Source organism: Kumtagia ephedrae (assembly GCF_003012745.1).
Lineage (GTDB): Bacteria > Pseudomonadota > Alphaproteobacteria > Rhizobiales > Rhizobiaceae > Kumtagia > Kumtagia ephedrae.
The window spans coordinates 274,793-330,847 of the sequence record NZ_PXYK01000001.1 but is presented as its reverse complement, the minus strand read 5'-3'; the positions used below and the strand labels follow the sequence as shown (position 1 = coordinate 330,847).

Genomic DNA, 56,055 nt, shown 5'->3' with positions numbered 1-56,055 from the left:
GGACGGGATGGTCGCCCAGGCCGGGAAGGCGCGTGCGGCGTCGCGTCCGTCGCGTTGCGAAAGCCCGAGCAGGCCGGTGGTGTCGAATCGCGCGCCAAGAATTTCGGTCACGCCGCGCCGGCCGGCGCCGGTGTCCTCGTCGAGGATCGCCAGAACCCGGTTGTCGAAGGCGAAGCCCGACTGATCGCCGACATAGAGTACCGGATGGGCGTTGAAGATCTGCAGGCCCGATAGCAGCAGGAAGAACAGGCTGATCGCCCAGGCCCAGTGCGTCAGCCGTGTCGACAGGGCCTGGCGATAGACGAGCGGTCCTTTGATGCCCCTCGCCGGGCGTCCTTCGGCGGTATCCGATTTCATGCGACCGGCCCCTGCGGGCGCGCCGTGGGCGCCCTTCATTCGGAGATACGAAGGGGTGATTGCTTCGGTTTCAACGAACGCCGCTCGCATCCCGCGCGATGCGTTCGACATTAGCTATGGGCTGGGCGCGAGCGACACGGCGAGGTTCACGGCGGCCGCCACCAGCACGGTGTTGAAGAAGAACGAGACGATGGCGTGCAGGATGTTGATGCGCCGCATCGCCGAAGTGGTGACGGCGACGTCGGAGGTCTGAGCCGTCATGCCGATCACGTAGGCGAAGTAGACGAAATCGCTGCCGCCAGGCTCCTTCGTGCCGGGAAAGTCGAGGCCGCGCCTGGCTCGCGGCCCGGTGGCGTCGTCTTCCCCGTCGGGCTGCCAGTAGAGATGCGCGTAGTGGACGGCCGCCATCATGTGGATGGCCAGCCAGCCCAGCGGCACCGCCGAAAGCGACAGCGCATAGAGCAGCGGGTCCGGCGCGCCGCGGGCATTGATGGTGAGGAACAGCGACGCAACCGCGACCGCAACCGCGCCCAGCGTGATGAGGAAGATGATCGAGACCGGAATGTCGTCGCTGGCGGCGTGGCGGCGCAGGTAGCTCGGGGTGAGGCGCGGCAGGCCGGCGAGCGTTGCCGCCAGGTAGGTGAGGAAGAACGCATTGGCGGCGATCGTCACGGCAAGCATCGGCGCGAACCGGAGCGCGATCCCGCCGGCGGCGACGGCTGCGGCCGCCGCCAGATAGAACCCCATGTGTTTCTTCAGCAGGAATGTCATGTCTGCGCCGCGGCGACGGCCCGGCGGCATTGCTCGTCCAGGGCGCTGAGGAAGCGCGAACGGTCCTGCCGGGAGAAGCCGGCGTTGAAACCCTTGCTCTCTCCGGTCTCGCGCAGATGCTGCTTCAGGTCGCGCATGGCGACCGCCATGCCGATGTTGTCGGGGGTGAACGGCTTTCCGGTCGGCCCGAGCACATGCGCGCTGCCGGCAACGGCGCGTGCCGCGAGCGGGATGTCGGCGGTCACCACGATGTCGTTGGCCTTGGCGTTGTCGACGATCCAGTCGTCCGCCGCATCCGCCGATTTCGACACGACCACATTGCGTATCATGGGATCGCGCGACGGGCGCAGGCCGCCGTTGGAGACGAAGGTGACGACGAGGCCGAAGCGCTCCGCCACCTTCACCACTTCCTCCTTCACCGGGCAGGCGTCGGCGTCGACATAGATCTGCGGCGCCTGCATGGGTTGGACCTCAGTAGACGACCACGCTGCGGATGCTCTCGCCGGCATGCATGAGATCGAAACCCTTGTTGATCTCGTCAAGCGCCAGCGCGTGGGTGATCATCGGGTCGATCTCGATCTTGCCGGCCATGTACCAGTCGACGATCTTCGGCACGTCGGTGCGGCCGCGCGCGCCGCCGAAGGCCGTACCCTTCCAGACGCGCCCGGTGACGAGCTGGAACGGCCGCGTCGAAATCTCCTGGCCGGCGCCGGCCACGCCGATGACGATCGACTGGCCCCAGCCGCGATGCGCCGCTTCAAGCGCCTGGCGCATCACCTTGACATTGCCGGTGCAGTCGAAGGTGTAGTCGGCGCCGCCGATCTGGTCGGCGCCGCGCTTGGTCAGGTTGACCAGGTAGGGAACGATGTCACCGTCGACCTCCTTCGGGTTGACGAAATGGGTCATGCCGAAGCGCTCGCCCCAGGCCTTCTTGTCGTTGTTCAGGTCGACGCCGATGATCATGTCGGCGCCGGCCAGCCTCAAGCCCTGGATGACGTTGAGGCCGATGCCGCCGAGCCCGAAGACGATCGCCGTGGCGCCGGCCTCCACCTGGGCGGTGTTGATGACGGCGCCGATGCCGGTGGTCACGCCGCAGCCGATGTAGCAGATCTTGTCGAAGGGGGCGTCCGGATTGACCTTGGCCAGCGCGATCTCCGGCAGCACGGTGAAATTGGAGAAGGTCGAGCAGCCCATGTAGTGGAAAACCTTCTCGCCGTTCAGCGAGAAACGCGAGCTGCCGTCCGGCATCAGGCCCTGGCCCTGGGTGGCGCGGATGGCCGTGCACAGATTGGTCTTGCGCGACAGGCAGGACGGGCACTGGCGGCATTCCGGCGTGTAGAGCGGGATGACGTGATCGCCCTTCCTGAGGCTGGTCACGCCCTTGCCGACATCGACCACGACGCCGGCGCCTTCATGGCCGAGAATCGCCGGGAAGATGCCTTCCGGATCGGCGCCCGACAGCGTGAACTCGTCGGTGTGACAGATGCCGGTCGCCTTCACCTCGACCAGCACCTCGCCCTCGCGTGGCCCTTCGAGGTCCACCTCCATGATCTCCAGGGGCTTTCCGGCGGCAACGGCGACGGCGGCGCGGGTTTTCATGGCGGAACCTCCGATTTCGATTTCGGCCCTTGGTGTCAGGATTTCGCGGACTGTTCAAGCGTCGACGGCGGTCCATGTCGCGCAGCAGCGCGAATCCGGGGTCCCGACCGCTCGCCGACAGCCCCATTGCGGGATGGGCCTCGCTCGATCGACCCGATCCGTCCGGGCCGCGAACGCCGTACAGCGGCTTGGTCAGGCGCTTGGCACGATTTGCAGGAGTTCCGGCCAAGACGTTGGCATATATGCCTTTTTTTTACCCGGCAAACGGCCCGGCTAACGGAGTGTTGCAATCCTGCCGCACGGGCTCGTCGGCTGTGCGGCTGCGGTCGGATTTCAGCAATCTGTCACATCGGCGCAGTCGGTCGCGGCTAGCGTCGCCGGCGAAAAGGGGTGGGGTCTACCGCATCATTTTTCAGTCACGGGACCGGCAGGGGGCGCCATCCCGCGGGCTTCACGTCCGGCCCTTTCATTAACGATATCCACTGGAGAAACGAAATGAACATCAAGAGCCTGCTTATCGGCTCTGTCGCGGCGCTTGCCGTGACCTCGGGGGCGCGCGCCGCCGACGCGGTCGTCGTCGCCGAGCCCGAGCCCATGGAATATGTGCGCATCTGCGACGTGTACGGCTCCGGCTTCTTCTACATGCCCGGCACCGAGACCTGCCTGAAGATCAGCGGTTATCTCCGCGTCGATATTCGCGGCGGCGACTATTTTGCCCGCGTCAGCAATGCCGGCGAGGAAACCTACCGCAATCGCGTCCGCTTCCAGCTGCGTACCGATGCTCGCACCGAGACCGAGCTCGGCACGCTGCGCTCCTATGCGGCGATCAACTTCCAGTACCAGGCCAGCGGTTCGGCCAGGTTCGATGGTGACGGCCGTCGGCTCTCGGATTACGACAACGAAGACTACCTCGACATCGAGCACGCCTATATCGAGCTGGGCGGCTTCCGCATTGGCAAGACGGACTCCTACTTCTCGACCTTCACCGACTATTCGTCGGGCGTGATGAACGACGGCATCGTGCCCTACGGTCCGTTCGATACGTTGCAGATGGCTTACACCTACACCGGCGCGAACGGGTTCTCCGCCGGTATCGCTCTCGAGCAGGGGGACGAGGACGAGGCCGTCAACTACACGCTGCCTGGCTTTCCGGTAGCGCCGGGCGTTGGCGCTGGCATCACCGAAGACTACGCGCCGTATGTGGTCGGCGGCGTCTCGCTGAAGCAGGGCTGGGGCAAGATCGGCGTGGTCGCCGGCTATGATAGCTGGGAAGACGAAGTCGCCGTCAAGGGCCGCCTGGATGTCAACATCACCGAGACCGCATCGGTCTTCGTGATGGGCGCATGGGATTCCGCTGGCGACGAGATATCCGTCAACGGCGCTGGCGTCATCGTTGACAATGGAAGCAACTTCTACGCTCCTTGGGGTGGCGACTGGGCCATCTGGGGCGGCACGCAGGTCAAGTTCAACGAAAAGACGACCTTCAACGCCGAAGTCGGCTATGACGACTTCGAGAACTTCTCGGTCGCGGCCAACGTCCGCTACGAACTGGTGCCGGGCTTCCAGATCACGCCGGAAATCGTCTACGTGGACAATTTCCGTGACGACGCTCCCGAAGATTCCGACAAGTGGGGCGTAAACGTCCGCTTCCAGCGCACGTTCTGATCCATCCACGACTTCTTGAGGTTGTATGAGGGAGCCCGGCGAGTGATCGCCGGGCTCCCTTTTTTGCGTTGGCTGCCTCGGGACGGGCCTCGCCATACCGCGACGGTGCCGGCGTCGCCTTGCTGGGGTCCCCCCTTGCGGGGGCTTATCACCGCACCCCGGCTGGTCTTCTTCATTATCAATCATGCTGCTCCGCGCGGCTTGGCGCTTGAACGGGAGGGCGGGCGCATGCTGGGGGCGGGGCACATTATTGACCTGCCCATATAACTTATGTAGATGAAGGTAAGCTTTATTACTTTTAGCTTACTTAAGAATCGGGCATGGCGAGGAGAGGGCCATAGCACTGTCCGATATTTGATGCCGCGACAGAGGTGGCCTCAGGGAGGAGGCGGAGGGGGAAATCATTCCGGCTTGAACGGCGGAACGGCGCGGGGCGGCGCTGTCCCGCGTCGATATTGCTCGCCCTGATTTTACTTGTTTTTCAATGGAGATGGGAATGAATGCTAAGAGTCTACTCTTGGGCTCGGCCGCGGCCCTTGTCGCGGTCTCTGGTGCCCGCGCGGCCGATGCCGTGGTCGTCGCCGAGCCGGAGCCGATGGAATATGTGCGCGTCTGCGACGTGTACGGCACCGGCTTCTTCTACATGCCCGGCACCGAGACCTGCCTGAAGGTCAGCGGCTATATTCGTGTCGACATCCGCGGCGGCGACGCGTTCGAATTCATCTCGAATGCCGGCGAGGAGACCTACAACAACCGCGCCCGCTTCCAGCTGCGCATCGATGCCCGGACGGAAACCGAGCTCGGCACGCTGCGGTCCTACGCGCAGATCAACTTCAACTATCAGGCGCTCTACACGACCACCGTCGTCGGCTTCGATCCCGACACCGGCGAGGCGATCACCAGCACCTCCTACGACAACAACGACTTCTTTGCCATCGAGCATGCCTATATCGAGCTCGGCGGCTTCCGCGTCGGCAAGACGGACTCCTACTTCTCGACGTTCACGGACTACGCGTCGGGCGTGCTGAACGACGGCCTGGTCCCCTATGGTCCGTTGCAGACGTTGCAGATCGCCTACACCTACACGGGTGCCAATGGCTTCTCGGCCGGCATCGCCCTCGAGCAGGGCGACGAAGGCGGAGTCGGCGGCGGCATCACGGAAGACTACGCACCCTATGTCGTCGGCGGCGTGTCGCTGAAGCAGGGCTGGGGCAAGATCGGCGTCGTCGCCGGCTACGACAGCTGGGAGGACGCGGTGGCGGTCAAGGGCCGCCTCGACCTCACCATCACCGAGACCGCCTCGGTCTTCGTGATGGGCGCGTGGGATTCGGCCGACGAGGGCGGCCGCAATTTCTACGCCCCCTGGGGCGGCAAATGGGCCATCTGGGGCGGCACGGCGGTCAAGTTCACCGACAAGGCGACCTTCAACGCCGAAGTCGGCTATGACGACTTCGAGAACCTCTCGGTGGCGGCGAACGTCCGCTACGAACTGGTCCCCGGTTTGGCCGTGACGCCCGAGATCATCTACAGGGACAATTTCGACCTGGACGACGCCGACGCGTGGGGCGCGCACCTGCGCTTCCAGCGCAACTTCTGATCTCCCGGCGGCGGCTGCACGAAACGACCCGGCGAGAAATCGCCGGGTCACTGTCGCCTGGTGTGTGCCGGACCGCGGGCAAGAGGGCGCAAAAAACAAGGCGCTTGAGCCGGTTGCGCCATACCCATAAGAAGGATGGAAAGCCGCCGGGGAGAAGCCGCCTTTGTTCAAGAAGATCCTGATCGCCAACCGCGGCGAGATCGCCTGCCGGGTTATCAGGACGGCGAAAAGGATGGGCATCGCCACGGTCGCCGTCTATTCGGATGCCGATCGCGACGCGCTGCATGTCGAGATGGCCGACGAGGCCGTGCACATCGGCCCGGCGCCGGCGGCGCAGAGCTATCTGCTCGCTGGCAATATCGTTGAAGGATGCAAGGCCACGGGCGCCGAGGCCGTGCATCCCGGCTACGGCTTCCTGTCGGAACGCGCCTCCTTCTGCGCCGCGCTCGAGACGCAGGGCATCGTCTTCATAGGTCCGAAGCCAAAAGCCATCGAGGCGATGGGCGACAAGATCGAATCGAAGAAATTCGCCAACGCGGCGAAGGTCTCCACCGTACCCGGCTTCCTCGGCATCATCGAGGATGCCGACCACGCCGAAAAGATCGCCGGCGAGATCGGCTATCCCGTGATGATCAAGGCGTCGGCCGGCGGCGGCGGCAAGGGCATGCGCATCGCCTGGTCGAAGGACGAGGTGCGCGACGGTTTCGAGCGCGCCCGCTCGGAGGCGAAGAGCTCCTTCGGCGACGACCGGGTCTTCATCGAGAAATTCGTCGTCGAGCCGCGGCATATCGAGATCCAGGTGCTGGCAGACGGCCATGGCAACGCGATCTATCTCGGTGAGCGCGAATGCTCGATCCAGCGCCGCAACCAGAAGGTCGTGGAGGAGGCGCCGTCGCCCTTCCTCGACGAGAAAACGCGCAAGGCGATGGGCGAGCAGGCGGTGGCGCTTGCGAAAGCCGTCGAATACCAGAGCGCCGGCACGGTCGAGTTCATCGTCGACCGCGACAGGAAGTTCTTCTTCCTCGAGATGAACACGCGCCTGCAGGTCGAGCATCCGGTGACGGAGCTCGTCACCGGCATCGACCTGGTCGAGCAGATGATCCGCGTCGCCGCCGGAGAGAAGCTTTCGATCCGCCAGCAGGACGTGAAGCTGAGGGGCTGGGCGGTGGAGAGCAGGCTCTATGCCGAGGACCCCTATCGCAATTTTCTTCCCTCGGTCGGTCGGCTTACGCGCTACCGGCCGCCGGCGGAAGGCCGGACCGGCGACATCGTCGTGCGCAACGACACCGGCGTCACGGAAGGCTCCGAGATCTCGATGTTCTACGATCCGATGATCGCAAAACTGTGCACCTGGGCGCCGGATCGCTTGGCCGCGATCGATGCCATGTCGGCGGCGCTGGACGAGTTCGTCGTCGACGGCATCGAGCACAACATCCCGTTCCTGGCCGCGCTGATGCGCCATCCGCGCTGGCGGGAAGGGCGGCTGTCCACCGGCTTCATCGCGGAGGAATATCCGGACGGCTTTGCTCCGGTGTCGCCGAGCGCGGAGGAGAAGGCGGTGCTCGCAGCGATCGCGACCGCAGTGGAACTGCTGCGCCGCGACCGCCTAGACAGGCTTGGCGGCCGGCTCGCGCCGCATTCCGGTGCGCTGAAGCCGGACTGGGTGGTGAAGCTGGGCGCCGACTATCTGCCGGTGCATCTGGGCGAAGGCATGGTGTCCGTGCCGATGGAGCTCGACGTGGCGGTCGCGGAGGGCAAGCCGATGACGGTGGCGTCGGACTGGCGGCCCGGCGAGCCGGTCTGGCGCGGCACTGTCGGCGGCCGCGCGGTTGCCGCGCAGCTCCGCCCGGTCGACAACGGCGTGCGCATCGCCTGGCAGGGCATGTCGGTCGCCGCAAGGGTGATGCTGCCGCGCACGGCCGAGCTCGAGCGGCTGATGCCGGTGAAACTGCCGCCGGACACCTCGAAATTCCTGCTTTGCCCGATGCCCGGGCTGGTCGTGTCGCTCGCCGTCGGCGAGGGCCAGGAGGTCAAGGCCGGCGAGACGCTGGCCGTGGTCGAGGCGATGAAGATGGAGAACGTGCTGCGCGCCGAGCGCGATGTTACCGTCTCGAAGATCAACGCCAGGCCGGGCGACAGCCTTGCCGTCGACGCGGTGATCATGGAGTTCGCGTGAGCGGCATCGGCAGGCTCGCGCCGCGGCCAACTGCGGTCTAGAATAGCCGGCATCATTCCTGTATAGAGCCGCCTTCCCGACAAGGCGGGAGCGCCGGGCATTCCCGCCCTGTGCGCGACGATTGGGTGCGACGATGACGAAATGGTCCCCGAACTCCTGGCGCGGCAAGCCCATCAGCCAAGTGCCGGCCTTTCCGGACGCCGCGGCGCTCGCCGAGACCGAGGCCCGTCTCGCCACCTTTCCGCCGCTGGTTTTTGCAGGTGAGGCGCGCAAGCTGAAGAAGCAGCTTGCGACCGTCGCTGCCGGTGACGCATTCCTCCTCCAGGGCGGCGACTGCGCCGAAAGCTTCGCCGAGCATGGCGCCGACAATATTCGCGACTTCTTCCGCGTGTTCCTGCAGATGGCGGTGGTGCTCACCTTCGCCGGCGCCCAGCCGGTGGTGAAGATCGGCCGCATCGCCGGCCAGTTCGCCAAGCCGCGCTCCTCCGACAACGAGACGATCGGCGGCGTGACGCTGCCCAGCTATCGCGGCGACATCATCAACGGCACCGGCTTCGACGAGAAGTCGCGCCTGCCCGATCCGGCGCGCCAGGAGATGGCTTACCGCCAGTCGGCGGCGACGCTGAACCTGCTGCGCGCCTTCGCCCAGGGCGGCTATGCCAGCCTGGAGAATGTACACCGCTGGATGCTCGGCTTCGTCTCCGACAGCCCGCAGGGCGAGCGCTACGAGGCGCTGGCCAACCGCATCACCGAGACCATGGATTTCATGCGGGCGGTCGGCATCACCTCGGAGACGAATTTCGCGCTGCGCGAGACCGACTTCTACACCAGCCACGAGGCGCTGCTGCTCGGCTACGAGGAGGCGCTGACCCGCGTCGATTCGACCTCCGGCGACTGGTACGCCACCTCCGGCCACATGATCTGGATCGGCGACCGCACCCGCCAGCCGGATCATGCCCATATCGAGTACTGCCGCGGCGTGAAGAACCCGCTCGGGCTGAAATGCGGCCCGTCTTTGACTCCGGACGGGCTGCTGCAGCTCATCGACCTGCTCAACCCGGAGAACGAGCCGGGCCGGCTGACGCTGATCGCCCGCTTCGGCGCCGACAAGGTGGGCGAGCACCTGCCGAAGCTGCTGCGCGCCGTGAAGCGGGAAGGGCGCAGCGTGGTGTGGTCGTCCGACCCCATGCACGGCAACACCATCACCGCCGCCGGCTACAAGACACGGCCGTTCGACCGCATCCTGAAGGAGGTGCAGACCTTCTTCGACGTGCACCGCGCCGAGGGCACGCATCCCGGCGGCATCCATGTCGAGATGACCGGCAAGAACGTCACCGAATGCACCGGCGGCGCCCGCGCCATCACCGCCGAGGACCTGCAGGACCGCTACCACACGCATTGCGATCCGCGCCTCAACGCCGACCAGGCGATCGAACTGGCCTTCCTCGTCTCCGAACTGCTCAAGAAGAGCGCCGGCGAGACCGAGCGAAAGGTCGTCAACGGCTGACGGAGCCAGGAACGGGCTGCACGCCGCCCGTTCCAATCCCTCCACGTCTTCGGCATGGAACCGATCGTCGGCTTGTTCTACAAGAACGGGAGACGATTGACGGCGGTTCGCGCCGCGATTGGCCGGCAGCGGCCGTTCGTTGCGTTGCTGGCGTGCCGGCGCGGACGAAGTCGCCGGCGGCCCTGGAGCGTGGAACGGGTGAGAGGCACCGGAAAATCGCTGGAGGAAGCACGCGGCTTCTACGCCAAGCAGATGGCGGCCGCCAGCCGTTCCGCCGATCCGCGGCTGGAGCGCGTGTTCGCCATGGTGCCGCGCGAGGCCTTTCTGCCGCCGCCGCCCTGGCACGTCCTGATCAACGACCACATCGTCGAGACCCCCGGCTCCGATCCGTCCTATCTCTACCAGAATTCGCTGATCGTGCTCGACGCCCGAAAAGGCATCAACAATGGCGAGCCGTTCCTGCACGCCGGATGGATCGGTGCGGTGGCGCCGCAGCCGGGCGAGCATGTCGTCCATATCGGCACTGGCATGGGGTATTACACTGCGATCCTGTCGATGCTGGTCCTCGATGGCGGCTCCGTTACGGCTTATGAGATCGATGTGTGGCTGGCCGCTGCCGCGGCCCGCAATCTTGAGCCTTTCGACAATGTGACGGTGGTGAATGCCGACGCGGTCGCGGCCAGGCTCCCGGCCGCCGACGTCATCTATGTGAATGCCGGCGTGGTGGCGCCGCCGGCCTCCTGGCTGCAGGCGCTGAAACCCGGCGGACGCCTCGTCTTTCCTTGGCGCCCCGCCCGCGACATCGGCATCGCCATGCTGGTTACCCGCCTGGCGGCGGGTTTTTCCGCGCAGCCGCTGTCGCGCGCCTGGTTCATTCCCTGCGTCGGCGCCTCGGAGGATGCCCGCACCATCCGCCGGCCCGGCTACAGGTCGGCCTGGAAGACGCGGGCGATCGTGCTGGACGTGGAGCGTGAGCCGGACGACAGCGCCGTCGCCGTCTATTCCGGCCTATGGTTTTCCTCGCAGCCTCCCGCCTGATCGCAGCGCCATGACCCCGAGCCTTGTTCCCCTGGACATTCTCCTTGTCGCGATCGGCGGCGCCATCGGCGCCTCGGCGCGGCATGTCGTCAACATCGTTTCCGCAAGGCTGTTCGGCATCGGCTTTCCTTGGGGCACGCTTGCGGTCAATGTGGTCGGCTGCTTCGCCATGGGCGTGCTCATCGAGGTGCTGGCGCGCCGCTTCAACGCCTCTAACGAGCTGCGCCTGTTCATCGCCACCGGCATCCTCGGCGGCTTCACCACCTTCTCCGCCTTCTCGCTGGATTTCGCCGTGCTGTGGGAGCGCGGTGCGGCCGCGGCCGCGGTCGGCTACGTGCTGGCGAGCGTCATCGGGTCGCTGGCCAGCGTGTTTCTCGGCCTGTGGCTCGCAAGAAGCATCGCATGATGCTATGGCGCCCGTTCGCAAGGAACGGTGGCCGGCATGGCAGGCGTGGAACAGATCAAGGTCGAGGCGGGCGAGGCGGGCATGCGGCTCGACCGCTGGTTCAAGGCGCATTTTCCCGGGCTCGGTTTCGGCCACCTGCAGAAACTGCTGCGCTCGGGCCAGGTGCGCGTCGACGGGGCCCGCGCCAAGTCTGACACCCGCGTCGAGCCCGGCCAGACGGTGCGCGTGCCGCCGCTCGCCGTCGACCGTAAGGGCGGCGCGCCGCTGACGCAGCGCGGCCTGCGCGGCATCGACGACGCCGAGGCGCTCGCCCGCATGACCCTCTACGAGGACGAGAAAGTGTTCGTCTTCGACAAGCCGTCCGGACTTGCCGTGCAGGGCGGCTCGGGCGTCACCCGCAGCGTCGATTCCATGCTCGAGGCCTTGCGCAACAAGAAGGGCGAGAAGCCGCGGCTGGTGCACAGGCTCGACCGCGACACGTCGGGCGCGCTGGTCGTCGCCCGCACCAGGCTGGCGGCCATGAAGCTGGCGGAAGCGTTTCGCGGCCGCGACGCCCAGAAGACCTACTGGGCGCTGGTGAAGGGTGTGCCGAAGAATCGCGAGGACAAGATCTCGACCTGGATCGTCAGGGAGCAGACGCCGGACGGCGACCGCATGCGCGTGGCGCGGCACGGCGAGGACGGCGCCGACCACGCGGTCTCCTACTACCGCGTCGTCGAGCAGGCCGGCCAGACCCTGGCCTGGCTGGAGATGGAGCCGCATACCGGGCGCACGCACCAGCTGCGCGTGCACACCGCCCATATCGGCCATCCGATCATCGGCGATCCCAAATATTTCGAGGCCGACACCAACTGGGACTTTCCGGGCGGCATCCAGAACCGCCTGCATCTGCACGCCCGCCGCATCGTCATCCCGCATCCGGGCGGGGGAAAGATCGACGTGACGGCGCCGCTGCCGCCGCACATGCGGCAGAGCTGGGGCCTGCTCGGCTTCGACGAGGCGAGCGCCGGGGAGGAGTGACCAAGATGGCTTCGATTATCAGTGTATTTCTTGGCTGGCTGCCGCTGATCGTCATACTCCTCATTATCTTCATCGTCTTGCGCCGCTATGCCGCGCGGGCCGACGAGATGGCGGAAGTCTGCCGAAAAAATACCGAGGCGATAAAGGCCAACACCGAAGTGCTGAAAGCAGTCCTCGCAAACCTCGAAAAACGACCAAAGTGACTTATGTTGCCACAACACTAAACCGCCGCGAAGCGATAGACACGGCGGCCGTGGTCATCATGATCGGCCTGACCTTTTCCTGGGGGCTGAACAGCGTCGCCGCGAAACTGGCCAATGTCGGCTACAACCCCGTGCTGGTCACGGTGCTGCGCTCGGCGATCGCCGGCGTGCTGGTGTTCGGCTGGTGCCGCTGGCGCGGCATTGCACTCTTCCAGCGCGACGGCACGCTGCTGCCGGGCATCGTTGCCGGCATGCTGTTCGGCGGCGAATTCCTGCTGATCTTCCACAGCCTGGATTTCACCAGCGTCGCGCGCAACACGCTGATGGTCAACACCATGCCGTTCTGGGTGCTGCTCGGCGCGCACTTCCTGCTCGGCGAGCACATGTCGGTGCGGAAATGGCTCGGCCTGCTGCTTGCCTTTGCCGGCGTCGCGCTGGTGTTTTCCGACAAGCTCAGCCTGACCGGGCCGCATGCGCTGTGGGGCGACGTCATGGGCCTGGGCGCCGGGATCCTGTGGGCCGCCACGACCCTCGTCATCAAGTCGACCAGGCTCGCGCATGCCGGCGCCGAAAAGCTGCTGCTCTACCAGCTGGCCGTTTCGGCCGTGCTCATCGCACCCCTGTTGGTCTTGGCCGGGCCATTGACGCGCGACCTTTCCGCGCTCGCCACCGGCGCGCTGCTGTTCCAGGCGATCTTCGTCGTCGCCTTCACCTATGTTGTCTGGTTCTGGGTGATGCGGCGCTATCCGGCCGCCGGCCTTTCCAGCTTCGCCTTCCTGACGCCGGTATTCGCCGTGCTGCTCGGTGGCATGCTTTTGGGCGAGCCGCTGTCGATCCGCATCTTCCTGGCGCTCGGGCTGATCGCCGCCGGCCTCGTCCTCGTCAACCGGTCGGCGCGGGGCCGGCAATGACCAGGCTCGTGCTCTTCGATTGCGACGGCACGCTCGTCGACAGCGCGGCAATCATCCATGGCTGCATGGAGCGCACCTTTGTCGAAGCCGGCCTTGCGCTGCCCGAGCTCGCCTCGACCAAGAGCGTGATCGGCCTCAGCCTGCATCTGGCGATCGCCCGCATGATCGGCCGCGAACCCGATCCGGCGACCGACGTGCTCGTCGAGCGCTACAAGCATCATTTTTCCGCCATGCGCGGCGAGCCCGGATTCCTCGAGCCGCTTTATCCCGGCGTCGCGGCGCTGCTTGCCGACCTCGCCGGCCGCGACGACGTGCTGGTCGGCATGGTGACCGGCAAGTCGCGGCGCGGCGTGCAGGCGGTATTCGCCACCCACGGCTTCGCCGAAACCTTCCTGGTGGTGCGCACCGCCGACGACTGCCCCTCGAAACCGCATCCGGCGATGGTGCTGGAGTGCTGCGCCTTCGCCGGCGTCGATCCGGACTCGACCTTCGTGGTCGGCGACGCCATCTATGACATGCAGATGGCCCGCGCGGCGGGCGCCCGCGCGATCGGCGTGGCCTGGGGCTACCATGACGCGCCGGCGCTCTTCGCGGCCGGCGCCGAATGCGTGCTGGCAAGCCCGGCCGGGCTGATGCCGCTGCTTGCCTGAACAGGATTTGTCTCATGCGCGATCTTCTGAACGACCTCGATGCCGGCCGGTATCTCTCCGATCCCGACCCCGTCCGCCGGGCGCAAATCCAGATGAGGACGCCGCTGCCGAAGCGCTTCTACAAGGCGGTTTCCGTGGAACCCGGCGAGAGGGGGCATGTGGTCAGGCTCGACGGCAAGCCGGCGCGCACGCCGGCCCGCACCCGGCTCGAACTGCCGAGCGAACGGGCCGCACGACTGGTCGCAGACGAGTTCGATGCGCAGAGCGATACCATCGACCCGGTGACCATGCCGGTGATGCGGCTTGCCAACACGGCCATCGACGGCGTAGCGCACGAAGCCGATGCCGTGCTGGAGGACATCTTGCGTTTCGCCTCCTCCGACCTGCTGTGCTACCGCGCCGATGCTCCGGAAGCATTGGTGACGCGGCAGAACGAGGCATGGGACGGCGTGCTCGACTGGGCGCGCGACGCGCTCGGCGCGCGCCTGAACCTGGCGGAAGGGGTCATGCATATCGAGCAGCCGCGCGAGGCGATTGCCGCGCTGGCGATCCATCTGAGGCAGCGGGCGGAGCCGTTCCGGCTGGCGGCGCTGCACCTGATGACGTCGCTGACCGGGTCGGCGCTGCTGGCGCTCGCCGTCGAGGCGGGCGAGCGCGATGTCGAGACGGCCTGGACGGCCGCCCATGTCGATGAGGACTGGCAGGCGGAGCACTGGGGCCAGGACGCGGAGGCCATGGCCCGGCGGGCGCACCGCAAGCGCGACATGCTGGCGGCGGCGACGCTGATCGCGGCGCTGGACGGCTGATCAAAGCCTGAGCATCCGGAACATAAATCTCGAGAAGTCGCAGACTTTTCGGATGGAGATCTGCTTCAAAGCAGGGAGATAGAGCGGAATTTCGATCGCATTCCGCTCTGGAGCCGGAGTTCAGTGCCTGCGGTCGTGGGCCGCTTCGTCTATGGCCGCGTCGTGATACCAGGCGGTTTCGCCGGCGACGTCGAGCGTGCGCAGGGAGGCAAGCTCTGCCGCAAATTTGTCCTTGTTGCTCAAAATTGCAGCAGATGCGCGTCCACGCATCGGAAACGGCAAGATCTTGGCTGTCTGTCGTTCAGGGCTCGCATTCATGGCCGGGGTTCCCTTTCCTGTGGACCGGTAAGGAGTCGCCTGTCCAGCAATGTAGGTTCTGCGAGTCGTTTAGGCAATATGCCTAAATCATTATCATATTTGACTATTTTTTAGGCTTGCTATGGCCTTTGCTCGATCGTCCGGCATTGCTGTGCTGCGGCAATTCGGCCTTGCCCGGGTTTGCAAAGCGATCGCGCCGGACGTGGCACGCGCCTTGCTTTCTGTCTTCCGGCAGATCGGCCGCTGGTGGTCGAGAACGCATCGGGAGCGCCTTGCGTTCCGCTAAACTAGAGAGGTTAGAATGACGAAGTACAAGCTCGAGTACATCTGGCTGGACGGCTACACCCCTGTTCCCAATCTGCGTGGCAAGACCCAGATCAAGGAGTTCGCGGAGTTCCCGACGCTCGAGCAGCTGCCGCTGTGGGGCTTCGACGGAAGCTCGACCATGCAGGCGGAAGGCCACAGCTCCGACTGCGTGCTGAAGCCTGTCGCGCTCTATCCCGATCCGGCCCGCACCAACGGCGTGCTGGTCATGTGCGAGGTCATGATGCCGGACGGCGTCACCCCGCACGCTTCCAACAGCCGGGCCACCATCCTCGACGACGAGGACGCATGGTTCGGCTTCGAGCAGGAGTACTTCTTCTACAAGGACGGCCGTCCGCTCGGCTTCCCCGAGCAGGGCTATCCCGCCCCGCAGGGGCCGTATTACACCGGCGTCGGCTACAAGAACGTCGGCGACGTCGCCCGCCAGCTCGTCGAGGAGCATCTCGACCTCTGCCTCGCCGCCGGCATCAACCACGAGGGCATCAACGCCGAGGTCGCCAAGGGCCAGTGGGAGTTCCAGATTTTCGGAAAGGGCTCGAAGAGGGCCGCCGACCAGATCTGGATGGCGCGCTACCTGCTGCTGCGCCTGTGCGAGAAGCACGGCATCGACATCGAGTTCCACTGCAAGCCGCTCGGCGACACCGACTGGAACGGCTCGGGCATGCACTGCAACTTCTCGACCGCCTATATGCGCGAAGTCGGCGGCAAGGCCTATTTCGAGGCGCTCATGGCCGCCTTCGACAAGAACCTGCTGGATCACATCGCCGTCTACGGCCCGGACAACGACAAGCGCCTGACCGGCAAGCACGAGACCGCCCCGTGGAACAAGTTCTCCTACGGCGTGGCCGACCGCGGCGCCTCGATCCGCGTCCCGCACTCCTTCGTCAAGAACGACTACAAGGGTTACCTCGAGGATCGCCGCCCGAACTCGCAGGGCGACCCCTACCAGATCGCCAGCCAGGTGCTGAAGACGATCGCCGAGGTTCCGACCGACGCCGCCAAGAAGGCAGCGGCGTAAACCATCGTCCTTCAGGACACCCAAAAGCCCCGGCGGGAAACCGCCGGGGCTTTTTGCCGTCCGGTCGGCAATGTCCCGGCGCGTCGCGGCGATTGCGATGAGGAAAGCGTCAGTTCACCGCCTGAAAGCGGAACTCGCCATCGTTCAGGAAGCAGCCCTTGTCGAACAGTTTCAGGTCCAGCGGGTTCGGCAGCCGGACATCCCGAAGATCCGGCAACGGCCTGCTGGCCGGGTCGTACGACCGGTCGATCTGCGAGATGAAGACGATGATCAGTCCCTTGTCCCGGGCAAAGGCCTTGAGCGCGCGAACCTGAACGGCCAGGTCCGGGTTTTCGCGCCTCTGGTCGAGCAGTTGCAGGTAGTCCACGACCGCCAGCGTGCCGCGCGGCGCCGTTCCGAGCCTTTCGATCATATGGTCCGCGCTGATGGCGTCGGAGCCGTCGAAAGTGAACAGGCCGTCGAACCGTGGCCATTCAACCCCGATCGCGCGGAAGCAGTCCTGGACGTCCTTCTCGGTGTATTCGAGGCTGAAGAACACGCTTCGATGGCCCGATCTCATGGCTTCCACAGCCAATTCCAGGCCCATCAGGGTCTTGCCGTGTCCCGGCCGCGCTGCGAGCAGCACGAGATCGCCCGGCGCCAGGCCGCCGAAAAGTTTCCCCGCCGGCGAAGCCGCGGCCATTTTCGCCACGAGCAGGCTCCACGCGTCGAAACCTTCGGCCCTGGCGGTGCGGTCGAGAGCCTGGTGGAGCGGAATGTTTTCGTCGCGGGCCAGACGCTTCGATTTTCGCTTGAGCTGGTGGACGGGCGCGGAAAGCTTCATCGAAAAAGAACCTCCTATTGCGGGCAAATTTTCGCAATCCCTCCTTATGCGGCTGCCCGAACAGTCGGTTCGGCGACGGAAATGGCCCCGCATTAACTGTGCTTTCCCGGCGGAGGGGGGAGGCGTGGGCTGCGCCAGAACCGGATCATAGCGCGATTCGGCAGGCCGGACACTGCCGGTCGTTCGGGCGCCCCGTCCCGTTCAGGATCCGGCGCCGAAGGTCTGGTAGAGCCATATGGCGATGTCGCTTTCGAGCGGAAAGGACAGCATGCCCATGACCGAATAGCCGAGCAGCCATGGCATGAGGTAGAAGCGTATCATGAAGAAGAACCAGGCCACGTAGAGCGGCACCAGCGGCTCGACCAGGAAGCTTGGCGTGATCGGCCGGAAGGCTGCCAGCAGCGGGTTGGTTGCCTGGACGAAGAAGCGCATGAAGAAGAAGCTGGAATTCTCCGGCAGGAACAGGCCCATCGCCGTGCGGCCGATCAGCGTCCACATGGCCAGGCCCAGCACGTAGTCGACGACGATCACCCACAGCGGGTGCATGAAGATGAGATGTTCCGAACCTTGCACGCCTTTGCCCCCCAAGGAAAAGGGGCAGGAGAGCATCCTGCCCCTTCGCCGTCCTTCTAGAACATGATCCCGGGAAGCGGAAAGCCCGCTTCCCGGTGATGCCTTTGCAATCAGTGCCCCGCGGCGAGAATGGTCCTTCCGCTCGGCACGCGGACCTCGTCCACCATCTCCTGGATCTCCTTGCTCGGCTCGCGCGTCGCCAGGCTGACGACGACCATGCAGATCAGGCTGACCGGCATGCCGATGATACCGAAGCGGATGTCGTCGATGCCCATCCAGGGATCGATGATCTTGTTGAAGACCAGGTAGAGATAGAGCGACCCGGCGACGAAGCCGCCGATCATGCCGGCGATCGCTCCAGGGGCATTCGCGCGCTTCCACCAGACGCCCAGCACCAGCGGGAAGAACAGGCCGGAACAGGCGAAGTCGAAGGCCCAGGCCACCGCCCCCAGGATTCCGGTCAGTTGCAGCGAGGCGATGAGTGCCGCCGCCACCCCGATGAAGAGCAGCAGGATACGGGCGACGGTGAGGCGCCGCCGCGTGTCGGCCTGCGGGTCGATCATCTTGTAGTAGAGGTCATGGCTGAGCGCGTTGGCGATGGCCAGCAGCAGGCCGTCCGCCGTCGACATGGCGGCCGCCAGGCCGCCGGCGGCGACGAGACCGGAGATGACGTAGGGCAGGCCGGCGATTTCCGGCGTAGCCAGCACGACGATGTCCGGCCGCATGAAGAACTCGTTCAGCTGGACGATGCCGTCGCCGTTCTGATCCTGCACGGCCAGCATGCCGACCGAACTCCAATGCTTCACCCATTCCAGGTTCGACACGTCGGCGAACGCCTTGCCGATGACCGAGGTCGCCAGAGTGGGATCGAGCAGTTGCAGCTTCGTCAGCGTGGCAAGCGCCGGCGCCGAGAAGTAGAGCAGGAAGATGAAGAACAGCGACCAGGCGACCGAGCGGCGGGCCGAACGGACCGACGGGGTGGTGAAGTACCGCATCAGGATGTGGGGAAGAGAGGCCGTGCCGGCCATCATGCAGATGGCGAGCGAGACCATGGCCCAGCCCTTGCCTTCCGGGGCATTCATCGGGGTGGTGAGAACCGAGACGCCCGGGATCGGCTGGGCGGCGGGATTGAGGCCGTATTGCGCCTCGAGTTCGGCGATGCGGTTGAGGGCTTCGCCGTAGGAGAAATGCGGGATGATGCCGAAATCCTGGCGGTTCGACATCCAGATGATCGGCACCAGATAGGCGATGATGAGCACGATGTACTGCGCCACCTGGGTCCAGGTGACGCCCCGCATGCCCCCCAGCATCGAGCAGATGAAGATGCCGATGAGCCCGAGCCAGACGCCGACCTCGAAGGGCACGCCGAGCGTCTGGGCGGCGATCGTTCCGGTGGCGTTGATCTGCGCCGTCACGTAGGTGAAGGACGCCACCACCAAAATGATCACGGCGCAGAGCCGGGCGGTGTTGCCGCCGTAGCGGGTGCCGACGAAGTCCGGCACGGTGTAGCAGCCGAACTTGCGGAGGTAGGGCGCCAGCAGCGAATTGACGAGCACATAGCCGCCCGTCCAGCCGATGATGTAGCCCAGATAGGGATAGCCGCCGAAATAGACGCCGCCGGCCATCGCCACGAAGGACGCGCCGGACATCCAGTCCGCTGCCGTGGCCATGCCGTTGTAGAGCGCCGGAACCTCGCGGCCGGCGACGTAATAGGCGTCGACCTCCGCCGTTCGCGACAGCCAGCCGATCACCGCGTAGATGGCGATGGTGAAGAGCAGAAAGCCGATGCCGATCACCTGGGCGCTGGCGCCCATGCTCTCGAGAAGAGCCATAAGGAAGAAGAAAACCACAAAGCCCAGCGTATAGAGCGCGTAGACCTTGCCCAGATTGTCGAGGAAGCGCCCTCTGCGCCCCTCCTGAGTTGTCGTCGTCATTGTCTCCCCCCTAGTCGCCGAGGCCAAATTCGTCGTCGATCTGATCCTGCCTCCAGTTCTGGCCCCAGATCAGCACGAGAAACGCAATGAGAGACCCTTGGACGCACATGTAAAAGCCCAGCGGAAAGCCCAGGAATGTGAACGCGTTGAGTGCACTTGCGAAATACGGGATGATGATCGCGAAAATCGCCCACAGGATCAGAACGATCGTGTTGAGATTGCGCGTCTTCTCCCAATGCCGTTGCCTGGCATCGGAGTCGTTGCTGGCCATTTCTTCCTCCCCTCGTCTCGTCGACGGACGGATTCGTCCGTCGGCAACGAGCGCTCCAAGACGGAATCGCCCACTTGCATGATTGCAGACCGGCGCCTATCGCGAAATAATCCGATCGTAGTATGCCCGGAGGCGGCGGTGCGGGGCGGCGGGAAGTGATGAAACGCGTTATCGAGCGGTTCTCGGAAGCATCGGGCTGGCTGGTCGAGACGGCATCAAGGCTGTCGGTCCGGCGTGATTCGGCGCCTGTCGACAGTGTCGAGCGCCTGTTCGACTTCGTTGCCACCCGTTCGGCCCTGATCACCCAGAAGAAGCTCTACGGCTATCTCAAGGAGCGCATCGGTATCCGCTACCCCGAGATGTTCGAGGACGAAGTCTTCGCGCGATCGATCGACATCGCGCGGATGCAGGTGTTCGCCGCTTCGCTAGCGGACCTGACCGTTCATGCCGTCGCGCAGGTCGCGGCAGGTGGCCGACTGCCGGCCGACGGCCGCAGTGAGCTGGCGATCGCGTGCTACGACCATGGGGTGGCGGTCAACGAGGGTCAGGCACCCGACCCGGGAGCGCCCGAGGCGTGGCGTGCGGCCTTCGCCGAGCGGCTGTCGCGGACAGCCTGGGAAAACATCGCAGCAGGTGCCAGCGCATTCACCGAAAGCCCGAAGGCGCTGATCCGCTGGGCGCCGATCGCCGACGAGCACAAGCGCTTCGACCGCGAGGTCGTCGAGAATTCCATCCGCTTCGCCTGGAACGAGGTGATCCAGGATTTTCGCAACCGGCTGGATGCGGCAGGTGTCGCGGCTTCGTGGCGGGCGCGAAACAACCGGTCGTCGAGCCAGGCCTGACCGCCTTTTCGGCGCGTGCTGCCCGCCAGCTCGATCTCGATGCGGCACGGTGCCCGTCGTCCAAGCCGCGGCGGTCGCCTGCGCCATCGCAAGCATCCTTCCCGCCTCAAAAGGAAAAACCCCGGCGTCACCGCCGGGGTTTTTCGTCCAAGCCCATCGCCCCGAAAGGGCTCAGACCGAATAATACATGTCGAACTCGACCGGGTGCGGGGTCATCTCGAAGCGCATGACCTCGGCCATCTTCAATTCGATGTAGGCGTCGATCTGGTCGTCGTCGAAGACGCCGCCGGCCTTGAGGAAGCCGCGGTCCTTGTCGAGGTTCTGCAGCGCCTCGCGCAGGCTGCCGCAGACGGTCGGGATCTTCTTCAGCTCCTTCGGCGGCAGGTCGTAGAGATCCTTGTCCATCGGCTGGCCGGGATGGATCTTGTTCTTGATGCCGTCGATGCCGGCCATCAGCAGCGCCGCGAAGCCGAGATAGGGGTTGGCGCCCGGATCGGGGAAGCGGATCTCGACGCGCTTCGCCTTCGGCGACGAGCCGAACGGGATGCGGCAGGAGGCCGAGCGGTTGCGCGCCGAATAGGCGAGCAGCACCGGCGCCTCATAGCCCGGCACCAGCCGCTTGTAGGAATTGGTCAGCGGGTTGGTGAAGGCGTTGATGGCCTTGGCGTGCTTGATGATGCCGCCGATATAGTAGAGGCAGGTTTCGGACAGGCCCGCATATTCGTTGCCGGCGAAGGTCGGCTTGCCTTCCTTCCAGATCGACATGTGGACGTGCATGCCCGAGCCGTTGTCGCCGAACACCGGCTTCGGCATGAAGGTCGCCGTCTTGCCATAGGCGTTGGCGACCTGGTGCACGACATATTTGTAGAGCAGCATCTTGTCGGCGTTGCGCACCAGCGCGTCGAACTTGACGCCGAGTTCGTGCTGGGCGGCGGCGACCTCGTGGTGATGCTTCTCGACGCGCACGCCCATCTGGGCGAGCACCGTCAGCATCTCGGAGCGCATGTCCTGGCAGGAATCGATCGGCGGCACGGGGAAATAGCCGCCCTTGACGCGCGGCCGGTGGCCTAGGTTGCCGGTCTCGTAGTCGGTGTCGTCATTCGACGGTAGCTCGGAGGAGTCCAGCTTGAAGCCGGTGTTGTACGGGTCGGCCTTGTACTTGACGTCGTCGAAGACGAAGAACTCGGCCTCGGGACCGACATAGATGGTGTCGCCGATGCCTTCGGCCTTCATGTAGGCCTCCGCCTTCTTGGCGGTGCCGCGCGGGTCGCGGTTGTAGGCCTCGCCGGAGACCGGATCGAGGATGTCGCACAGCACGACCATCGTCGACTGGGCGAAGAACGGGTCCATGTGGACGGTGTCGGTGTCGGGCATCAGCACCATGTCGGACTCGTTGATGGCCTTCCAGCCGGCGATCGAGGAGCCGTCGAACATCACGCCGTCGGCGAACATGTCCTCGTCGACCTCCGCGACATCCATGGTCACGTGCTGAAGCTTGCCCTTCGGATCGGTGAAGCGCAGGTCGACGAATTTCACGTCGTTGTCCTTGATCTGCTTCATGATGTCTTTGGCTGTCGTCATGTGGCGTTTTCCCTGATTGACGTTTTTGTAAAGAGATTCGATTTCGAAAAGTCCGCCGGCCTGCTCAGATCGCGTCCAGGCCGGTCTCGCCAGTGCGGATGCGTACCACTTCCTCGATGTTGGAGACGAAAATCTTGCCGTCGCCGATGCGCCCGGTCTGCGCCGCCTTGCGGATCGCCTCGATGGCGCCCTCGACCGATTCGTCGCCCAGCACCACCTCGATCTTCACCTTGGGCAGGAAGTCGACGACATATTCGGCGCCACGATAGAGCTCGGTATGGCCCTTCTGCCGGCCGAAGCCTTTTGCCTCCGTCACCGTGATGCCCTGCAGCCCCGCCTCCTGCAGCGCTTCCTTCACCTCGTCGAGCTTGAACGGCTTGATGATCGCTTCGATCTTCTTCATTTCCGGCACGGCCTCCAATCAAAGGACGGCGGGCTCGCCGGCCCGCCTTGTTGTGCCTGAACCAAAGCATGATCCGTGCCAGTTGTCAGCCACAACCCGGCCCGGTCGCAAGTCCCGTCCGTTCCCGGCCGTCGACGGTGCAACCGTGGGCCGCGACGCCTGCCGGCAGGTGGCGTGCCGGCAGGCGGGCAGAGGGTCGGGGCTGTCTGTTTTTTAATCAGCCTATTTTGTGGGCGTTTTGACGAAATAATAGGCAACATGTGGTTCGTTTCGTGCGGTTCCCTGCCGTGCTATGCCAGACGAACGCTCAACCTTTCGACAGGTTCTGGCCGTATGCCGTTCGAACTGCTCCTGCCGGACGAAATGGCCGCCTGCGACCGGCGCGCCATCGCGACCGGCCCCTTCGACGGCTACCAGTTCATGCAGCGGGCCGGTGCCGCTGTCGCCGCCATCGTGCTCGAGCGCTTTCCGGCGGCCTCCAGGGTCGACGTGCTGTGCGGGCCGGGCAACAATGGCGGCGACGGTTATGTCGTGGCCGAACTGCTGCGACGGTCGGGCGTGGACGTGGCGGTCTACGCAGAGGGTCCGCCGCGTGATGGCAGCGACGCCGCGCTGGCGGCCGCCGATTGCAAGGTGTGGCCGCAGCCGCTCGCCGCCTTCGCGCCTTCGGCCGGTGGCCTGGTGGTCGACGCCGTCTATGGCGCCGGGCTGGCGCGCCCTGTCGGCGGCGCCGCGCGCCGTGCCATGGAAAGCGTCAGGACGGCCGGCGTTCCGGTGGTCGCCGTCGATCTTCCCTCCGGTGTTTCGGGTGCGACGGGCGAAATTCTCGGCGAAACCTTTCAGGCGGCCGTCACCGTCACCTTCGTGCGCAAGAAACCCGGACACCTTCTCCAGCCCGGCCGCACCGCCTGCGGCGAGGTCGTTGTGGCCGATATCGGCATCGGCGAGGACATCGTGGCGGCTGCCGGCGCCACCTGCTTCGAGAACGGCCCGGAGCTCTGGAAATCCAGATTTCCGCGGCCCGCCGTCGACTCCCACAAATATTCGCGCGGCCATGTCGCCGTATTTTCAGGCGCGGCGAGCGCCACCGGCGCGGCGCGCCTGTCGGCGCTGGCGGCGGCGCGCGCCGGGGCAGGGGCGGTGACGCTGCTGTCGCCGTCGGAGGCGCTCGCCGCCAATGCCGCGCATCTCACGTCGATCATGCTGCGCAAGGCCGACACGCGGGAGGAGGCGCTGGCCTTCTTCGCGGACCGGCGGCCGGCGGCCTTCGTCTACGGGCCGGGACTGGACGCCTCGGCCGAGACCGGGCGCCTGCTGTTCGAGCTGATCGACCGCCTGCCGCGCCCGCTGCCGGCGGTGGTCGACGCCAGCGCACTGACCTCGCTCGCCGCGGAGCCCGGCCTGCTCGCCGGACCTTTCGGCGGGCGCGCCGCCGACCTGGTGATCACGCCGCACGAGGGCGAGTTCGGCCGGCTCTTCCCCGACCTGCGAAAAATTCCGTCGAAGCTCGAGCGTGCGCGCCGGGCGGCCGACCGCGTCGAGGCGACCGTCGTCTACAAGGGGCCCGATACGGTGATCGCAGCACCCGACGGACGTGCCGCCATCAACGCCAACGGCACGCCATGGCTGGCCACCGCCGGTTCCGGTGACGTGCTCTCCGGCATCGTCGCCGGCTTTTTGGCCCAGGGCATGCCGGGTTTCGAGGCGGCCTGTGCCGGGGTCTGGATCCATGCCGAGGCGGCAAGGCGCTTCGGGCCGGGGCTGATCGCCGAGGACATTCCGGGCGAGTTGCCGGCGGTGCTGCGCGACCTGCTGGATTGAGGGGACAGGCCCGGTCAGCTAACCAAGCGCAGGGTGCGCGTGACGGTGCGGTTGCGGCCGCCGCGCTTGGCCGCGTAGAGCGCCTTGTCGGCCTGGCGTAGCACCGTCTCGAAGCCCGGCGCGTCCTCGGAGCCGAAGGCGATGCCGGCGCTGACCGTGCAGGTGAGGGAGGCGCCGTCGGTGGGGATGGCGCGGGCGGCGAAGGCGGCACGGATGCGCTCCGCGATCTGTTCGGCCTGCTCCGGCAGGCAGCGCGGCAGCACCAGGGCGAACTCCTCGCCGCCGAGGCGGGCCGCCGACATGCGCCGCTGCGTCGATGCCGCCAGCTCTTCGGCGAAGGCGCGGATCACCCGGTCGCCGGCCGCGTGGCCGTGGTCGTCGTTGATCGACTTGAAGCCGTCGAGGTCGAAGACGATGACGGCGGCGAACGGGCCGAACCGCATCGAACCGTGACGGTCGAACAGGGCACGCCGGTTGAGCAGACCGGTGAGCGCGTCGGTCATCGCCTCCTGGCGGTGCTTGCCGGCCATGCGCCAGTGGTTGAGCGCCAGCGACAGCGCGCCGATGCCGGTCATGCCGGCGATGCTGATCGCCAGCGACACGTCCTCGGCCCAGTTCTGCGGTGCCTGCCCGAGCACCAGGCGACCGTCGCCGATCAGCACGCAGGCGCAAAGCACGAAGCCGAAGGCGGTCACCGCATAGAGCACCGTCAGTCCGACGATCGGCCCCGGCGCCTCGGCGCGGCCGGTCCAGTATTCGCCGGCCGTGGCCGAAAGCAGCAGGGCAGCGGCGACGTTGAGCGCGATGAAGCCGAGCCCGTCGAAGCCGAGCAGCATGGCGGCGGCCGGGACGATCGGGGAAAGTGCGGCAGCCGACAGCGTCGGGCGCAGCGAGCTTTGGCCGGTGCGGAACTGCCGCGCCGCGCCGACGAGGGCCGAGAGCCCCGCCAGCAGCAGCACGAAGGAGATCGCGCCGAGGAGCGGATCGGGATAGTCGACATAGAATCCGTAGAGGACGACGTAGACGACGATCAGCGCGACGCCGGCGGCCCAGGTCAGCAGGAAGGCCTGCGCGCGGGCGACCGACCAGCTCATCAGCAGCGTGACGGCGAGACATCCGCCGGAGATGCCCAGCGCCGTCAAGAGGGAGTTGTAGTCGAGCGTCATGACCCCCGCCATGCCCGAAGGCGTTCGCCAGCAGCCACCGACTACATGAAGGAGGTGTGCAGATGGTTACGACGGAGCGTCAAATGCCGATTGGACGCCCGGTTTGTCTGAGGCGGATGCAATCAGCTTTCCGGCCGACCGCACAACCGGAACGATCAGCCTTCGCCGACGCGTTTCATCAGCGCCATGGCGCCGAACGGCGCGCGCACCTTGCCCTCGGTGATGAAGTAGACGAACACGTCGCGTGGCTGCACCGGCGCCGTGGTTTTCGGATCGGCCTTGGGCAGATCGTCCGGCTCCTTGCCGGCCGCCCAGGTCTTTACCCGCTCGGCCCACTCGTCGAGCCGTTTTGGCTCGTAGCAGTCCGGGTTGTCGTCGCTGCCGGTCTGCAGCCTGACATAGACGAAATCGCCGGTGACGTCGGCGATCGCCGGATAGGTGGCGTGGTCGGCATGGACGATCGCGACACCGTGCTTGCGTGCCAGCGCCACGAATTCCGGCACCGCGAAGGAGGCGTTGCGCACCTCGACGGTGTGGCGCAGTTCTATCCCGTCCTGCTTTTCCGGCAGCAGTTTCAGGAAGGCGCCGAAATCGTCCTCGTCGAATTTCTTGGTCGGCGCGAACTGCCAGAGAATCGGCCCGAGCTTTTCGCCGAGCGCGGCGATGCCCTGGGTGACGAAACGCTCGACCGATTCGCCCGCCTCGGCGAGCACGCGGCGGTTGGTGACGAAGCGGTTGCCCTTCAGCGAGAACACGAAACCGTCCGGCGCCTCGCTGGCCCATTTGACGAAAGTCGGCTCCTTGAAGCCGGAATAATAGGTGCCGTTGACCTCGATGGTCGGCACCTGGCGCGAGGCGTATTGGAGCTGCTTCGCCTTGGCGAGCTTGTCGGGATAGAAGGACGTGTCCCACGGCTCAAAGGTCCAGCCGCCCATGCCGGCGCGGATTTTTCCGGGTTGCATCCTCGTCTCCGTTCGCTGCGGCCCGTCGATATCCGGGCCGGAGCGGCCCTGGGTCGTGCGGCGAAAAATGCGTTCGTGTCGCCCGCTTGTCCACCCGGCGTTTTCAGGCTCCTGACAGCAGGCGCCGTCGCCACGCCCGGATCTTGTCCCGTCTGGCTGTCAAAATGCTTCGCTTTTTCAGAACCGCGCGTCGCGAAGGCGCACGTCATGACGTGTCGGGATAGTCCAGGGCGTAGACGGCCAGCGCATGGGCATGCGCCAGGATCTCGTCGACCTCGCGGATCTTTCGGGAATGGGTGGCGGACGGATCGAAGCGCGACAGCCTGCCGCCGGGCGGACGCCCGGTCCGGAGCGGCGACATGCGCCTGAACCGGCCGGAGCCGGTTTTGTCCCGCGCGACGGTCTTGCGATTTCTGCTTTGCGCGTCTGCGGCGTCGCGGGCGGCGCGCCAGCGGGCAAACCGCCTGGCCTGGCCCGGCAGGTCGTCGAGCGCGGCGGCAAGTGCTGCGAGGCGCGAGCGCGGTGTCGGCCTGCGAGATGTCCTACAAGCATCATCGCGGGCGCTGGCCGGAGGTGGGGCCGCTGGTCGGCGCATTCGACGCTGTCGTGGCGGCGGAGGGATTCGACCTGCTGCCGCTGTCCGCCATGCATGCCGTACGGGCAGGTGCCTACGGCCCCGAGCATCGCGATCCGTTCGACCGGATGCTCGGGGCCCAGGCGGTGGTCGAGGGATTGACGCTGCTGTCGAAGGACAGGTGGCTGAAGGAGTTGGGCGCGGGGACGATGTGGGAGTAGCTGCGTGTGCGGCGGCGGCCGGTCGTCATTGCAACGGCAGGCCGAGCCGCGCCGCCTCCGCGCGCGGGATCGGATCGCCGACGCGGAAGGCGAACGACACCACGCCGGTCGCGTCCGCGTCGACCTGGCATTCGAAGCTCAGATCGTGCCAGACGCCGCCGGCGCGGCGGTATGCCGAGCGCTGGATCGCCAGAACCGTGCCCTCTTCCAGCCTGTAGGACGGCAGCAGGTCCGGAAAGTGGCCGCCGTTGAGCAGTTGCAGACCCAGCTCCGTCTCGCAGAGCCGGCCGATGCGGACGCCGCGCGGGATGTTGGCCATCGCCGTCGTCGCCGCCGGGCCGCCGGTCGCGGAGCGCGAGAACAAGGTCCGCGCCTCGTGCAGCTTTGGCTCCGACGCGGCCTTCGCCTGCCTGGGCGGTGGACCGGACGGCAGCGGTGCCTTGTCCGGAGTCGCCGCCGTGGTCGTCAGCTGCTGCTCCGCGGCGTTGCCGGTTCTGTCGTCGGCCTTGCCGGGCTCCTTGGCTTCGTCGTTTTCAGCGGCCGGCTGCGTTTCATCCTGCTCCGGGTTTTCGGGCGCGGCTTCGTCCGCGGCTTTCCGTTCGTCCGCGACGGGAGGCTGGGGCGCCGGATTGTCCTCGGCGCCCGCGCCGGCGAACGATCGGCGCGGCCCGGCATCCTTCTCGCCGAATTTCACCACGGGATTGAGCGGCGGGATCGGGGAGGCGGCCGCCTGTTCCGGCGCCGGCTCTGGCGGCTTGGCCGGCTCGGGTGGCGGTGGCGGCGGCTCGGCCTTGGCCGGTTCGGGCGGTTTCGGCGGCGGCTCGAGCGTGACCGATACGACCTCTTCTTCCTGCGGCTGCGACAGGGTTTTGGGGAGCCCGAAGATGACCAGCGCGGCGACCAGCGCATGCACCGCGATGGAGGCGGGCAGGCCCCAGCCCCGACGCTCGATGTTCGCCTCGCCAGTCATGGGTGGATAATTGGGATATCGGGATGGCGGGCGCAAGCGGTGCGTCCGTTGGCGGGGCGTCTAATTGTCGACGCCGGGCAGATAAGCAAGGAAGCTCTATGCTTGGATTTGCCGCTGCTCCCGCATGATGTCGAAAGCCTAGCCGGATTACCGTTCGGCTGGCTCACAATGGAAGCGGCTCGCGTGATCACATTGCGCCGTGACGCTAGGCCTAAGCGCAATGAAGACAGCAATTCCGGCGGCGCGGTTTTTCGCTTTCCTTCAAGGAACTAGACATTGGGCTCGCCGTAGTCCAATTGGATTGGACTACGACTCCGCCGCCTCGCGCCTCCCCGCCTTCGCTCCAGCAGGTCCTTCAAGAATTGCCCGGTGTAGCTGCGCGGTTCGGTCACGACCTCCTCCGGCGTACCGGAGGCCACCAGCCGCCACTATGCGGAGATAGGCAGGAGTTCGTAAATCTTCGCGTCTTTCGCGGCTGCAGCCAGATCGCCGTGACGAAGCGCGAAACGAACGCGATCCAGCTTTTCGACATCTTCCCGATCGATCGTCGGGTCCCAGTCGGAACCATCGTAGTGAAGCGTGATCCGCACGTCGGCTGCGTATTTGCCTTCGTGGATGTGCTTGATTGTCTTTTCGGTTCGTGTCTCGGTCATGGTCGCAACCTCTTGAGATAGTCGGGCGTCCACAGTTTCGGGTTCGGCCTGTAAACTGTTATCAGGATCGCCCTGTCCGCGTTGGACGCATGGACGCCCCAAACGGCATGCAGCGGATCTCCATTTTCTCCACGCCAGAATACCAGAACTGACGGACCGCGTTTGGCGTCTGGATAGTCCTCGACCACAATTGCCGCTGGCAAGCCGGCAAGGATTTCACGAGGCAATATACCGTCCGCGGCCAATTCTTCATAGGCATGGTTGGAAAATGCATAACATCCCGATGCCACGAGATCGCGGATGCGTTCCAGCGTCTCGCTCACTCCGCCGCCTCCCGCTTCCCCTGCTTCGGCCTGCGCTCCAGCAGCTCCTTCAAAAACTGTCCGGTATAGCTCCTCGGCTCCGCCACCACCTCCTCCGGCGTGCCCTGCGCCACCAGCTCGCCGCCGCCGTCGCCGCCTTCGGGGCCGAGGTCGAGGATCCAGTCGGCGGTTTTTATCACCTCCAGATTGTGCTCGATGACCACCACCGTGTTGCCCTGGTCGACCAGCTCGTGCAGCACTTCCAGGAGTTTTGCGACGTCGTGGAAATGCAGGCCGGTGGTCGGCTCGTCGAGGATGTAGAGCGTCTTGCCGGTCGCCTTGCGCGACAGTTCCTTGGCGAGCTTTATGCGCTGCGCCTCGCCGCCCGACAGCGTCGTCGCCTGCTGGCCGACATGGATGTAGCCCAGCCCGACCTTTGCCAGCGTCTGCAGCTTGTCGCGCACGGAGGGGACGGCGGCGAAGAATTCGGCGCCTTCCTCCACCGTCATGTCGAGCACGTCGGCGATCGACTTGCCCTTGAATGTGACCTCCAGCGTCTCGCGGTTGTAGCGCTTGCCGTGGCAGACGTCGCAGGTGACGTAGACGTCGGGCAAAAAGTGCATCTCGATCTTGATGACGCCGTCGCCCTGGCAGGCCTCGCAGCGGCCGCCCTTGACGTTGAAGGAGAAGCGGCCGGGCTGGTAGCCGCGCGCCTTGGCCTCCGGCAGGCCGGCGAACCAGTCGCGGATCGGCGTGAAGGCGCCGGTGTAGGTGGCGGGGTTCGAGCGCGGCGTGCGGCCGATGGGCGACTGGTCGATGTCGATGACCTTGTCCAAAAATTCGAGGCCCTCGATGCGGTCGTGCTCGGCCGGATGCTCGCGCGACCCCATGATGCGGCGCGAGGCTGCCTTGAACAGGGTCTCGATCAGGAAGGTGGATTTGCCGCCGCCCGACACGCCGGTGACGGCGGTGAAGGTGCCGAGCGGGATTTCCGCGGTGACGTCCTTCAGGTTGTTGCCGCGCGCGCCGACCACTTTTATGCGCCGGCCCTTCTTCAGCCGGCGGCGCTCGTCGGGCAGGGCGATCTCCAGCTCGCCGGTCAGATATTTGCCCGTGATCGAGGCGGGGTTGGCCATGATTTCGGCCGGCGAGCCCTGGGCGATGATGCGGCCGCCATGGATGCCGGCGGCCGGGCCGATGTCGACGACGTAGTCGGCGGTGAGGATGGCGTCCTCGTCGTGCTCGACCACGATCACCGTGTTGCCGAGGTCGCGCAGGTGCTTCAGCGTGTCGAGCAGGCGGGCATTGTCGCGCTGGTGCAGGCCGATCGACGGCTCGTCGAGCACGTAGAGCACGCCGGTGAGGCCGGAGCCGATCTGCGACGCCAGCCGGATGCGCTGGCTCTCGCCGCCCGACAGCGTGCCGGAATTGCGCGCCATGGTGAGGTAGTCGAGGCCGACGTCGTTCAAGAAGCGCAGGCGCTCGCGGATCTCCTTGAGGATGCGGACCGCGATCTCGTTCTGCTTGGCGTTGAGCTTTGCGGGCAGCTCGGTGAACCAGGCATCGGCCTTGCGGATCGACATGTTGGACACCTCGCCGATATGCAGGCCGGCGATCTTCACCGCCAGCGATTCCGGCTTGAGGCGAAAGCCGTTGCAGGCGGGGCAGGGGGTGGCCGACATGAAGCGCTCGATCTCCTCGCGCATCCACGCCGATTCCGTCTCCTTCCAGCGCCGCTCCAGATTGGGGATGACACCCTCGAAGGTTTTGGTCGTCTTGTAGGAGCGCAGGCCGTCGTCGTAGTGGAAGGTGATCTCGCGTTCGCCGGTGCCGCGCAGGATGGCCTGCTTCGCCTCCTCCGACAGGCTGGAAAATTTGTCGCCGAGCTTGAAGCCGAAAGCCTTGCCGAGCGCGTCCAGCGTCTGCGCGTAGTAGGGCGAGGTCGACTTCGCCCACGGGCTGACGGCGCCGTCGCGCAGCGTGACGTTTTCGTCGGGCACGACGAGGTTCTCGTCGATGGCGCGCTGGCTGCCCAGGCCGTCGCAGGCCGGGCAGGCGCCGAACGGGTTGTTGAAGGAGAACAGGCGCGGCTCGATCTCCGGAATGGTGAAGCCGGAGACCGGGCAGGCGAATTTTTCGGAGAACAGGATGCGCTCGTGGGTTTCGTTCGCGGATTTGTTGACCGCGTCGTCGCCGGTCTGGCTGGCGTCCAGCGGCTTGTCGGCGAATTCGGCGACGGCGAGCCCGTCCGCCAGCTTCAGCGCCGTCTCGATCGAATCCGCCAGCCGCGCCGAAAGATCGCCGCGCACCACGATGCGGTCGACCACCACGTCGATGTCGTGCTTGTATTTCTTGTCCAGCGCCGGCGCCTCGGCGATCTCGTAGAACTGGCCGTCGATCTTGACGCGCTGAAACCCCTTCTTCTGCAGCTCAAGCAGTTCCTTCCTGTACTCGCCCTTGCGGCCCCTGACGATCGGCGCCAGCAGGTAGAGGCGGGTGCCTTCCTCCAGCGCCAGCACGCGGTCGACCATCTGGCTGACCGTCTGGCTCTCGATCGGCAAGCCGGTCGCCGGCGAATAGGGCACGCCGACGCGGGCGTAGAGCAGGCGCATATAGTCGTGGATCTCGGTGACGGTGCCGACGGTCGAGCGCGGGTTGCGGCTGGTCGTCTTCTGCTCGATGGAGATGGCGGGCGACAGGCCGTCGATCTGGTCGACGTCCGGCTTCTGCATCATCTCCAGGAACTGGCGGGCATAGGCCGACAGGCTCTCGACATAACGCCGCTGGCCCTCGGCATAGATGGTGTCGAAGGCGAGCGAGGATTTTCCCGAGCCCGACAGGCCGGTCATGACGACAAGGCTGTCGCGCGGCAGGTCGAGGTCGACATTCTTCAGATTGTGCTCGCGCGCGCCGCGCACCGAAATGTACTTGTGGTCGGCCATGCCGCTCCGCCGTCTCGTCAGAATGGATTTCAGGGCCGGTCCGCGTGGTGCCGGCACCGCCTATGTAGGCATGCGCGCCGCCTTTGCGAGCGCGCGCCGCCGCCGGCGGATTTAGGCCGGTTTGACGGGTTTGGGCAAGCGAAAAGAACAAAGGTCGAACGAGTCTCCTGACACAAGCCCCGCGGCCTGTTTGCCGGGCAAGGTTTGTGCGGCGGCGATCACTTTTTTCGGCGGCCGGCCTTCTTCGGTTGACGGGGGCGGGCAGGCTTGGCACACTCCGACCGTCGCCACGGTGACCCCGACCGGAAAGGCCGGTCGGCAGGGCAGGGCGCCGGTCTGCGAGACGCCGCAGGCAGTCACTTGGCAGGCATTGGTCGAACATACGCGGGAGTGAGGCATGACTCCACCGGACAGTCCCGAAAGGCTCCGCGCCTGACGCGGAGCGGCGGCGAGGATCGGCCGGGATGAAGTCCGGCGCGAGACCGCCGTTTTCCCCCGACAATCAGAGACCATAGTCGAGTCGTCGGCGTGAAGCCGCGAGGCACTCGAAGAAAAAGCCGGTAAAACGCTCCCGGCAATCGGGTAAAATCCGAAAAGAAGCCCTGCATGCCGATGAACCGGCGGCAGGGCTTCATCTTTGTGGAAATCCCGCTTTCTTGCGCCGTCCGGGTCGCGCTGCTACGTCCCGGACGTTAGATTGAGATGCTTCGCGTCGATCCGCGCCAGAAAGGCTTTGCCGATGCCGAAAGGCCATGAACTCTCCGGCCTTGTGAAATGGTCCGACCGGGACGACTGGCGGGATCTTCTCGACGAGGTGTTCGACCATCACTTCGGCCCGTCCTTCGACGCCTACGGGATCGATTTCGACAAGCTCGAGGAACTCATCGGCGAGACCGACATGAACAGCCTGTGGAGCTGTGCCTTCGAGGATTTCCTGACGCGCCCGCTGTCGGACGAGGACGAGCGCACCGTGATCGACGACTATCTGAAGCGCCGCGGCTGGAAGGAGACGCCGTCCACCCGGCGCTACATGGAGGCCCTGCGTGACTCCGTTTTCAGCCTCCACGAGGTGAGCGGGATCGTTGCGGGCCAGTCGATGCTGGCACGCGACCTGCTGCTCGGCGGCGATCCGGTAGAGGTGACCGAGCATGCGGCGACGCGGATGCTGAAGGACGGCGATCGCATCGGCGGCCGGATCGTCGAAGTGTCGGGCAGGCATCGCCTCGCCGGCGGTGTGGTCGTCTTCGGCCCGGCCGCTGCCGACGAGGTGCTCGGGACCATCGGCGCCGAGATGAAGCGGCTCGGCGACGAAATCTCCGGCCAGGCGGTTTCGTCAGGCGAGGATCTTGGCGGCATGGATCCGCGGCAGATCGGCGAGACGATCTATCTGATGGACGCGGCGCCCGAATTCACCGCCATCTGGCTCGATCACAGGCTGAAGGGCAGGCTGGAGAAGGTGCCGCCGCCGCGCTTCAACAGCGACGGCGAGGAGCTGCTTTTCCACACCATGTCGTATCCGCTCACCGCCGGGGTTTCCGAGGATGCGATCCGCGGCCGCCTCGATGCGCTTCCCGACCTGCGCGGCGAAGACGAGTTCGTCTGGAACTGGATCGACGGGGAGGACGAGGGCAGGGACCTTGCGTCTGGCAAGCTGCCGCAGGTGCGCGACGGTCGCCTGCATATGGAGCTCGAGGACGGGACGCCGGTGCTGGCGTCGATCGAGCTGACGCCGGGCGTCCTGCTGCTTTCGGCCAATTCGAAGCTGAGGGCCGACCGCGCCAAGATCATGCTGAAATCGGCCCTGAAGGGCATGATCGGGCAGCCGCTCGTCCAGATCCATACCTACGAGGAACTGGTCCGCCCGTAGGCGGGCGCGTCAGCGCGGCAAGGTCTTGAGGGTGCCGGCGGTGATGTCGACGGCCACCGAGCCGGAGATGCGCACGTCCCAGTCGCCCATGCGCACGAAGCCGTCGGCGTCAGGGCGCGGCGGTTCGATCGGCTCTTCCAGCGGCTTGACGATCGGGTCCGGCCGGACCACGCCGGGAAGCGGCTGCCGGGCCTCGTCGGCCCGAACGGGCGCGGGCGCCATGAGCAGCAGGATTGGCAGCATGAAGCTGCCGAGACGGCGGACGACGGCGATCATTCCGCCAATGTAGGACGAGACCGGCCGATGCGAAACGCATGAACGCCAATTCCTGACATTTTTTGCTGGCGCATGCCGAACAAAACGGGTACAAAACACCTGTGGACAGGTGGATGGAAATTGCGCCGGTCGCCGCGCAGCCGGCGACGATCGGATAAGATGCCGCCAGTGTCCAAGGACGGCTGAATTTAGGACAAGCGTGGAGAAAGCGTGATGGCGGGCAGTGTCAACAAGGTCATTCTGGTCGGCAATCTGGGTGCCGACCCCGAAATCCGCCGGTTGAACTCGGGCGACCCGGTCGTCAACCTGCGCATCGCCACCTCCGAGTCCTGGCGCGACAAGAATTCCGGCGACCGCAAGGAAAAGACCGAGTGGCACAATGTCGTGATCTTCAACGACAACCTCGCCAAGGTGGCCGAGCAGTACCTGAAGAAGGGCATGAAGGTCTATGTCGAGGGTCAGTTGCAGACCCGCAAATGGCAGGACCAGAGCGGCCAGGACCGCTACACGACCGAAGTGGTGCTGCAGAAATTCCGTGGTGAATTGCAGATGCTCGACGCACGCGGGCAGGGCGGCGACGCACAGGTCGGCTATTCCGGCGGATCGGCCCGCGCCGGCTCGGATTTCGGCTATTCGGGCGCCGGGGACGATCGCGGCCAGCGCGCCGGCGGCGCGCGCGGCGGCGGTGGCGGTTCGCTCGACGACGAAATTCCGTTCTGACCGAGGGCTCGATGCGTGCTTGCCGGTCCGGCGCGGCCGGCTCTGAGGTGAACCGTGCTGTTGGGGACGAGATCGATCACTATGGCTGCGCTCGAACGCGTTGTTGCGGTTCTTCTCCTTGCCCTGGTCGCGATTGCTCCCGCGGGCCAGGCGGCGGAACTGCTGGACGACAAGCCGCGGATCGCCGTGGTGTCGGCGTTCCAGCCTGAATGGCTGGCCCTCAGGGCTGATCTTGCCGAGGGCAGGGAGCACACGATCAACGGGCGGACCTTCGTCACCGGCACGCTCGCCGGCAAGGACGTCGTACTGTTCCTGAGCGGCGTCAGCATGGTCAACGCGGCCATGACCACGCAATCAGCGCTCGACCGCTTCAGCGTGACCTCGGTCGTCTTTTCCGGCATCGCCGGCGGCGTCGACCCGGCACTCAACATCGGCGACGTCGTGGTGGCCGACCAGTGGGGGCAGTATCTGGAGGCGGTGTTCGCGCGCGAGACGGCGGACGGCTTCGCCATCCCGCCCTTCATGGAGGAGGGCGAGTTCGACGGCTTCGGCATGATCGTGCCGCGTCCGGTCGGCGTCGCCCGCGACGGGGCTTCGGGCGAGGAGGCGCGCTTCTGGTTCCCGAGCGATCCGGGCCTGCTGGAGATCGCCCGCAAGGTCGCCGGCGAACTCGACCTCGCCGCCTGCGCGGCGGAGAACAAATGCCTGAGCGAGAAGCCAAAAATCGTCGTCGGCGGCAATGGCGTGTCGGGCCAGGCCTTCGTCGACAACGCCGCGTTCCGCGAATACGTGCATGCGACGTTCGCGGCAAAGGTGCTGGACATGGAGAGCGCGGCGGTCGCGCATGTCGCCTATGCCAACGGCGTGCCGTTTGTCGCCGTGCGCAGCCTTTCCGATCTCGCCGGCGGCGGCGAGGGGGCCAACGAGATGGCAACCTTCATGGCGCTCGCCTCGACCAATTCCGCCAACGTGGTCAAGGCGCTGCTGGAGAAGATGCCATGACGGAATGGTCGTGCGGTGCCCTGCCCGGCAAGGGGCGGGCAAATGCAGGCCGGGACCGTAACGACCGTCCGGAACGTCCTTAGCCGGCGTTGGAGCATGATCCCGGAGGATCGCGGATCTTTCGGACTAGGATCATGCGACAAGACAAGGAATGGGAGCGGAATGCCGGTTCATCCTGATCGCATTCCGCTCTGATTCAGCGCAAAAGCGACGAGGGAGGATCGACCATGTCGCTGGAGCCTCTTCTGGCCGAGTCGGCGCCGATTCCCGGGCATGCACTGGCGGCGCTGGCGGCCCTGGTGCTCGGCGCCGCGCAGTTCGCGCTGCCGAAGGGCACCGTGCGCCATCGCATGGTGGGCTTCATTTGGGCCGGCCTCATGCTTTTCGTCGCTGCGAGCGGGTTCTGGATTCACGAGATCCGGCTCATCGGGCCGTGGAGCCCGATCCATCTTCTGTCTGTGCTCGTGCTGATGACCGTGCCGCTCGCCGTCTGGCATGCGCATCGGCACCGCGTCGACCGGCACCGGAAGGCGATGATCTCGCTTTATCTGCTTGCCCTCGTCGGCGCGGGACTTTTCACCCTGCTGCCAGGCAGGGTGATGCATCAGGTGGTGTTCGGCGGATAAGGATCGGCCGCGGCTCATGCGGCGGAGGGGCCGGGATCGTCGGAATTGGTCGGGGGCCGCGCGGCCTTTCCCGGTGAAAGGGGTCCGGCGTCGTGGACAAGGCGCAGGCGCGGCGCTGCATAGGCGCCGGACAGCTTGCTCCGCGCATGGCGGGCCGCCTCCGGCTGGTAGATCACCTCCAGCACCGTCATCACCGTCGCCTGCCTGTTCTGCGTGACGGCGAAAGACTGGCCTTCGGCCAGGCCGAGCAGCGCCAGGCCGCGCGGCTGCCGGATCGGCAGGATCGAGCCGACCAGACCATGCATCTCGTCATGGCTGATGACGCGGGTCTGCGCCGGTCCGTCGCCGGCCCGGTAGCGGACGCGACTGTTCAGCGTGACCACACCGGCCGGAATATCCTCGTGAAGGACGACCCGGGCGGCGGCGAGTTTTGCCGCGATGATCGGGCGAAGCGGGTCGTCACGCCCCAAGCAGCGCCCGAGCATGACCTCGAGGATGGCGAAATCCTTGGTCGTGAGCAGGCAGGGCTGATCAGGGCGCATCGCGGGCCTCCCGCCGCGCCGCGGCATCAGGGGCGGTCGGGAATTCACGACGGCGCGTCCTCCCGGGCAGCCGCCGATCCGATCCGGCGGCGCAGGATGGCGATCCCGGCCGGAGCCCGCTGCTGGGTCCGGCCGGACCCGCGCCTCGAGGGATTGCGCTCATCGGGCGGCGGCGCTCCGATCCCCGGGCCGGGCAGAGTCTTCGCTCCCGACCCGAACAACCGTCAGATCGTGGCGACGGCCGTTGCGGTCCGTCCAGTCGATCGACTGGCCCGGGGAAAGGCCGAGCAGGGCGGCACCGACCGGCGTCAGCACCGAGACCCTGCCGAGCGCGATGTCGGCTTCCGCCGGATAGACGAGGGTGACCGTCCTGATCTCGTCGCCAGCCTGATACCGCACGGTCGATCCCATCCGCACCACCGATCCGGCGAGCCGGTGATCGTCGACGATGCGGGCACGCTCCAATTCGCCGAGCAGCGTCTCCGCCAGATCCGGGTCGCGGCTTTCGAGCGCGGTGGCGAAGGAGAGCAGGCGCTGGTGCTCCGATCTGGCGATGGTGATGGCGGGCTTGCGCCGGGCCTCGGGCAGGGTGGTCATGACATGGTCCCATGTGGCCGCATGGCGGCATTGCGCCCGCTGGGGCGATTGAACGGAAGTGAGGTGATTGCGCGCGCCAGGCCGGGCCTGTCAGGCCCTCAGCTTATGCTTTACCACTGGCATGACCGCCCCACGGCTCGGGGCGCAGGGCCGAGCCGGGGGTTACCGTCCCGCGATGGGACAGACCCGGAAGGGAAAATCGCCTGCGATTTTCTGTGAGCCGAACATGCGCCGGATTGTTCCCGAGCCGTGTCGGGAAGTCAAGGCAAGGCGTTTTGCCGGTTTTCGCCGGCGGGGCTGCAGCCGGCCGGGCTATGCCGCCATCAGCGCCCTGACGCCGTCGGCGACGAACTGCACCGCCAGCGCGGCGAGCAGCACGCCGAGCAGCCGGGTCAGGATCGAGCGGCCGGTCTGGCCGAGGAAGCGGTCGATGCGCTCGGCGAGCACGAAGACGAGATAGGTCAATGCCAGGCAGACCAGGATGATGCCGACCAGCGCGCTCTTGGCGGCGATGCCCTGGAAGGTTCCGGACAGAAGCACGGTCGCCGAGATGGCGCCGGGACCGGCGATCAGCGGGATCGCCAGAGGGAAGGCGGCGATGTCCTGGATGTGGTCCTTGCTGACGGCGACGTCGGCGCTCTTTTCCTTGCGGTCCTGGCGACGCTCGAACACCATCTCGAAGGCGATGTAGAACAGCAGCAGCCCGCCGGCGACGCGGAATGCCGGCAGCGTGATGCCGAGCACGCTCAGGATCACCGCGCCGGCGACGGCGAACAGCACCATGATCGCCGAGGCGATCAGGGTGGCCCGCACGGATACCTGGCGCCGCTCCTCGCGGTTCATGCCGCGCGTCAGCGCCAGGAACAGCGGCGCCAGCCCGGGCGGATCGATGGTGACCAGGATCGTCAGGAAGGCACTGAACAGGCTGTCGACACTCGGCATGGCCGCTCCCCACGCTGCGAGCCTAGCCGAAGGCAGGAGCCGCCGCCAGCCGCGGATGGCCCGACGCTCCCGACGGCCGGGCGCGGCTGTCCGCGCTTGCGCCGCAATTCGGCCGCATGGTCGCCGGCATCCGCCTGCGACATTTCGCGACCCAACCTAAAGGTGTGTTTTATTTCAGGAAATTCCCGCGGGGAAAGCCCGGCGGGATTGGCCAATTCCCGCCGCTTCCTATATAAGACGACATCGATTCCCAATTCTTCGTGAAGCAATTTGACCGACCAGAACATTCCGCGCGGGCCCGACGGCCCATCCGATATCGAGCCAATCTCGATCATCGAGGAAATGCAGCGCTCCTACCTCGACTACGCCATGAGCGTGATCGTCAGCCGCGCGCTGCCCGACGTGCGCGACGGCCTGAAGCCGGTGCACCGGCGCATCCTCTATGCCTCGCATGAGAGCGGCTATCACTGGAACCGCAAATATGTGAAGTCGGCCCGCCCGGTCGCCGACGTGATGGGTAAATACCATCCGCACGGCGACGCCTCGATCTACGACGCGCTGGTCCGCATGGCGCAGGACTGGTCGATGCGCGTGCCGCTGATCGACGGGCAGGGCAATTTCGGCTCCATCGACGGCGATCCGCCGGCGGCGATGCGCTACACGGAATCGCGGCTGACCAAGGTCGCGCACGAGCTGCTGGAGGACATCGACAAGGACACCGTCGACTTCCAGGAGACCTACGACGCCTCCGGCCGGGAGCCGCGCGTCCTGCCGGCGCGCTTCCCCAGCCTGCTGGTCAACGGCTCCGGCGGCATCGCCGTCGGCATGGCCACTAACATCCCGCCGCACAATCTGACGGAAGTCGTCAACGCCTGCATCGCGCTGATCGACAACCCGGCGATCGACCTGACGGATCTGATGGAGATCATCCCCGGCCCGGATTTCCCGACCGGCGGCATCATCCTCGGCCGCTCCGGCATCTACAGCGCCTATTCCACCGGCCGCGGCTCGATCATCATGCGCGGCCGCGTCCACACCGAGGAGATCCGCGGCGAGCGCGAGGCCATCATCATCACCGAGGTTCCCTATCAGGTGAACAAGGCGACGATGATCGAGAAGATGGCCGAGCTGGTGCGCGACAAGCGCATCGAGGGCATCTCCGACATCCGCGACGAGAGCGACCGCCAGGGTTACCGCGTCGTCATCGAACTGAAGCGCGACGCCAATTCCGAGGTGATCCTCAACCAGCTCTACCGCTTCACGCCGCTGCAGACCTCGTTCGGCGCCAATGTGGTGGCGCTGAACGGCGGCAAGCCGGAGGTGCTGACGCTGCTCGACGTGCTGCGCGCCTTCGTCTCCTTCCGCGAGGAGGTGATCAGCCGCCGCACGAAATACCTGCTGCGCAAGGCGCGCGACCGCGCCCACGTGCTGGTCGGCCTGGCGATCGCCGTCGCCAACATCGACGAGGTGATCAAGCTGATCCGCCATGCGCCCGATCCGCAGACGGCGCGCGAGCAGCTGATGACCCGGCGCTGGCCGTCGGCCGACGTCGAGGCGCTGATCCGCCTGATCGACGATCCGCGCCATCGCATCAACGACGACGGCACCTACAATTTGTCGGAAGAGCAGGCGCGTGCCATCCTCGCGTTGCAACTGTCGCGCCTGACCGGGCTCGGCCGCGACGAGATCGCCGACGAGCTGAACGAGATCGGCGCCGAGATTTCGGAATTCCTCGACATCCTGTCGTCGCGCGTGCGCATCCAGCAGATCGTCAAGGACGAGCTCGCGGCCGTGCGCGACGAGTTCGGCACGCCGCGCCGCACCGAGCTCGCCGACGGCGGCGCCGACATGGACGACGAGGACCTCATCCAGCGCGAGGACATGGTCGTCACGGTGACGCATGCGGGCTACATCAAGCGCGTGCCGCTTTCGATCTACCGGGCGCAGAACCGCGGCGGCAAGGGCCGCTCCGGCATGTCGACGAAGGACGAGGATTTCGTCACCCGGCTGTTCGTGGCCAATACCCACACGCCGGTGCTGTTCTTCTCCTCGCGCGGCATCGTCTACAAGGAGAAGGTCTGGCGCCTGCCGATCGGCAACCCGCAGTCGCGCGGCAAGGCGCTGATCAACCTTCTGCCGATCGAGAGCGGCGACCGCATCACCGCCATCCTGCCGCTGCCGGAGGACGAGGACAGCTGGGCCGATCTCGACGTGATGTTCGCCACCACGCGCGGCACCGTGCGGCGAAACAAGCTGTCGGACTTCGTGCAGGTCAACCGCAACGGCAAGATCGCCATGAAGCTCGAGGAGGAGGGCGACGAGATTCTCGGCGTCGAGACCTGCACCGAGCATGACGACGTGCTGCTCACCGCCGGCTCGGGCCAGTGCATCCGCTTCGCCGTCGGCGACGTGCGCGTCTTCCAGAGCCGCAACTCCGTCGGCGTGCGCGGCATCTCGCTGGGCGACGGCGACCGGGTGATCTCGATGGCCATCCTCGAGCATGTCGACGCCACGCCGGCCGAGCGCTCCGCCTATCTGAAGCGCTCCGTCGCCGAGCGCCGGCTGCTCTCCGGCGGCGGCGAGGAGGACGAGATCGCGCTGACCAACGAGGAGGTCGGCGAGGACGCGCAGCTTTCCGACGAACTCTACGAAACCTTGAGGCAGCACGAGCAGTTCGTGCTGACGGTGACCGCCTACGGTTACGGCAAGCGCTCCTCCTCTTACGATTTCCGCGTCACCGGGCGCGGCGGCAAGGGCATCCGCGCCACCGACGTCTCCAAGGTCGGCGACCCCGCCAATCCGAAGGACGGCGACATCGGCCGCCTGGTCGCCGCCTTCCCGGTCGGGCATGACGACCAGATCATGCTGGTCTCCGACGGCGGCCAGGTGATCCGCGTGCCGGTCGAGGGCATCCGCTTCGCCAGCCGCGCCACCAAGGGCGTTACCATCTTCCGGACCGCCGAGGGCGAGAAGGTGGTGTCGGTCGAGCGCATCTCCGAGCCGCAGGGCGAGGGCGACGTGGCGCAGCCGGACGAGCCGCCGGCCGAAGGCTGAGGCGTCGCGGCCCGGCGCGACCCCCACCCCTAACCCCTCCCCACAAGGGGGAAGGGAACCGCCTCGCATGACAGCGGCCGCGCGCCGCCGCTGCTCCACGGCCCGTTACGCAAGCCGCCCGGCACGCACTTTGCCTGTTACATTCGACCGCCACGCTGCGGCATCCCTCTTGGCGGCGCGGGGTCGTTTGCGCGCGCCGATTTCCGATAGACAGCGGAGCGGGCCATGCAGGACGTCAAGCCGCCCGAAATCGACGAGGATGGCAACGCGCTGCTCAGCGTCGACGAAGCGATCGCCATGGCGCGCGAGCTGGTGCGCAAGAAGCAGCTCAAGGCGGCGGCCGGGCTCCTTGAGAACGTCATCGAAATCGCCCCGGACAATGCCGATGCGCTGAGCTGCCTCGGGGTGGTGCGCTTTCATCTGCACGGTGCGGAAAGCAGCGTCGAGACGCTGAAGCGCGCGGCGAAGGTGGCGCCGCGCCATGCCGGCATCCGCAACAACCTCGGCAACGCCTATGTCGAGCTCGGCGATATCGACGCGGCCGTCAACGCTTACGACAAGGCGATCGAACTCGACCCCGATCTCGCCGATCCCTACTGCAATCTCGCCTCGATCGTGAAACACGCCGGCAATGTCGGCTTTGCCGAAAAGCTGCTGCGCAAGGCGGTGGAGGTCAATCCGGAGTTCGGCGTCGCCCACCAGAACCTCGCCGCCATCCTGCTCGACAGCGGCCGCGCCAGGGAGGCGATCGACCATTTCTGGAAGGCGATCGTGCATTGGCCCGACAAGGCCGTGCCGGCGCATTTCCTGGCGCTTGCCTACTGGTTCGCCGGGCTGAAGGACGTCGCCATCGACTTCGTGAAGAAGTGGGCCGATGCCAATCCCCACGACCCGCAGGCGCAGCACATGCGCGCCTCGATGACCGGCGAGAACGTGCCGGAACGGGCGCCCGACGTCTATGTCAGCAAGCTGTTCGACACGTTCGCGGGCTCGTTCGACGCCAAGCTGGAGAGCCTCGACTATCGTGCGCCGGAGATCGTCGGCGCCGCGGTGCGGGACGCGGTCGGCGCCGATGCGAGCGGACTTGCCGTGCTCGACGCCGGCTGCGGCACCGGCAAATGCGCGAAGCATCTCAAGCCGCATGCCGGGCGACTGGACGGTGTGGACCTGTCGGAGGGCATGCTCGCCAAGGCGGCGAAGCTCGGTGCCTACGACCGGCTGGACCGCGCTGAGCTGACCGCCTGCCTGCGGGCCCGGCCGGACGGCTACGACGTGATCGCCTCCGCCGACACGCTCTGCTATTTCGGCCGCCTCGAGGAATTCGCTGAAGGGGCGGCGAAGGCGCTCAGGCCCGGCGGCGTGCTGGTGTTCACCGTCGAGGCGATGGACGACGCGGACGGCTCGTTCCGGCTCGCCGTCAACGGCCGCTACACGCATTGCGAAGCCTATGTGCGGCGCTGCCTGGCGGCGGCGGGGTTTTCGGTGAGCTCTTGCGGGCGCGAGGCGCTGAGAAGCGAGAATGCCGAGCCAGTGATCGGGCTGGTCGTGACCGCGCGCAAGGCGGCGTGAGGTTTGGGATTCCGGTCGGGAAAACGCCTGTCGACCGCCACGCGGGCTCGTTTCGCCCGTTATCCCGTCGGAGATATCGGATTCTCATATCTCGGATCGGCCCGGTCGCATCGTCCAGGATCGTGTTCCGAGAGGTAGCGTAGCCGGCCGGCGGTTGCCGTCGGACCCGGCGTGCCGGGATGCCCTGCGTTTCCCGGATGACCGCGGCCGGCGTCTTCCCCGCCCACGCGCCGCCACTCCAGGACCGGCGTATCATGGACAAAGGTCGCCGGGAGTCCCTCAGGCGACCGCTCCGCCGCGGGCGATTGCTGAAAACGCCGGAGGCGTTTAATTCTGACAAGTCGGATTTGACATGAGGGAGCCACCGAAATGAAAAATACATCGAAATTCTGTCGAATTGCATCGATCGCCGGCGCGGTGATCGCGCTTTCACTGTCGTTCGGCGGCCCGGCCTGGTCCAATACGCAGATCGGCCTGCTCAAATGCGACACGTCGATAGGCATCGGCCAGATTCTCGTGCGCAAGCAGACGATGGCCTGCACGTTCACGCATACCAACGGCCAGGTCGAGAAGTACACCGGCACGATCCATCAATACGGCATCGAGCTCGGCGAGGTGGAGGAAGGGCATCTCGTCTGGGGCGTGTTCGCGGCCTCGCCCGCTCCGGGAAGCGGCCTGCTCGCCGGAAAATACGGCGGCGTCGCCGCTTCCGTCGCGGCTGGCATCGGGCTCGGCGTCGACGTTTTGGTCGGCGGCATCGGCAAGTCTTTCTCGCTGCAGCCGCTGGCGGTCGAGGGCGAGCCCGGCGTCGGCATCGCGGCCGGCGTCGAGGAGGTGGAGCTGGTCGCAGCGAAGTGAGGGGGGAGCGTTGCTCCAGGCGCTCGATATGCGGCGCGCCCGGCTCAGGGTGCGACGATCAGCGCACTCGCTTCTTATTACTTCGCAGAATTGCTTCCGTTATGCAGCGCTCCCCATACCGATCGAAGTGGCGATCGGAGGCTTGGCGATACGTTCTCGCACAGGTTTGGCGCGCGGCATTTGATGATGGGCAGCACCGTCGGGTTTGATGCGTGCGGCATTCCGACCGCCTTGAAGTCCGATGACGTGGACTTGTAGTCTCGCGACCGGCTATCGTTCACCCTCCCCTTGAGCACTCGCACTCAGGACAAGGAAGGAACAAGCTCGCCGACGTGAGCAGTGGGCTTAGGCGGGCGGGGCGCGGGACTCTTGACAGTCGATTTCCGCCCATAGACCTTGCTGCTGTGCAACATCTTTTGGGGAGGTATATCCCCGGCAGGAAACCTACACCCCCGTGACCGAAAAAAGGCCAATTGATAAACTGAGAGAGTCCGCCGGCGGCATGAACGTGGGTGATGTCTCCGACGGCGAAATCACCGGTATGATGACGATCGCTACGAGGCTCTACATCATCAAGGAGAAGGCCATCTACTTGATAGCTATGGCCGACGATATAGACCCACAGCGGACACGTGCGGATATACCAAACACACAGCAACTTGTCATCAATAGCGGGTCAGATTCTGAAATAGTTCGCCGAATTCTACTAACGGCACGAGAGTTGTTTAGAGAAAACCGACTGATCGAAGAGATTGAATGGAATTCTGTCCTTTTGAAGACTCTGGAAATTTCGAAGGATGCGATAGCTGCACAGGAAATTTTAGATGAATATATGAAGCTGAAGATAGTCGCCGATGCTTCGACCACCCCTCCGCAAGGGAGGGGATTTCGGATGCCCGCGATCCCCGGATTAGAGGCTCGGGTGAAGAGCTTTGTTCAGAAGATTGAGCACGTGGTTCAGGGTATCTATAAGACCTGCATGCTATTTTATCCGGACGAAATGCGGAAAGCCGGTAAGTTTCTAGAAGGTTTTGCGACGGTGGTCGAGGCTCGCTACAGCGAGCAGGACCAATTTACTCTGTTTGCCAAGAATCTTGCGAATTTCGGAAAGCTCATTCGGAACGTCCGCCATTGCATCGAGCATCCAAATATAACGCAACGGCTCGAACTACGAGACTATCAATTGACGGCTGATCGCATCCTTGAGGAGCCGATGATCCGGGTTATTCATGATGAGACGCCGATTGAGCGCGTGCCCGTCGGCGAATTCATGCAGGAAATAATGGCCCAGTTGCTCAACGGAACGGAACTTCTGTTGGCGTATCTCGCTGCAAGACACACGGCAACAACGAGCCATTTTTTCGTCGTAGTAGGGGAGATACCAGAGGATCAGCGAGGAAGTGACGGGGTCCGTTTTGGATACCTGATCAATATTGGAGGGGTGCTGCAACGGCTCGGATAGTTGCCGTTTGCTGGAATGCCCACCGGGCAGCGAGCTTTGGGCGGCAGGCAAGCATCGGGCGGCCGGGTAAAGTAGGATGACACTTCGTCGTCTAAATCGAAGCCGACGCTATCGTCGACGACATACGGGCCGCCTTTCATCATCCAGGGCACCACGACAGCGGGAACATCGCCGCCGTCTGAAGGATAGTGACGCCCCGGTTGCAGCCCACGCAAAAATATGCGTTTATACCCTGAGAAAAGCTTTTCCCAACACGCCGGCGCTTCCTGATCCGGCTTGTTGCGGGAGGATTGAGAAAAGCTTTTCCCAAGAAGAACGATGCGAGCTGGCCAAAGGGAGGAACCTATGAGCTTGCGTTTATGGAAGGCCGCGCTGGCGGGCCTGCTGGCGGCGGTCGCGCTGCCGGCGCTGGCCGAGGACCTGCAGATGTGGGAGCGCAGCGGCGGCAATGCCGGCATGGTCGACGCGCTGGTCGCGGCCTGGAACGAGAAGAACCCCGACCGCAAGATCAACCTGACCTACATCCCGCATACCGACATGGTGCCGAAGATCGCCCAGGCGATCGCCTCGGGCGAGGTGCCCGACCTGATGGGCATGGACCTGATCTACGGGCCGCAGTTCGAGGCGGCGGGGCAGCTCGTCGACATCACCGACAAGGTCAAGGACTGGCCCGAGCTGAAAACCGCCGTTCAAGGCCACATGGCGGTGTCGACCTATGAGGGCCGGATCTACGGCGTGCCGCTCTATGCCGACGTGTCGGCGCTGTTCTACAACAAGGACCTGTTCAGGAAGGCCGGGCTCGACCCGGAGAAGCCGCCGACGAATCTGGCCGAGATCCGCGAGTATGCCGACAAGATCACCGCGCTCGGCGGCGACGTAAAGGGCTATTTCCTGGCCGGCTCCTGCGCCGGCTGCAACATCTTCACCGTAGCCCCGCTGATGTGGGCAGCCGGCGCCACCGTCGAGCCGGAAGCCGCCAATGGCGAGCCGCTCGACGGCGACGGCGTCAAGGAAGTGCTGCAATGGGCCCGCGACATGGTCAAGGCGGGCAACGTGCACGAGGACGCGCGCGCCGAGACGGGCGAGACGTTCCACCTGCGCTTCGGCTCCGGCAAGATCGGCATGATGGGCACCGGCAACTTCAACATCACGCTGGCCAAGGAGCAGAATCCGTCGATGGATTTCGGCATCGCGCTGCTGCCGGGCGTGACCAGCGGCCAGGTCTCGTCGTTTGCCGGCGGCGACATCGTCACCATCCCCAAGGGCAGCAAGCGCGTCGACGACGCGGTCGACTTCATGAAGTTCCTGCTGTCAGACGAGACCCAGGTCGAGGTCTACGCAAAAATGCTGAACATGACGACGCGCGGCGACATGACCGAGAACAAGTATTTCGCCGCCGAGCCCAAGGTGCAGCAGGTGGCCAAGGCGATCGCGGTCGCCAAGACCCCCTACACGCTGAAGTTCTTCGAGCTGATCAACTCGCCGCAGGGACCGTGGCTGCAGATGCTGCAGCGCGCCTATTACGAGGACACCGACCTCGACACGATCATTGCCGATGCCAAGGCGCAGATGAAGGCGATCGCCGCCGAATAAAGGCGTGCTTCGCCGAGGGCCGCGGCGGCGCCTGGGGCCGGCGCCGCGGCCCGTTTCGAGCAATCCTGTCCGGCTCGCCCGGACGCGCAGCCGAGCAGGTCCATGCAGAGCGGTAAAAGCAGATATGTCGGGCTTCTCTACGTCGCGCCGGCGCTCGCCTTCGTGCTGGTCTTCACCCTCTATCCGCTCGCCCAGATGGCGTGGATGTCGCTGCACAATTGGTCGCTGATCGCCGACAAGAAGTTCATCGGCTTCGGCAATTTCGTGCGGGCGTGGAACGATCCGCAGTTCTGGACCTCGCTCGGCTTCACGCTGAAATACACGCTGCTGATCACGCCGATCCTGATGATCGCCGGCTACCTCATCGCGCTGCTGACGGCCGAGAACCGGCCGCTCCGGCAATTCACCCGCAGCGTTGTGTTCGCGCCGGTGGTGATCGGGCTCGGCGCCTCCAGCCTGCTCTGGTACTGGCTGTTCAGCTATGATTTCGGGCTGATCAACCGGGCGCTGATCGATCTCGGCGTGATCGCCAGGCCCGTCGTCTGGTTCGGCGCCGACGCCGACATCTCGATGTGGGCGGTGATCGCCTCGATCGTCTGGAAGGTGGTCGGCTTCGGCACCATCCTGTTCGTCGCCGCCATCCACGCCATTCCGCAGGACATCGGCGAGGCGGCCATGGTCGACGGCGCCAGCTACTGGCAGCGCGTGCGCATGATCGTCCTGCCGCTCACCGCCCGGACCATCCTGCTGGTCACGCTGGTCAGCGTCATCGGCTCGCTGCTCGCCTTCGACCAGTTCTACATCATGACGGCCGGCCAGCCGCGTAACCTGACGGCGACGTCGGTGTTCCTGATCTACCTGAACTCCTTCCCCTATCTGAAGCTCGGCTACGGCGCGGCGCTGTCGCTGATCCTCGCCGGCATCATCCTGGTCTGCACGGTTTTGCAGATGCTGCTCAGCCGCAGGAGCCACGCATGAGCGCCTTCGACGACGCCGCGATGCGCGACCTGGCGCGGTCCCCAGCCCACCGCGGGGCAAGGGCGGGGCTGGTGGCCGGCTTCGTCGAGGGCAGGCAGAAATACCTCGTCGCCGCGCTCTGCGTGGCGCTGTGCACGGTCATGCTGCTGCCGCTGGTCGCCTCGGTGCTCGCCTCGCTGAAGTCGACGCAGGAGGCGGCCGCGGTGCCGCCGGCCTATTTTCCGCATGCCCTCAGCCTCGACAGCTACGAGCGCCTGTGGAACTACCAGGCCGGCCTGCCGACCTATTTCGCCAACAGCCTGGGTGCGGCGCTGCTCACCATCGTCTTCTGCCTGGCGCTGACTGTGCCCGCCGGCTACGGGCTGGCGAAATTCCGCATTCCCGGCAAGGAGGCGCTGTTCGTCATCCTCCTGCTCGGCCTGATCGTGCCCTATCAGGCGCTGCTGACGCCGCTGTTCTTCCTGTTCGTCGAGCTAAAACTGCACAACTCCCTGGTCGGGCTGGCCATCGTGCATACCGCCATCCAGCTGCCGTTCAGCATCTATGTCATGCGCAACGCCTTCGAGGCGGTGCCGCGCGAGCTGGAGGAAGCCGCCATCATGGACGGCTGCAACAGTTTTCAGGTGCTGACGCGCATCTGCCTGCCGGCGGTGGTGCCGGCGATGATCACGGTGTCGCTGTTCGCCTTCATCACCTCGTGGAACGAGTTGTTGGCGGCGCTGGTGATCATGAACAAGGATTCCTCCTTCACCCTGCCGCTGATCCTCGCGGCGGCCCGGCAGCAGACCAGCATCGGCGGCACCGACTGGGGCATGCTGCAGGCCGGCATCACCATCTCGATCATCCCCTGCATGGCCTTCTACCTGCTCTTGCAGAAATACTACATGGCCGGCTTCCTCAACGGCGCGGTCAAGTAGCATGCAGGATTCCGACCCGCCGGTTGTGGAAACGCGTGTGCCGGGCGCCGCCTTCGGCGGGGCACCGACCATCCGCGATGTCGCGCGCATCGCCAACGTGTCGATCGGCACGGCGTCGAAGGCGCTGAACGCCGGCGGGCGCCTCAGCCAGGAAACCCGCGAAAAGGTGCTGCGCGTCGCCCGCGAGATCGGCTATCGGCCGAACGACCTGGCGCAGAGCCTGCACCGGGCGAAGTCGCGCACCATCGGCATCATCTCCAACGACAGTTTCGGCCGCTTCACCTTCCCGATCGTCGAGGCGCTGGAGAACCGGCTGGCCGAGGAGGGGATCGCGGTGTTCATGTGCAACGCCACCGACGACCCGGCGCGCGAGCGCCAGCATCTCGACCAGTTGCTGGGCAAGCGCATCGACGGGCTGGTGGTGACGGCGCGGCGTGCCGACAAGCGTCCGCCGATCGGGCCGCTGGCGCACGGGCTGCCCGTCGTCTACGTGTTCTCGCAGGCCGACGATCCCGCCGCGCTGTCGCTGCTTCCCGACGACGTGGGCGGGGCGGTGCTGGCGGTCGGCCATCTCTCCGCGCTCGGGCGAAAACGCATCGCCCACATCACCGGGCCGGAGCATTTCGAGGCGGTGCGGCTGCGGCGACAAGGCTATCGCTCCGCCCTGTCCCGGGCGGGGCTTGCCGAGGTCGACGGCTTCTACCGCCCGGGCGTCTGGTCGGAAGCCTGGGGCAGGGAGGTGGCCGCGGAGCTTTTCGCGCGGCGGGAAAAGCCCGACGCCATCTTCTGCGGCAACGACCAGATCGCCCGCGGCGCCGCCGACGCCTTGCGCGAGATGGGGGTCGCGGTGCCCGGCGACGTCGCCATCGTCGGCTTCGACAATTGGGACGTGATGGCGCTGGCGACGCGGCCGCCGCTCACCAGCATCGACATGAACCTGAAGGCGCTGGGCCGCGAGGCCGGCGACAGCCTGCTCGAGATGATCGCAGGCCGAAAACTGAGCGGCGTCGAGCGCCGGCCGTGCTCGCTGGTGGTGCGCGCGTCGTCTGTAGGGGGAGGCGGGGGGTGAGCCGAGCGCGTCTTTCAGCCCCACACCTAACTCCTCCCTATAAGGCAGGGCAATCGCATGTGGCAAACGGCGAAGAATGCGGTGGTGGCTTACCCCACCCCTAACCCCTCCCCACAAGGGGGAGGGGACTTTGCTGCCGGAATGCCATGCGAAACCGTTGACGATTGTCGCCTGGCGGAGAGGCCAGCCAGTCCCCCTCCCCCTTGTGGGGAGGGGTTAGGGGTGGGGGTGAGCTCATACGCGATTGCCCTGCCCACAAGGACGAGGGGCTAGAGGTGGCTTCGAAAGGAGAGACATGATGGGCACGTTCAGGCCGGTTCGTTTCGTCGACGTGGCGCTGGAGGGGCAGTTCTGGCGCGAGCGGCTGGAGACGGTGCTGACGAAGACCATCCCGAGCCAGCACGTCCAGCTCGGCAGGCACGGCATCCTGGAGGCGCTGACCCTGCCGAACCCGCCGCCGCCGCTGCGTTTCCCCCGCAACGAGCACAATTTCACCGTGCAGGTGTTTTGGGATTCCGACGTCGGAAAATGGATCGAGGCGGCGTCCTATGCGCTGTCGCACCGCCGCGACGCCGCCATCGAGGCCAAGATCGAAGCGATCACCGACGATCTCGAGATCGCGCAGGCGGCGGACGGCTATCTCAACTGCTGGTACCTGCAGCGCGAGCCGGACAAACGCTGGACCAATTTGCGTGACAATCACGAGCTCTACAATCTCGGCCACCTGCTGGAGGGCGGCATCGCCTATTTCCTGGCGACTGGCCGACGCCGGCTGCTCGGCATTCTTGAGCGTTATGTCGAGCATGTGCGGAAAACCTTCGGGCCGGAGCCGGGCCAGAAGCGCGGCTATGACGGCCACCAGGAGATCGAGCTGGCGCTGGTCAAGCTCTATCGCCTCACCGGCGAGCGCAGACATCTCGATCTTGCCGCCTATTTTATCGACGAACGCGGCCGAAAACCGCATTATTTCGACCAGGAAGCGGTCGATCGCGGCGAAAAACCGACGGACTTCTGGGCAAAAAGCTACGAGTACAACCAATCGCACAAGCCGGTGCGCGAGCAGACCAAGGTGGTCGGCCACGCGGTCCGGGCGATGTACATGTTCTCCGCCATGGCCGATCTCGCCGCCGAGTTGAACGACGAAAGTCTGAAACGCGCCTGCGAGGTGCTGTGGGCCGACGTCATGGCCTCCAAGATCTATATCACCTCCGGCCTCGGCCCGGCCGCCGCGAACGAGGGTTTCACCGAGGACTACGACCTGCCCAACGACACGGCCTATGCCGAGACCTGCGCATCGGTGGCGCTGATCTTCTGGGCGCAGCGCATGCTGCATCTCGACCTCGACGGAAATTATGCCGACATGCTGGAGCAGGCCCTGTTCAACAATGCGCTGGGTGGCCTGTCGCGCGACGGCGAGCATTATTTCTACTCCAACCCGCTGGACAGCGACGGCCGCCACAGCCGCTGGGCCTGGCACACCTGCCCGTGCTGCACGATGAACGCCTCGCGCCTGATCGCCTCGGTCGGCGGCTATTTCGTCTCGGCGAGCGACGATGCCGTCGCCTTCCATCTCTATGGCGGCATTTCGACGGAGGTCGACCTGGCCGGTGGCAAGGTTCTCCTGCGCGAGACCAGCGCCTATCCGTGGTCAGGCTCGATCCGCATCGAGGTGACCCCGCAGGCGCCTTTTGACTTCACGGTGAAGCTGCGCATCCCCGGCTGGGCCGGTGGCGCCGAGGTTTCGGTCAATGGCGAACCGGTCGAGGTCGCCGTCTCGGTGGAGAACGGCTACCTGTCGGTCTCGCGCCTCTGGCAAGCCGGCGACAGGATCGCGCTGGAGCTGCCGATGCCGGCCGAGCGCATCTACGCCCATCCGCTGGTGAAGGAGAATGTCGGCCGGGTGGCGCTGAAGCGCGGGCCGCTCGTCTACTGCGTCGAGGAGACCGACAATCCCGGCGGGCGCGTCCAGCAGCTGCAGCTGCCGCAGGACGCCAGTATCGATGTCGAGGAACGCCGCGACCTGTTCGACGGCATCGTCGTTCTCGCGGCGGATGCCCGGCGACTGACGGACGCCGGCTGGGATCAGTCGCTCTACCGCACCCGGCCTCCCGAAGCGCAGCCGGCTCGGCTGACGGCGGTACCCTACTATCTCTGGAACAACCGGGAGAAGGGGTCGATGCAGGTCTGGATTTCGGAGGGTTGAAGCGGCGGCTTCCGATCCGGGAGCCGTTCAGGCCTGCGAGCGCGTCATAGTGAAATCGGCTGCGTCCGGACGGGCGGCAAACCATGGCTGAATTAGAGAGCAAGACGTCGAGCCTGCCTCAAATGGGCGATGCGGGACAGGCCGCTAGACGATTCCATGCTTTCTCAGAAGCGCCTGCTCGTCGCCCGACACCCAGCCGAAAACCTTCGGCCCGCCGTCCAGCGTCTGAACGAGATAGTGGACGTCGAAATCGATCGCTGTGTCCGGCTGGTCCTTGCGGGCATAGGTTGCGGTCCAGGCGACATGCGCCACGCAATGAAGTTCGTCTATTTCGGAGAGGCGGATTTGGCGTATCCGCATCTCCTTGGTGCCTATCGCCCGATAGTGCGCATAGCCTTGCGCCATGACCTGCTTGAGCCGGTCGTCGTTCTTTCCCGTCATGACCCCGGCGGGCGAGGCCGCGATGAAGTCGGAGGCATACAGCGATGCGATCTCATCCGTGTCCATGTCGCCGCCGAGGGACCGATTGAAAAAACGCTCGTATCGCTCGAACAGCTTCCTTACGGCACTCTCCATCGGCCTGGTCTCCGATTGCGGTCTGGCAGTATGGCTGCAATGACTGCGCCCACCAATAGGGGCTCCTGCCGCAATGAGGGCATCGGAAATACCCCCACCCCTACCTCTCCCCTCAAGGGGGAGGGGCTGGCTGGCTTGTCCTCTTGACGCCAATCGTCGACGATTTTGCGCGGCAGGGCGTTCGCCAAGTACCCCTCCCCTTGAGGGGGAGGGGTAGGGGTGGGGGTGTCGTGCGGCGGACGGTTCCCGAATTTTTCGTATGCGACTATCTTCACAGCGCAATGAGGGCAATCGCACTTACCCCCGCAGCCGCTTGCCTTCCGGATCGAAAAGCGGCCGCTCCAGCAGCACCGCGTCGTGCGGCCGGCCGAGGATGGCGACGTGCAGCGCGTCGCCGGGTTTCGCCGAGCCGGCCTTGATGTAGCCAAGCGCGAGCGATTTTCCGACGAAATAGCCATAGGCGCCCGACGTCACCTGGCCGACCGGCGTGCCGTCGGGCAAAAAGATAGGCTCGCCGCCGGTGGCGTCCGCATCCCTCGCCTCGATGGCGATCGTGACCAGCGTGTCGCGGGCGGGGCGATCGGCCAGCGCGGCATAGGCGTCGCGGTTGAGGAAGTCGCCCTTGTCCAGCTTGATCAGGCGGTCGAAGCCGGTCTCCTGTGGCCAGTATTCCGGCGAATATTCGCGGCCCCAGCTGCCATACCCCTTCTCCACCCGCAGCGACATCAGCGCCCGCGAGCCGACCGGTCCGGCGCCGAGCTCGCGCCCGGCTTCGAGCAGCGCGCCATAGAGCGCGACCTGGTCGTCGGCCGCGCAATGCAGCTCCCAGCCGAGGTCACCGGTGAAGGAGACGCGCAGCGCCACCGCGTCGATGCCGGCGACCGTGATGCGGCGCGAGCGCATGAACGGGAAGGCGACGCTGGACAGATCGTCGTTGGTGAGGCGCGAAAGCAGCTCGCGCGATTTCGGCCCGGCGACGTTGAAGCCGCACAGCGCCTCGGTGCGCGAGCGGAATGTTGTGCCTTCGGGCAGCGGCACCGCCTGGAAAAAGCGCTGATGATAGCGCTCGGCCATGCCGGAGCCGATCACCATGAATTCGTCGGCACCGAGCCGCGTCACCGTGAAATCGCCGGCGATGCCGCCGCGCCTGCCGATCAGCGGCGTCAGGCAGGAGCGGCCGATCCCGGTCGGCATGTGGTTGGCGAACAGCGCGTTCAGCCAGGCCTCGGCGCCCGGGCCGCGAACCTCGTATTTGGCGAAGTTGGAGATGTCGATGATGCCGGCGTTCTCGCGCAGCATGCGCGCCTCGCGCCCGACCGGTTCCCACCAGTTCTGCCTGGAAAAACCGACCGTCTCCTCGCGCGGCTCGCCCTCGGCGGAAAACCACAAGGGATGCTCCCAGCCGAAATTCAGGCCGAAGACCGCGCCCATGTCCTTCTGCATCGCATAGGCGGGCCGCGTGCGCACCGGCCGGCCGGCGGCGCGCTCCTCGTTGGGGAAGTGGATCTTGAAGCGGTGGCTGTACTGGTCCTGCACCCGTGCTTTGGTAAAAGCCTTGCCGGCCCAGCCGCCGAAGCGGGCGAGATCCCAGCCGAACATGTCGAGCGACGGCTCGCCCTCGATCATCCACTCGGCGGCGAGCCGTCCCAGCCCGCCCGATTGCGAGAAGCCGGGGATGATACCGTTGCAGCAGAAATAGTTGGAGAGTTCCGGAACCGGGCCGAACAGGGCGGCGCTGTCGGGCGACCAGATCATCGGACCGTTGATCACCCGCTTCACCCCCGCCGTGCCGGCCGCCGGCACGCGGGCGATGGCGCGCATCATGTTCTCCTCGATGCGCCCGAGGTCGTCGGGGAAGAGTTCGTGGCCGAAGTCTTGCGGCGTGCCGTCTTCGGCCCAGAATTTCATGTCGCGCTCATAGGCGCCGATCAGCAGCCCGAGCCCTTCCTGGCGCAGGTAATATTCGCCGTCGCGGTCGGCGACCGAGGGCAGGCGCCGGCCGAGCGCTGCGATCTCGGGAATGGTCTCGGTGACGAAATACTGGTGCTCGGTCGGAATCAGCGGCAGCTCGATCCCCGCCATCGCCGCCACCTCGCGCCCCCACAGGCCGGCGGCATTGACAACCCAGTCGGTGCGGATGTCGCCCTTCGGCGTGCGCACGATCCACGAGCCGTCCGGCTGGGACTCCGTGCCAATGACGGGGGTGAAGCGGTGGATTTCGGCGCCGCGCTGGCGGGCGCCGGCGGCATAGGCCATGGTCACGCCGGACGGGTCGACATTGCCGCCTTCCGGCTCGTACATGATGCAGCGGACGCCGTCGAAATCGACCAGCGGGTGCAGCCGCTCGGCCTCGTCGCGGCCTATCCCGAAAAAGTTCATCCCGTAGCGGCGCGCCTTGGCTTCCTGCAGGCGCAGCTGGTGCTCGCGCGCCTCGGTCTGGGCGAGGTAGAGCGAGCCCGGCTGGAAGATGCCGCAGCCCTGGCCGGTCTCCGCCTCCAGCTCCTTGTAGAGCGCCATGGTGTAGTGCTGCAGCCGGCTGATGTTGGTGGAATCGTGCAGCCCGTGGATGTTGGCGGCGGCATGCCAGGTGGAGCCGGACGTCAGCTCGTCGCGCTCGAGAAGCACGACGTCGCTCCAGCCGAGCTTGGCGAGGTGGTAGAGGATGGAGCAGCCGACCAGCCCGCCGCCGATGACGACTGCCTGTGCATGAGTGCGCATTCCCGAATCCTCCTGCGCCGCCGTCGCGGCGGGGCGCGGGCGGACAAGGAAGGAGTGGGCGCCCGCCTGGATGCCCCTGAAT

At 65.8% G+C, this 56,055-nt stretch carries 52 protein-coding genes (1 of these 52 running past the window's edge); 28 read left to right on the top strand and 24 right to left on the bottom strand.

Annotated elements, in window-relative coordinates; all coding sequences use genetic code 11:
- The 4 genes from C7I84_RS01670 to C7I84_RS01655 form a co-directional block, all read right to left on the bottom strand.
- Positions 1-357, bottom strand: partial view of a cytochrome b/b6 domain-containing protein gene (locus C7I84_RS01670; protein ID WP_106770393.1) — the start only. The gene continues 507 nt to the left of window position 1, outside the view; the window shows 357 of its 864 coding nt (coding positions 1-357); the start codon lies at positions 355-357; the stop codon falls past the left edge of the window.
- 114 nt (positions 358-471) lie between these two features.
- Positions 472-1,128 carry a DUF1345 domain-containing protein gene (locus tag C7I84_RS01665; protein ID WP_106770439.1) on the bottom strand — a complete coding sequence of 219 codons (657 nt, stop codon included), beginning with the start codon at positions 1,126-1,128 and terminating at the stop codon, positions 472-474.
- Positions 1,125-1,589 carry a YaiI/YqxD family protein gene (locus C7I84_RS01660; RefSeq protein WP_106770392.1) on the bottom strand — a complete coding sequence of 155 codons (465 nt, stop codon included), beginning with the start codon at positions 1,587-1,589 and terminating at the stop codon, positions 1,125-1,127. The genes C7I84_RS01665 and C7I84_RS01660 overlap by 4 nt, the downstream gene beginning before the upstream one ends.
- A gap of 10 nt (positions 1,590-1,599) precedes the next feature.
- Entirely contained in the window at positions 1,600-2,727 is a 1,128-nt protein-coding gene (locus C7I84_RS01655; RefSeq protein WP_106770391.1) for an S-(hydroxymethyl)glutathione dehydrogenase/class III alcohol dehydrogenase, read from the bottom strand.
- A gap of 495 nt (positions 2,728-3,222) precedes the next feature.
- Here C7I84_RS01655 and C7I84_RS01650 point away from each other — a divergent pair, with 495 nt between their 5' ends.
- The 11 genes from C7I84_RS01650 to C7I84_RS01600 all read left to right on the top strand — a co-directional run bounded on the left by C7I84_RS01650 (position 3,223) and on the right by C7I84_RS01600 (position 14,706).
- Positions 3,223-4,392, top strand: coding sequence for a porin (locus C7I84_RS01650; RefSeq protein ID WP_106770390.1), 1,170 nt, complete (start codon positions 3,223-3,225; stop codon positions 4,390-4,392).
- 496 nt (positions 4,393-4,888) lie between these two features.
- Positions 4,889-5,989 carry a porin gene (locus C7I84_RS01645; RefSeq protein WP_106770389.1) on the top strand — a complete coding sequence of 367 codons (1,101 nt, stop codon included), beginning with the start codon at positions 4,889-4,891 and terminating at the stop codon, positions 5,987-5,989.
- A gap of 163 nt (positions 5,990-6,152) precedes the next feature.
- The gene (locus C7I84_RS01640) at positions 6,153-8,165 is read left to right on the top strand and encodes an acetyl-CoA carboxylase biotin carboxylase subunit (protein WP_106770388.1); all 2,013 of its coding nucleotides are present in this window, start codon (positions 6,153-6,155) and stop codon (positions 8,163-8,165) included.
- 133 nt (positions 8,166-8,298) lie between these two features.
- Entirely contained in the window at positions 8,299-9,672 is a 1,374-nt protein-coding gene (locus C7I84_RS01635) for a class II 3-deoxy-7-phosphoheptulonate synthase (RefSeq protein ID WP_106770387.1), read from the top strand.
- Positions 9,673-9,861: 189 nt separating this feature from the next.
- The gene (locus C7I84_RS01630) at positions 9,862-10,710 is read left to right on the top strand and encodes a protein-L-isoaspartate O-methyltransferase family protein (protein WP_245428277.1); all 849 of its coding nucleotides are present in this window, start codon (positions 9,862-9,864) and stop codon (positions 10,708-10,710) included.
- A 10-nt stretch (positions 10,711-10,720) separates the two neighbouring features.
- Positions 10,721-11,116: a fluoride efflux transporter CrcB gene (crcB, locus tag C7I84_RS01625; RefSeq protein WP_106770386.1), complete on the top strand. Its 396-nt coding sequence runs from the start codon at positions 10,721-10,723 to the stop codon at positions 11,114-11,116.
- 36 nt (positions 11,117-11,152) lie between these two features.
- On the top strand, positions 11,153-12,136 hold the full coding sequence (locus C7I84_RS01620; protein ID WP_106770385.1) for an RluA family pseudouridine synthase: 984 nt from the start codon (positions 11,153-11,155) through the stop codon (positions 12,134-12,136).
- A 5-nt stretch (positions 12,137-12,141) separates the two neighbouring features.
- Positions 12,142-12,339: a hypothetical protein gene (locus C7I84_RS01615; RefSeq protein WP_133170045.1), complete on the top strand. Its 198-nt coding sequence runs from the start codon at positions 12,142-12,144 to the stop codon at positions 12,337-12,339.
- Complete coding sequence (locus tag C7I84_RS01610; RefSeq protein ID WP_425351285.1) at positions 12,336-13,250, top strand: DMT family transporter; 915 nt, start codon at positions 12,336-12,338, stop codon at positions 13,248-13,250. Before C7I84_RS01615 ends, C7I84_RS01610 begins: the two co-directional genes overlap by 4 nt.
- Positions 13,247-13,900, top strand: a complete 654-nt coding sequence (locus tag C7I84_RS01605) for an HAD-IA family hydrolase (protein WP_106770383.1) — start codon at positions 13,247-13,249, stop codon at positions 13,898-13,900. The genes C7I84_RS01610 and C7I84_RS01605 overlap by 4 nt, the downstream gene beginning before the upstream one ends.
- A 14-nt stretch (positions 13,901-13,914) precedes the next feature.
- Positions 13,915-14,706: an ATP12 family chaperone protein gene (locus C7I84_RS01600; RefSeq protein ID WP_106770382.1), complete on the top strand. Its 792-nt coding sequence runs from the start codon at positions 13,915-13,917 to the stop codon at positions 14,704-14,706.
- Between the two features lie 120 nt (positions 14,707-14,826).
- Here C7I84_RS01600 and C7I84_RS01595 read toward each other — a convergent pair whose 3' ends face one another.
- A complete protein-coding gene (locus C7I84_RS01595) occupies positions 14,827-15,024 on the bottom strand; it encodes a DUF2735 domain-containing protein (protein ID WP_106770381.1) in 198 nt (65 codons plus the stop codon).
- A 301-nt stretch (positions 15,025-15,325) separates the two neighbouring features.
- Between C7I84_RS01595 and C7I84_RS01590 the strand changes: the two genes are divergently transcribed.
- Entirely contained in the window at positions 15,326-16,366 is a 1,041-nt protein-coding gene (locus tag C7I84_RS01590; protein ID WP_106770380.1) for a glutamine synthetase beta-grasp domain-containing protein, read from the top strand.
- Between the two features lie 109 nt (positions 16,367-16,475).
- On the opposite strand, the gene C7I84_RS01585 is transcribed toward C7I84_RS01590, so the two are convergent.
- The 4 genes from C7I84_RS01585 to C7I84_RS01570 form a co-directional block, all read right to left on the bottom strand.
- Positions 16,476-17,189, bottom strand: coding sequence for a DNA helicase (locus tag C7I84_RS01585; RefSeq protein ID WP_106770379.1), 714 nt, complete (start codon positions 17,187-17,189; stop codon positions 16,476-16,478).
- Between the two features lie 201 nt (positions 17,190-17,390).
- Positions 17,391-17,762 (bottom strand): hypothetical protein, encoded by a 372-nt coding sequence (locus tag C7I84_RS01580; protein ID WP_245428276.1) that lies wholly within the window; start codon positions 17,760-17,762, stop codon positions 17,391-17,393.
- A 110-nt stretch (positions 17,763-17,872) separates the two neighbouring features.
- Positions 17,873-19,696 carry a sodium:solute symporter family protein gene (locus C7I84_RS01575; RefSeq protein WP_106770378.1) on the bottom strand — a complete coding sequence of 608 codons (1,824 nt, stop codon included), beginning with the start codon at positions 19,694-19,696 and terminating at the stop codon, positions 17,873-17,875.
- A gap of 10 nt (positions 19,697-19,706) precedes the next feature.
- Positions 19,707-19,967 (bottom strand): DUF4212 domain-containing protein, encoded by a 261-nt coding sequence (locus C7I84_RS01570; protein WP_106770377.1) that lies wholly within the window; start codon positions 19,965-19,967, stop codon positions 19,707-19,709.
- Positions 19,968-20,125: 158 nt separating this feature from the next.
- Here C7I84_RS01570 and C7I84_RS01565 point away from each other — a divergent pair, with 158 nt between their 5' ends.
- Positions 20,126-20,809 carry a hypothetical protein gene (locus C7I84_RS01565; RefSeq protein ID WP_106770376.1) on the top strand — a complete coding sequence of 228 codons (684 nt, stop codon included), beginning with the start codon at positions 20,126-20,128 and terminating at the stop codon, positions 20,807-20,809.
- Between the two features lie 171 nt (positions 20,810-20,980).
- Here C7I84_RS01565 and glnA read toward each other — a convergent pair whose 3' ends face one another.
- Positions 20,981-22,390 carry a type I glutamate--ammonia ligase gene (glnA, locus tag C7I84_RS01560; protein ID WP_106770375.1) on the bottom strand — a complete coding sequence of 470 codons (1,410 nt, stop codon included), beginning with the start codon at positions 22,388-22,390 and terminating at the stop codon, positions 20,981-20,983.
- Between the two features lie 64 nt (positions 22,391-22,454).
- A complete protein-coding gene (locus C7I84_RS01555) occupies positions 22,455-22,793 on the bottom strand; it encodes a P-II family nitrogen regulator (RefSeq protein WP_106770374.1) in 339 nt (112 codons plus the stop codon).
- A 333-nt stretch (positions 22,794-23,126) separates the two neighbouring features.
- On the opposite strand from C7I84_RS01555, the gene C7I84_RS01550 reads away from it, so the two are divergent.
- Entirely contained in the window at positions 23,127-24,614 is a 1,488-nt protein-coding gene (locus C7I84_RS01550; protein WP_106770373.1) for an NAD(P)H-hydrate dehydratase, read from the top strand.
- Positions 24,615-24,628: 14 nt separating this feature from the next.
- On the opposite strand, the gene C7I84_RS01545 is transcribed toward C7I84_RS01550, so the two are convergent.
- From C7I84_RS01545 to C7I84_RS30300, 3 genes are all read right to left on the bottom strand, one after another.
- On the bottom strand, positions 24,629-25,780 hold the full coding sequence (locus C7I84_RS01545) for a GGDEF domain-containing protein (RefSeq protein ID WP_106770435.1): 1,152 nt from the start codon (positions 25,778-25,780) through the stop codon (positions 24,629-24,631).
- Positions 25,781-25,935: 155 nt separating this feature from the next.
- Positions 25,936-26,742, bottom strand: coding sequence for a DUF72 domain-containing protein (locus C7I84_RS01540; protein ID WP_106770372.1), 807 nt, complete (start codon positions 26,740-26,742; stop codon positions 25,936-25,938).
- 205 nt (positions 26,743-26,947) lie between these two features.
- A complete protein-coding gene (locus tag C7I84_RS30300) occupies positions 26,948-27,103 on the bottom strand; it encodes a hypothetical protein (protein ID WP_207770945.1) in 156 nt (51 codons plus the stop codon).
- Between the two features lie 140 nt (positions 27,104-27,243).
- Here C7I84_RS30300 and C7I84_RS01530 point away from each other — a divergent pair, with 140 nt between their 5' ends.
- On the top strand, positions 27,244-27,537 hold the full coding sequence (locus C7I84_RS01530; RefSeq protein ID WP_425351284.1) for a type II toxin-antitoxin system VapC family toxin: 294 nt from the start codon (positions 27,244-27,246) through the stop codon (positions 27,535-27,537).
- Positions 27,538-27,562: 25 nt separating this feature from the next.
- Here the strand turns inward: C7I84_RS01530 and C7I84_RS01525 are convergent, their stop codons facing one another.
- The 4 genes from C7I84_RS01525 to uvrA all read right to left on the bottom strand — a co-directional run bounded on the left by C7I84_RS01525 (position 27,563) and on the right by uvrA (position 32,404).
- Complete coding sequence (locus C7I84_RS01525) at positions 27,563-28,507, bottom strand: DUF930 domain-containing protein (RefSeq protein ID WP_106770370.1); 945 nt, start codon at positions 28,505-28,507, stop codon at positions 27,563-27,565.
- Between the two features lie 428 nt (positions 28,508-28,935).
- Positions 28,936-29,160, bottom strand: a complete 225-nt coding sequence (locus C7I84_RS01520; protein ID WP_106770369.1) for a hypothetical protein — start codon at positions 29,158-29,160, stop codon at positions 28,936-28,938.
- Positions 29,157-29,483, bottom strand: coding sequence for a DUF4258 domain-containing protein (locus C7I84_RS01515; RefSeq protein WP_106770368.1), 327 nt, complete (start codon positions 29,481-29,483; stop codon positions 29,157-29,159). Before C7I84_RS01515 ends, C7I84_RS01520 begins: the two co-directional genes overlap by 4 nt.
- Positions 29,480-32,404 (bottom strand): excinuclease ABC subunit UvrA, encoded by a 2,925-nt coding sequence (uvrA, locus tag C7I84_RS01510; protein ID WP_106770367.1) that lies wholly within the window; start codon positions 32,402-32,404, stop codon positions 29,480-29,482. Before uvrA ends, C7I84_RS01515 begins: the two co-directional genes overlap by 4 nt.
- A 739-nt stretch (positions 32,405-33,143) precedes the next feature.
- Here uvrA and C7I84_RS01505 point away from each other — a divergent pair.
- Positions 33,144-34,271, top strand: a complete 1,128-nt coding sequence (locus tag C7I84_RS01505) for a DUF7986 domain-containing protein (protein WP_106770366.1) — start codon at positions 33,144-33,146, stop codon at positions 34,269-34,271.
- Between the two features lie 9 nt (positions 34,272-34,280).
- Here C7I84_RS01505 and C7I84_RS01500 read toward each other — a convergent pair whose 3' ends face one another.
- A complete protein-coding gene (locus C7I84_RS01500; RefSeq protein ID WP_106770365.1) occupies positions 34,281-34,547 on the bottom strand; it encodes a hypothetical protein in 267 nt (88 codons plus the stop codon).
- 213 nt (positions 34,548-34,760) lie between these two features.
- On the opposite strand from C7I84_RS01500, the gene ssb reads away from it, so the two are divergent.
- From ssb to C7I84_RS01485, 3 genes are all read left to right on the top strand, one after another.
- Positions 34,761-35,267, top strand: a complete 507-nt coding sequence (ssb, locus tag C7I84_RS01495; RefSeq protein ID WP_106770364.1) for a single-stranded DNA-binding protein — start codon at positions 34,761-34,763, stop codon at positions 35,265-35,267.
- Between the two features lie 81 nt (positions 35,268-35,348).
- On the top strand, positions 35,349-36,269 hold the full coding sequence (locus C7I84_RS01490; protein ID WP_106770363.1) for a 5'-methylthioadenosine/S-adenosylhomocysteine nucleosidase: 921 nt from the start codon (positions 35,349-35,351) through the stop codon (positions 36,267-36,269).
- Positions 36,270-36,496: 227 nt separating this feature from the next.
- Entirely contained in the window at positions 36,497-36,895 is a 399-nt protein-coding gene (locus C7I84_RS01485; RefSeq protein ID WP_106770362.1) for a DUF2306 domain-containing protein, read from the top strand.
- 14 nt (positions 36,896-36,909) lie between these two features.
- On the opposite strand, the gene C7I84_RS01480 is transcribed toward C7I84_RS01485, so the two are convergent.
- From C7I84_RS01480 to C7I84_RS01470, 3 genes are all read right to left on the bottom strand, one after another.
- A complete protein-coding gene (locus C7I84_RS01480; RefSeq protein WP_106770361.1) occupies positions 36,910-37,437 on the bottom strand; it encodes a GreA/GreB family elongation factor in 528 nt (175 codons plus the stop codon).
- Between the two features lie 159 nt (positions 37,438-37,596).
- Positions 37,597-38,034 (bottom strand): nucleoside diphosphate kinase regulator, encoded by a 438-nt coding sequence (rnk, locus tag C7I84_RS01475; protein WP_106770360.1) that lies wholly within the window; start codon positions 38,032-38,034, stop codon positions 37,597-37,599.
- A gap of 312 nt (positions 38,035-38,346) precedes the next feature.
- Positions 38,347-38,976, bottom strand: a complete 630-nt coding sequence (locus C7I84_RS01470; protein WP_106770359.1) for a MarC family protein — start codon at positions 38,974-38,976, stop codon at positions 38,347-38,349.
- A gap of 270 nt (positions 38,977-39,246) precedes the next feature.
- On the opposite strand from C7I84_RS01470, the gene gyrA reads away from it, so the two are divergent.
- The 9 genes from gyrA (at position 39,247) to C7I84_RS01425 (ending at position 52,679) form a co-directional block, all read left to right on the top strand.
- Positions 39,247-42,030, top strand: coding sequence for a DNA gyrase subunit A (gene gyrA, locus C7I84_RS01465; protein WP_106770358.1), 2,784 nt, complete (start codon positions 39,247-39,249; stop codon positions 42,028-42,030).
- A gap of 225 nt (positions 42,031-42,255) precedes the next feature.
- Complete coding sequence (locus C7I84_RS01460) at positions 42,256-43,599, top strand: tetratricopeptide repeat protein (RefSeq protein ID WP_106770357.1); 1,344 nt, start codon at positions 42,256-42,258, stop codon at positions 43,597-43,599.
- A 369-nt stretch (positions 43,600-43,968) separates the two neighbouring features.
- A complete protein-coding gene (locus tag C7I84_RS01455; protein WP_106770356.1) occupies positions 43,969-44,457 on the top strand; it encodes a DUF992 domain-containing protein in 489 nt (162 codons plus the stop codon).
- A gap of 454 nt (positions 44,458-44,911) precedes the next feature.
- Positions 44,912-45,919 (top strand): hypothetical protein, encoded by a 1,008-nt coding sequence (locus C7I84_RS01450; protein ID WP_106770355.1) that lies wholly within the window; start codon positions 44,912-44,914, stop codon positions 45,917-45,919.
- Between the two features lie 345 nt (positions 45,920-46,264).
- On the top strand, positions 46,265-47,512 hold the full coding sequence (locus C7I84_RS01445; protein ID WP_106770354.1) for an ABC transporter substrate-binding protein: 1,248 nt from the start codon (positions 46,265-46,267) through the stop codon (positions 47,510-47,512).
- A 102-nt stretch (positions 47,513-47,614) separates the two neighbouring features.
- Entirely contained in the window at positions 47,615-48,490 is an 876-nt protein-coding gene (locus C7I84_RS01440) for a carbohydrate ABC transporter permease (RefSeq protein ID WP_106770353.1), read from the top strand.
- Positions 48,487-49,407 carry a carbohydrate ABC transporter permease gene (locus tag C7I84_RS01435; protein WP_106770352.1) on the top strand — a complete coding sequence of 307 codons (921 nt, stop codon included), beginning with the start codon at positions 48,487-48,489 and terminating at the stop codon, positions 49,405-49,407. The genes C7I84_RS01440 and C7I84_RS01435 overlap by 4 nt, the downstream gene beginning before the upstream one ends.
- A gap of 1 nt (position 49,408) precedes the next feature.
- Complete coding sequence (locus C7I84_RS01430) at positions 49,409-50,476, top strand: LacI family DNA-binding transcriptional regulator (protein WP_106770351.1); 1,068 nt, start codon at positions 49,409-49,411, stop codon at positions 50,474-50,476.
- 298 nt (positions 50,477-50,774) lie between these two features.
- Positions 50,775-52,679 (top strand): glycoside hydrolase family 127 protein, encoded by a 1,905-nt coding sequence (locus C7I84_RS01425; protein ID WP_106770350.1) that lies wholly within the window; start codon positions 50,775-50,777, stop codon positions 52,677-52,679.
- Positions 52,680-52,823: 144 nt separating this feature from the next.
- On the opposite strand, the gene C7I84_RS01420 is transcribed toward C7I84_RS01425, so the two are convergent.
- Together C7I84_RS01420 and C7I84_RS01415 are read right to left on the bottom strand one after the other, a co-directional pair.
- Positions 52,824-53,255, bottom strand: a complete 432-nt coding sequence (locus tag C7I84_RS01420; protein ID WP_106770349.1) for a hypothetical protein — start codon at positions 53,253-53,255, stop codon at positions 52,824-52,826.
- Positions 53,256-53,552: 297 nt separating this feature from the next.
- Complete coding sequence (locus tag C7I84_RS01415) at positions 53,553-55,973, bottom strand: GcvT family protein (protein ID WP_106770348.1); 2,421 nt, start codon at positions 55,971-55,973, stop codon at positions 53,553-53,555.
- Between the last annotated feature and the right edge of the window lie 82 nt (positions 55,974-56,055).

What these genes read in the sequence shown, in the direction of transcription:
- C7I84_RS01665 (WP_106770439.1), bottom strand. Translation starts at nt 1,128, where the DNA reads ATGACATTCCTGCTGAAGAAACACATGGGGTTCTATCTGGCGGCGGCC.
- C7I84_RS01660 (WP_106770392.1), bottom strand. Translation starts at nt 1,589, where the DNA reads ATGCAGGCGCCGCAGATCTATGTCGACGCCGACGCCTGCCCGGTGAAG.
- C7I84_RS01655 (WP_106770391.1), bottom strand. Translation starts at nt 2,727, where the DNA reads ATGAAAACCCGCGCCGCCGTCGCCGTTGCCGCCGGAAAGCCCCTGGAG.
- C7I84_RS01650 (WP_106770390.1), top strand. Translation starts at nt 3,223, where the DNA reads ATGAACATCAAGAGCCTGCTTATCGGCTCTGTCGCGGCGCTTGCCGTG.
- C7I84_RS01645 (WP_106770389.1), top strand. Translation starts at nt 4,889, where the DNA reads ATGAATGCTAAGAGTCTACTCTTGGGCTCGGCCGCGGCCCTTGTCGCG.
- C7I84_RS01635 (WP_106770387.1), top strand. Translation starts at nt 8,299, where the DNA reads ATGACGAAATGGTCCCCGAACTCCTGGCGCGGCAAGCCCATCAGCCAA.
- crcB (WP_106770386.1), top strand. Translation starts at nt 10,721, where the DNA reads ATGACCCCGAGCCTTGTTCCCCTGGACATTCTCCTTGTCGCGATCGGC.
- C7I84_RS01620 (WP_106770385.1), top strand. Translation starts at nt 11,153, where the DNA reads ATGGCAGGCGTGGAACAGATCAAGGTCGAGGCGGGCGAGGCGGGCATG.
- C7I84_RS01615 (WP_133170045.1), top strand. Translation starts at nt 12,142, where the DNA reads ATGGCTTCGATTATCAGTGTATTTCTTGGCTGGCTGCCGCTGATCGTC.
- C7I84_RS01605 (WP_106770383.1), top strand. Translation starts at nt 13,247, where the DNA reads ATGACCAGGCTCGTGCTCTTCGATTGCGACGGCACGCTCGTCGACAGC.
- C7I84_RS01600 (WP_106770382.1), top strand. Translation starts at nt 13,915, where the DNA reads ATGCGCGATCTTCTGAACGACCTCGATGCCGGCCGGTATCTCTCCGAT.
- C7I84_RS01595 (WP_106770381.1), bottom strand. Translation starts at nt 15,024, where the DNA reads ATGAATGCGAGCCCTGAACGACAGACAGCCAAGATCTTGCCGTTTCCG.
- C7I84_RS01590 (WP_106770380.1), top strand. Translation starts at nt 15,326, where the DNA reads ATGACGAAGTACAAGCTCGAGTACATCTGGCTGGACGGCTACACCCCT.
- C7I84_RS01585 (WP_106770379.1), bottom strand. Translation starts at nt 17,189, where the DNA reads ATGAAGCTTTCCGCGCCCGTCCACCAGCTCAAGCGAAAATCGAAGCGT.
- C7I84_RS01575 (WP_106770378.1), bottom strand. Translation starts at nt 19,696, where the DNA reads ATGACGACGACAACTCAGGAGGGGCGCAGAGGGCGCTTCCTCGACAAT.
- C7I84_RS01570 (WP_106770377.1), bottom strand. Translation starts at nt 19,967, where the DNA reads ATGGCCAGCAACGACTCCGATGCCAGGCAACGGCATTGGGAGAAGACG.
- C7I84_RS01565 (WP_106770376.1), top strand. Translation starts at nt 20,126, where the DNA reads ATGAAACGCGTTATCGAGCGGTTCTCGGAAGCATCGGGCTGGCTGGTC.
- glnA (WP_106770375.1), bottom strand. Translation starts at nt 22,390, where the DNA reads ATGACGACAGCCAAAGACATCATGAAGCAGATCAAGGACAACGACGTG.
- C7I84_RS01555 (WP_106770374.1), bottom strand. Translation starts at nt 22,793, where the DNA reads ATGAAGAAGATCGAAGCGATCATCAAGCCGTTCAAGCTCGACGAGGTG.
- C7I84_RS01550 (WP_106770373.1), top strand. Translation starts at nt 23,127, where the DNA reads ATGCCGTTCGAACTGCTCCTGCCGGACGAAATGGCCGCCTGCGACCGG.
- C7I84_RS01545 (WP_106770435.1), bottom strand. Translation starts at nt 25,780, where the DNA reads ATGACGCTCGACTACAACTCCCTCTTGACGGCGCTGGGCATCTCCGGC.
- C7I84_RS01540 (WP_106770372.1), bottom strand. Translation starts at nt 26,742, where the DNA reads ATGCAACCCGGAAAAATCCGCGCCGGCATGGGCGGCTGGACCTTTGAG.
- C7I84_RS30300 (WP_207770945.1), bottom strand. Translation starts at nt 27,103, where the DNA reads ATGTCGCCGCTCCGGACCGGGCGTCCGCCCGGCGGCAGGCTGTCGCGC.
- C7I84_RS01525 (WP_106770370.1), bottom strand. Translation starts at nt 28,507, where the DNA reads ATGACTGGCGAGGCGAACATCGAGCGTCGGGGCTGGGGCCTGCCCGCC.
- C7I84_RS01520 (WP_106770369.1), bottom strand. Translation starts at nt 29,160, where the DNA reads ATGACCGAGACACGAACCGAAAAGACAATCAAGCACATCCACGAAGGC.
- uvrA (WP_106770367.1), bottom strand. Translation starts at nt 32,404, where the DNA reads ATGGCCGACCACAAGTACATTTCGGTGCGCGGCGCGCGCGAGCACAAT.
- C7I84_RS01505 (WP_106770366.1), top strand. Translation starts at nt 33,144, where the DNA reads ATGCCGAAAGGCCATGAACTCTCCGGCCTTGTGAAATGGTCCGACCGG.
- C7I84_RS01500 (WP_106770365.1), bottom strand. Translation starts at nt 34,547, where the DNA reads ATGATCGCCGTCGTCCGCCGTCTCGGCAGCTTCATGCTGCCAATCCTG.
- ssb (WP_106770364.1), top strand. Translation starts at nt 34,761, where the DNA reads ATGGCGGGCAGTGTCAACAAGGTCATTCTGGTCGGCAATCTGGGTGCC.
- C7I84_RS01490 (WP_106770363.1), top strand. Translation starts at nt 35,349, where the DNA reads ATGGCTGCGCTCGAACGCGTTGTTGCGGTTCTTCTCCTTGCCCTGGTC.
- C7I84_RS01485 (WP_106770362.1), top strand. Translation starts at nt 36,497, where the DNA reads ATGTCGCTGGAGCCTCTTCTGGCCGAGTCGGCGCCGATTCCCGGGCAT.
- C7I84_RS01480 (WP_106770361.1), bottom strand. Translation starts at nt 37,437, where the DNA reads ATGCGCCCTGATCAGCCCTGCCTGCTCACGACCAAGGATTTCGCCATC.
- rnk (WP_106770360.1), bottom strand. Translation starts at nt 38,034, where the DNA reads ATGACCACCCTGCCCGAGGCCCGGCGCAAGCCCGCCATCACCATCGCC.
- C7I84_RS01470 (WP_106770359.1), bottom strand. Translation starts at nt 38,976, where the DNA reads ATGCCGAGTGTCGACAGCCTGTTCAGTGCCTTCCTGACGATCCTGGTC.
- C7I84_RS01460 (WP_106770357.1), top strand. Translation starts at nt 42,256, where the DNA reads ATGCAGGACGTCAAGCCGCCCGAAATCGACGAGGATGGCAACGCGCTG.
- C7I84_RS01455 (WP_106770356.1), top strand. Translation starts at nt 43,969, where the DNA reads ATGAAAAATACATCGAAATTCTGTCGAATTGCATCGATCGCCGGCGCG.
- C7I84_RS01445 (WP_106770354.1), top strand. Translation starts at nt 46,265, where the DNA reads ATGAGCTTGCGTTTATGGAAGGCCGCGCTGGCGGGCCTGCTGGCGGCG.
- C7I84_RS01440 (WP_106770353.1), top strand. Translation starts at nt 47,615, where the DNA reads ATGCAGAGCGGTAAAAGCAGATATGTCGGGCTTCTCTACGTCGCGCCG.
- C7I84_RS01435 (WP_106770352.1), top strand. Translation starts at nt 48,487, where the DNA reads ATGAGCGCCTTCGACGACGCCGCGATGCGCGACCTGGCGCGGTCCCCA.
- C7I84_RS01430 (WP_106770351.1), top strand. Translation starts at nt 49,409, where the DNA reads ATGCAGGATTCCGACCCGCCGGTTGTGGAAACGCGTGTGCCGGGCGCC.
- C7I84_RS01425 (WP_106770350.1), top strand. Translation starts at nt 50,775, where the DNA reads ATGGGCACGTTCAGGCCGGTTCGTTTCGTCGACGTGGCGCTGGAGGGG.
- C7I84_RS01420 (WP_106770349.1), bottom strand. Translation starts at nt 53,255, where the DNA reads ATGGAGAGTGCCGTAAGGAAGCTGTTCGAGCGATACGAGCGTTTTTTC.
- C7I84_RS01415 (WP_106770348.1), bottom strand. Translation starts at nt 55,973, where the DNA reads ATGCGCACTCATGCACAGGCAGTCGTCATCGGCGGCGGGCTGGTCGGC.